The 54,353-nt window shown below is 70.4% G+C and carries 61 protein-coding genes, 1 tRNA gene and 1 pseudogene (2 of these 63 running past the window's edge); 18 read left to right on the top strand and 45 right to left on the bottom strand.

Annotated features, from left to right (window positions below; genetic code table 11):
- From DEJ46_RS23315 to DEJ46_RS23260, 12 genes are all read right to left on the bottom strand, one after another.
- On the bottom strand, positions 1–480 hold the beginning of the coding sequence (locus DEJ46_RS23315) for a PqqD family peptide modification chaperone (protein ID WP_150269309.1). Its footprint begins 573 nt before the window's first position; 480 of the gene's 1,053 nt are visible here — the first part of the coding sequence; its start codon is at positions 478–480; its stop codon lies off the left edge, out of view.
- 223 nt (positions 481–703) lie between these two features.
- Positions 704–883: a thiocillin family RiPP gene (locus DEJ46_RS23310; RefSeq protein WP_055642953.1), complete on the bottom strand. Its 180-nt coding sequence runs from the start codon at positions 881–883 to the stop codon at positions 704–706.
- A 72-nt stretch (positions 884–955) separates the two neighbouring features.
- On the bottom strand, positions 956–1,141 hold the full coding sequence (locus DEJ46_RS23305) for a thiocillin family RiPP (protein WP_150269307.1): 186 nt from the start codon (positions 1,139–1,141) through the stop codon (positions 956–958).
- A 53-nt stretch (positions 1,142–1,194) separates the two neighbouring features.
- Positions 1,195–1,362 carry a thiocillin family RiPP gene (locus DEJ46_RS23300; protein ID WP_141302866.1) on the bottom strand — a complete coding sequence of 56 codons (168 nt, stop codon included), beginning with the start codon at positions 1,360–1,362 and terminating at the stop codon, positions 1,195–1,197.
- Between the two features lie 67 nt (positions 1,363–1,429).
- Positions 1,430–1,594: a thiocillin family RiPP gene (locus DEJ46_RS23295; protein ID WP_107105427.1), complete on the bottom strand. Its 165-nt coding sequence runs from the start codon at positions 1,592–1,594 to the stop codon at positions 1,430–1,432.
- A gap of 66 nt (positions 1,595–1,660) precedes the next feature.
- Positions 1,661–2,368: a hypothetical protein gene (locus DEJ46_RS23290; protein ID WP_150269305.1), complete on the bottom strand. Its 708-nt coding sequence runs from the start codon at positions 2,366–2,368 to the stop codon at positions 1,661–1,663.
- Positions 2,365–3,996, bottom strand: coding sequence for a nitroreductase family protein (locus DEJ46_RS23285; protein WP_150269303.1), 1,632 nt, complete (start codon positions 3,994–3,996; stop codon positions 2,365–2,367). Before DEJ46_RS23285 ends, DEJ46_RS23290 begins: the two co-directional genes overlap by 4 nt.
- 58 nt (positions 3,997–4,054) lie before the next feature.
- On the bottom strand, positions 4,055–4,714 hold the full coding sequence (locus DEJ46_RS23280) for a TOMM precursor leader peptide-binding protein (protein WP_150269301.1): 660 nt from the start codon (positions 4,712–4,714) through the stop codon (positions 4,055–4,057).
- A gap of 29 nt (positions 4,715–4,743) precedes the next feature.
- Positions 4,744–6,153 carry a YcaO-like family protein gene (locus DEJ46_RS23275; protein ID WP_150269300.1) on the bottom strand — a complete coding sequence of 470 codons (1,410 nt, stop codon included), beginning with the start codon at positions 6,151–6,153 and terminating at the stop codon, positions 4,744–4,746.
- Positions 6,150–7,205: an ABC transporter permease gene (locus DEJ46_RS23270; protein ID WP_150269298.1), complete on the bottom strand. Its 1,056-nt coding sequence runs from the start codon at positions 7,203–7,205 to the stop codon at positions 6,150–6,152. The genes DEJ46_RS23275 and DEJ46_RS23270 overlap by 4 nt, the downstream gene beginning before the upstream one ends.
- On the bottom strand, positions 7,202–8,101 hold the full coding sequence (locus DEJ46_RS23265; protein WP_190622843.1) for an ABC transporter ATP-binding protein: 900 nt from the start codon (positions 8,099–8,101) through the stop codon (positions 7,202–7,204). Before DEJ46_RS23265 ends, DEJ46_RS23270 begins: the two co-directional genes overlap by 4 nt.
- Before the next feature lie 151 nt (positions 8,102–8,252).
- The gene (locus DEJ46_RS23260) at positions 8,253–8,516 is read right to left on the bottom strand and encodes a hypothetical protein (RefSeq protein WP_190622841.1); all 264 of its coding nucleotides are present in this window, start codon (positions 8,514–8,516) and stop codon (positions 8,253–8,255) included.
- Positions 8,517–8,817: 301 nt separating this feature from the next.
- Between DEJ46_RS23260 and DEJ46_RS23255 the strand changes: the two genes are divergently transcribed.
- Positions 8,818–8,893, top strand: a tRNA-Arg gene (locus tag DEJ46_RS23255).
- A gap of 77 nt (positions 8,894–8,970) precedes the next feature.
- On the opposite strand, the gene DEJ46_RS23250 is transcribed toward DEJ46_RS23255, so the two are convergent.
- The 10 genes from DEJ46_RS23250 to DEJ46_RS23205 form a co-directional block, all read right to left on the bottom strand.
- On the bottom strand, positions 8,971–10,122 hold the full coding sequence (locus DEJ46_RS23250; RefSeq protein WP_150269292.1) for a tyrosine-type recombinase/integrase: 1,152 nt from the start codon (positions 10,120–10,122) through the stop codon (positions 8,971–8,973).
- Complete coding sequence (locus DEJ46_RS23245; protein ID WP_150269290.1) at positions 10,122–10,316, bottom strand: helix-turn-helix domain-containing protein; 195 nt, start codon at positions 10,314–10,316, stop codon at positions 10,122–10,124. The genes DEJ46_RS23250 and DEJ46_RS23245 overlap by 1 nt, the downstream gene beginning before the upstream one ends.
- Positions 10,313–11,704 carry a replication initiator protein RepSA gene (gene repSA, locus DEJ46_RS23240; RefSeq protein ID WP_150269288.1) on the bottom strand — a complete coding sequence of 464 codons (1,392 nt, stop codon included), beginning with the start codon at positions 11,702–11,704 and terminating at the stop codon, positions 10,313–10,315. The genes DEJ46_RS23245 and repSA overlap by 4 nt, the downstream gene beginning before the upstream one ends.
- Before the next feature lie 90 nt (positions 11,705–11,794).
- Complete coding sequence (locus DEJ46_RS23235) at positions 11,795–12,109, bottom strand: SpdD-like protein (RefSeq protein WP_150269286.1); 315 nt, start codon at positions 12,107–12,109, stop codon at positions 11,795–11,797.
- A 26-nt stretch (positions 12,110–12,135) separates the two neighbouring features.
- Entirely contained in the window at positions 12,136–12,294 is a 159-nt protein-coding gene (locus tag DEJ46_RS23230) for a hypothetical protein (protein ID WP_150269284.1), read from the bottom strand.
- Between the two features lie 13 nt (positions 12,295–12,307).
- Positions 12,308–12,502 (bottom strand): mobile element transfer protein, encoded by a 195-nt coding sequence (locus DEJ46_RS23225; RefSeq protein ID WP_150269283.1) that lies wholly within the window; start codon positions 12,500–12,502, stop codon positions 12,308–12,310.
- Between the two features lie 17 nt (positions 12,503–12,519).
- The gene (locus tag DEJ46_RS23220; protein ID WP_150269281.1) at positions 12,520–13,170 is read right to left on the bottom strand and encodes a DUF2637 domain-containing protein; all 651 of its coding nucleotides are present in this window, start codon (positions 13,168–13,170) and stop codon (positions 12,520–12,522) included.
- 90 nt (positions 13,171–13,260) lie between these two features.
- Complete coding sequence (locus tag DEJ46_RS23215) at positions 13,261–14,625, bottom strand: FtsK/SpoIIIE domain-containing protein (RefSeq protein ID WP_150269280.1); 1,365 nt, start codon at positions 14,623–14,625, stop codon at positions 13,261–13,263.
- A 2-nt stretch (positions 14,626–14,627) separates the two neighbouring features.
- Positions 14,628–14,984 (bottom strand): hypothetical protein, encoded by a 357-nt coding sequence (locus DEJ46_RS23210; RefSeq protein WP_150269278.1) that lies wholly within the window; start codon positions 14,982–14,984, stop codon positions 14,628–14,630.
- Positions 14,985–15,122: 138 nt separating this feature from the next.
- Positions 15,123–15,902: a GntR family transcriptional regulator gene (locus DEJ46_RS23205; RefSeq protein ID WP_150274695.1), complete on the bottom strand. Its 780-nt coding sequence runs from the start codon at positions 15,900–15,902 to the stop codon at positions 15,123–15,125.
- An 18-nt stretch (positions 15,903–15,920) separates the two neighbouring features.
- On the opposite strand from DEJ46_RS23205, the gene DEJ46_RS23200 reads away from it, so the two are divergent.
- The 3 genes from DEJ46_RS23200 (at position 15,921) to DEJ46_RS23190 (ending at position 17,626) form a co-directional block, all read left to right on the top strand.
- On the top strand, positions 15,921–16,388 hold the full coding sequence (locus DEJ46_RS23200) for an NUDIX hydrolase (RefSeq protein ID WP_150269276.1): 468 nt from the start codon (positions 15,921–15,923) through the stop codon (positions 16,386–16,388).
- A 20-nt stretch (positions 16,389–16,408) separates the two neighbouring features.
- Positions 16,409–16,615, top strand: coding sequence for an e9imm peptide (locus DEJ46_RS23195; protein WP_150269274.1), 207 nt, complete (start codon positions 16,409–16,411; stop codon positions 16,613–16,615).
- Between the two features lie 837 nt (positions 16,616–17,452).
- Positions 17,453–17,626, top strand: coding sequence for a hypothetical protein (locus DEJ46_RS23190; RefSeq protein ID WP_190622839.1), 174 nt, complete (start codon positions 17,453–17,455; stop codon positions 17,624–17,626).
- A 370-nt stretch (positions 17,627–17,996) separates the two neighbouring features.
- Here the strand turns inward: DEJ46_RS23190 and DEJ46_RS23185 are convergent, their stop codons facing one another.
- On the bottom strand, positions 17,997–19,712 hold the full coding sequence (locus tag DEJ46_RS23185; protein ID WP_150269272.1) for an AIPR family protein: 1,716 nt from the start codon (positions 19,710–19,712) through the stop codon (positions 17,997–17,999).
- Positions 19,713–20,060: 348 nt separating this feature from the next.
- Here DEJ46_RS23185 and DEJ46_RS23180 point away from each other — a divergent pair, with 348 nt between their 5' ends.
- Entirely contained in the window at positions 20,061–20,348 is a 288-nt protein-coding gene (locus DEJ46_RS23180) for a hypothetical protein (protein WP_190622837.1), read from the top strand.
- An 82-nt stretch (positions 20,349–20,430) separates the two neighbouring features.
- Complete coding sequence (locus DEJ46_RS23175; protein WP_150269270.1) at positions 20,431–20,679, top strand: hypothetical protein; 249 nt, start codon at positions 20,431–20,433, stop codon at positions 20,677–20,679.
- A gap of 87 nt (positions 20,680–20,766) precedes the next feature.
- Here the strand turns inward: DEJ46_RS23175 and DEJ46_RS23170 are convergent, their stop codons facing one another.
- The 5 genes from DEJ46_RS23170 to DEJ46_RS40050 all read right to left on the bottom strand — a co-directional run bounded on the left by DEJ46_RS23170 (position 20,767) and on the right by DEJ46_RS40050 (position 22,778).
- A complete protein-coding gene (locus DEJ46_RS23170) occupies positions 20,767–21,114 on the bottom strand; it encodes a hypothetical protein (protein WP_150269268.1) in 348 nt (115 codons plus the stop codon).
- Positions 21,111–21,782, bottom strand: a complete 672-nt coding sequence (locus DEJ46_RS23165) for a GntR family transcriptional regulator (RefSeq protein ID WP_150269266.1) — start codon at positions 21,780–21,782, stop codon at positions 21,111–21,113. The genes DEJ46_RS23170 and DEJ46_RS23165 overlap by 4 nt, the downstream gene beginning before the upstream one ends.
- An 8-nt stretch (positions 21,783–21,790) precedes the next feature.
- Entirely contained in the window at positions 21,791–22,015 is a 225-nt protein-coding gene (locus DEJ46_RS23160) for a hypothetical protein (protein ID WP_150269264.1), read from the bottom strand.
- Positions 22,016–22,187: 172 nt separating this feature from the next.
- The gene (locus DEJ46_RS39245; RefSeq protein WP_190622835.1) at positions 22,188–22,355 is read right to left on the bottom strand and encodes a hypothetical protein; all 168 of its coding nucleotides are present in this window, start codon (positions 22,353–22,355) and stop codon (positions 22,188–22,190) included.
- Between the two features lie 144 nt (positions 22,356–22,499).
- Complete coding sequence (locus DEJ46_RS40050; RefSeq protein ID WP_150269261.1) at positions 22,500–22,778, bottom strand: hypothetical protein; 279 nt, start codon at positions 22,776–22,778, stop codon at positions 22,500–22,502.
- Positions 22,779–22,856: 78 nt separating this feature from the next.
- Here DEJ46_RS40050 and DEJ46_RS23145 point away from each other — a divergent pair, with 78 nt between their 5' ends.
- The 3 genes from DEJ46_RS23145 (at position 22,857) to DEJ46_RS23135 (ending at position 24,760) form a co-directional block, all read left to right on the top strand.
- Positions 22,857–23,621 (top strand): GntR family transcriptional regulator, encoded by a 765-nt coding sequence (locus DEJ46_RS23145; RefSeq protein WP_150269260.1) that lies wholly within the window; start codon positions 22,857–22,859, stop codon positions 23,619–23,621.
- Positions 23,622–23,801: 180 nt separating this feature from the next.
- Positions 23,802–24,038: a hypothetical protein gene (locus DEJ46_RS23140; protein WP_150269258.1), complete on the top strand. Its 237-nt coding sequence runs from the start codon at positions 23,802–23,804 to the stop codon at positions 24,036–24,038.
- A gap of 281 nt (positions 24,039–24,319) precedes the next feature.
- Positions 24,320–24,760, top strand: coding sequence for a hypothetical protein (locus DEJ46_RS23135; protein WP_150269256.1), 441 nt, complete (start codon positions 24,320–24,322; stop codon positions 24,758–24,760).
- 3 nt (positions 24,761–24,763) lie between these two features.
- Here DEJ46_RS23135 and DEJ46_RS23130 read toward each other — a convergent pair whose 3' ends face one another.
- Positions 24,764–26,683 (bottom strand): MFS transporter, encoded by a 1,920-nt coding sequence (locus DEJ46_RS23130; protein WP_411757776.1) that lies wholly within the window; start codon positions 26,681–26,683, stop codon positions 24,764–24,766.
- Positions 26,684–26,790: 107 nt separating this feature from the next.
- Entirely contained in the window at positions 26,791–29,130 is a 2,340-nt protein-coding gene (locus DEJ46_RS23125) for a D-alanyl-D-alanine carboxypeptidase family protein (RefSeq protein ID WP_411757775.1), read from the bottom strand.
- 162 nt (positions 29,131–29,292) lie between these two features.
- On the opposite strand from DEJ46_RS23125, the gene DEJ46_RS23120 reads away from it, so the two are divergent.
- The 3 genes from DEJ46_RS23120 to DEJ46_RS23110 all read left to right on the top strand — a co-directional run bounded on the left by DEJ46_RS23120 (position 29,293) and on the right by DEJ46_RS23110 (position 31,408).
- On the top strand, positions 29,293–29,994 hold the full coding sequence (locus tag DEJ46_RS23120) for a GOLPH3/VPS74 family protein (protein ID WP_150269251.1): 702 nt from the start codon (positions 29,293–29,295) through the stop codon (positions 29,992–29,994).
- A gap of 171 nt (positions 29,995–30,165) precedes the next feature.
- Complete coding sequence (locus DEJ46_RS23115; RefSeq protein WP_150269250.1) at positions 30,166–31,026, top strand: helix-turn-helix domain-containing protein; 861 nt, start codon at positions 30,166–30,168, stop codon at positions 31,024–31,026.
- A gap of 181 nt (positions 31,027–31,207) precedes the next feature.
- Positions 31,208–31,408, top strand: a complete 201-nt coding sequence (locus DEJ46_RS23110; protein ID WP_150269248.1) for a DUF397 domain-containing protein — start codon at positions 31,208–31,210, stop codon at positions 31,406–31,408.
- 86 nt (positions 31,409–31,494) lie between these two features.
- Here DEJ46_RS23110 and DEJ46_RS23105 read toward each other — a convergent pair whose 3' ends face one another.
- The gene (locus DEJ46_RS23105; RefSeq protein WP_150269246.1) at positions 31,495–32,328 is read right to left on the bottom strand and encodes a hypothetical protein; all 834 of its coding nucleotides are present in this window, start codon (positions 32,326–32,328) and stop codon (positions 31,495–31,497) included.
- Positions 32,329–32,410: 82 nt separating this feature from the next.
- Here DEJ46_RS23105 and DEJ46_RS23100 point away from each other — a divergent pair, with 82 nt between their 5' ends.
- Together DEJ46_RS23100 and DEJ46_RS23095 are read left to right on the top strand one after the other, a co-directional pair.
- Positions 32,411–33,193, top strand: a complete 783-nt coding sequence (locus DEJ46_RS23100) for an SDR family oxidoreductase (protein WP_150269244.1) — start codon at positions 32,411–32,413, stop codon at positions 33,191–33,193.
- A gap of 163 nt (positions 33,194–33,356) precedes the next feature.
- Positions 33,357–34,907 (top strand): sodium:solute symporter family protein, encoded by a 1,551-nt coding sequence (locus DEJ46_RS23095; RefSeq protein ID WP_150269243.1) that lies wholly within the window; start codon positions 33,357–33,359, stop codon positions 34,905–34,907.
- Here the strand turns inward: DEJ46_RS23095 and DEJ46_RS23090 are convergent.
- The 6 genes from DEJ46_RS23090 to DEJ46_RS23060 all read right to left on the bottom strand — a co-directional run bounded on the left by DEJ46_RS23090 (position 34,892) and on the right by DEJ46_RS23060 (position 42,737).
- A complete protein-coding gene (locus tag DEJ46_RS23090) occupies positions 34,892–36,010 on the bottom strand; it encodes an ADP-ribosylglycohydrolase family protein (RefSeq protein ID WP_150269241.1) in 1,119 nt (372 codons plus the stop codon). The two genes, DEJ46_RS23095 and DEJ46_RS23090, sit on opposite strands and share 16 nt — an antisense overlap.
- Positions 36,011–36,259: 249 nt before the next feature.
- Positions 36,260–37,630, bottom strand: coding sequence for a TerD family protein (locus DEJ46_RS23085; protein WP_150269239.1), 1,371 nt, complete (start codon positions 37,628–37,630; stop codon positions 36,260–36,262).
- A 15-nt stretch (positions 37,631–37,645) separates the two neighbouring features.
- Entirely contained in the window at positions 37,646–40,228 is a 2,583-nt protein-coding gene (locus DEJ46_RS23080) for a bifunctional FO biosynthesis protein CofGH (RefSeq protein ID WP_150269237.1), read from the bottom strand.
- 408 nt (positions 40,229–40,636) lie between these two features.
- A complete protein-coding gene (locus DEJ46_RS23070; RefSeq protein ID WP_150269234.1) occupies positions 40,637–41,098 on the bottom strand; it encodes a prevent-host-death family protein in 462 nt (153 codons plus the stop codon).
- Positions 41,099–41,138: 40 nt separating this feature from the next.
- Positions 41,139–41,972: an LLM class F420-dependent oxidoreductase gene (locus DEJ46_RS23065; protein WP_150269233.1), complete on the bottom strand. Its 834-nt coding sequence runs from the start codon at positions 41,970–41,972 to the stop codon at positions 41,139–41,141.
- Positions 41,973–42,029: 57 nt separating this feature from the next.
- A complete protein-coding gene (locus DEJ46_RS23060) occupies positions 42,030–42,737 on the bottom strand; it encodes a hypothetical protein (protein ID WP_150269231.1) in 708 nt (235 codons plus the stop codon).
- Between the two features lie 115 nt (positions 42,738–42,852).
- Between DEJ46_RS23060 and DEJ46_RS23055 the strand changes: the two genes are divergently transcribed.
- Positions 42,853–43,593 carry a GNAT family N-acetyltransferase gene (locus DEJ46_RS23055; RefSeq protein ID WP_190622833.1) on the top strand — a complete coding sequence of 247 codons (741 nt, stop codon included), beginning with the start codon at positions 42,853–42,855 and terminating at the stop codon, positions 43,591–43,593.
- A gap of 163 nt (positions 43,594–43,756) precedes the next feature.
- A complete protein-coding gene (locus DEJ46_RS23050; protein WP_150269227.1) occupies positions 43,757–44,227 on the top strand; it encodes a carboxymuconolactone decarboxylase family protein in 471 nt (156 codons plus the stop codon).
- Here the strand turns inward: DEJ46_RS23050 and DEJ46_RS23045 are convergent.
- On the bottom strand, positions 44,193–44,696 hold the full coding sequence (locus DEJ46_RS23045; protein WP_150269226.1) for a GNAT family N-acetyltransferase: 504 nt from the start codon (positions 44,694–44,696) through the stop codon (positions 44,193–44,195). The two genes, DEJ46_RS23050 and DEJ46_RS23045, sit on opposite strands and share 35 nt — an antisense overlap.
- 78 nt (positions 44,697–44,774) lie before the next feature.
- Here DEJ46_RS23045 and DEJ46_RS23040 point away from each other — a divergent pair, with 78 nt between their 5' ends.
- A complete protein-coding gene (locus DEJ46_RS23040; protein WP_150269224.1) occupies positions 44,775–44,990 on the top strand; it encodes a hypothetical protein in 216 nt (71 codons plus the stop codon).
- A 92-nt stretch (positions 44,991–45,082) separates the two neighbouring features.
- On the opposite strand, the gene DEJ46_RS23035 is transcribed toward DEJ46_RS23040, so the two are convergent.
- The 6 genes from DEJ46_RS23035 to DEJ46_RS23010 form a co-directional block, all read right to left on the bottom strand.
- Positions 45,083–46,648 (bottom strand): APC family permease, encoded by a 1,566-nt coding sequence (locus DEJ46_RS23035; protein ID WP_150269223.1) that lies wholly within the window; start codon positions 46,646–46,648, stop codon positions 45,083–45,085.
- A gap of 274 nt (positions 46,649–46,922) precedes the next feature.
- Entirely contained in the window at positions 46,923–48,377 is a 1,455-nt protein-coding gene (locus DEJ46_RS23030) for an aldehyde dehydrogenase family protein (protein WP_150269221.1), read from the bottom strand.
- 11 nt (positions 48,378–48,388) lie between these two features.
- On the bottom strand, positions 48,389–50,128 hold the full coding sequence (locus tag DEJ46_RS23025) for an N-acyl-D-amino-acid deacylase family protein (protein WP_150269219.1): 1,740 nt from the start codon (positions 50,126–50,128) through the stop codon (positions 48,389–48,391).
- A 452-nt stretch (positions 50,129–50,580) separates the two neighbouring features.
- The gene (locus tag DEJ46_RS23020; protein ID WP_150269217.1) at positions 50,581–51,705 is read right to left on the bottom strand and encodes an LLM class flavin-dependent oxidoreductase; all 1,125 of its coding nucleotides are present in this window, start codon (positions 51,703–51,705) and stop codon (positions 50,581–50,583) included.
- A 99-nt stretch (positions 51,706–51,804) separates the two neighbouring features.
- Positions 51,805–52,566 (bottom strand): SDR family NAD(P)-dependent oxidoreductase, encoded by a 762-nt coding sequence (locus tag DEJ46_RS23015; RefSeq protein WP_150269215.1) that lies wholly within the window; start codon positions 52,564–52,566, stop codon positions 51,805–51,807.
- A gap of 11 nt (positions 52,567–52,577) precedes the next feature.
- Positions 52,578–53,498: an LLM class F420-dependent oxidoreductase gene (locus DEJ46_RS23010; RefSeq protein ID WP_150269213.1), complete on the bottom strand. Its 921-nt coding sequence runs from the start codon at positions 53,496–53,498 to the stop codon at positions 52,578–52,580.
- 140 nt (positions 53,499–53,638) lie between these two features.
- Here DEJ46_RS23010 and DEJ46_RS23005 point away from each other — a divergent pair.
- Positions 53,639–53,845: pseudogene (locus DEJ46_RS23005) on the top strand (DNA-binding protein); the annotation flags it as partial.
- A gap of 15 nt (positions 53,846–53,860) precedes the next feature.
- On the opposite strand, the gene DEJ46_RS23000 reads toward DEJ46_RS23005, so the two are convergent.
- On the bottom strand, positions 53,861–54,353 hold the 3' portion of the coding sequence (locus DEJ46_RS23000) for an amidohydrolase family protein (RefSeq protein WP_190622831.1). The gene runs 755 nt beyond the window's last position; only the last 493 of its 1,248 coding nucleotides appear in the window; its start codon lies beyond the right edge, outside the window; its stop codon occupies positions 53,861–53,863.

Genomic DNA, 54,353 nt, shown 5'->3' with positions numbered 1-54,353 from the left:
CGCGATGGCGACGAGGGTTCCCGTGCCCAGCATGTCCTTGGCCGGCGGGGCCGAGGTCAGGACCGCGTAGAGGCCGAGCAGGATGCCGAGGACGCCGCCGCCGGCGAAGACGCCGACCGACAGCCAGGCCGGGACCGGGCGTAGCAGCCGGGCCACCGGCTCCAGGACCTTCGGGAGCGAGCGGGTGACGACGAATCGGGGCATGAGCATGCTGGTGCCGAAGCGGCCGCCGGCGCGCTTCCTGGGCTCCCGCTCGGCTTCGGTTCCGACGAGGAGGCCGCTGCGGCTCAACTCGTCGACGAAGGCGGTGAGCTCTCCGCGTACGCCCTCGGCGGGGACGCCCCGGCGCTCGGCCATCAGGACCGAGAGCTCGTCCAGCGAGTGCGCTCCGTCGAACTGGCGGAGCAGCGCCGCCGCCGACTTGGTCAGCCGGTGGTAGGTCCCGCCCTTCGGATCGAACATCAGGGGGTGGTCGTCCATCCCCCGGATGATCTCGAGATCCTCCCGGAGCTTGGGTGCGGTGCACGTGTCCACGGCGCGGTTCCTCCCTCCGCAGCGGCGGCCGGTCCGCTACCGTGCCGGGCCGCCTGGCTCTAATCTGGTCTGGTCTGACGCAGTCCGGTCCGGGAAAAGCGGACCGGGCTGGGGCCCTGGGCCCCGGGGTACTAGGACCACCCCGGGAGCCCAGGATCCGTAGGGCTGATCAGCCGCCCTGGCTGGAGACGCTGCTCATCGAGCCGACACAGCCGACGGGGCAGCTGGCCGAGCCGGCGCAGGCACCGCAGAAGGCGGTGGTGAAGCCGGGGCTGACGGCGTCCTGGAGGACCTCCAGGTCGAGGGACTCCGACCACAGCTCGAGCTCGTTGTCGAGGTTCTCGTTCATGGCGTGCACTTCCTTTCAGTCGTGTCGCCTGCCGGTGCAGGCGGTTGGGGTACGGGTGGTGCTGCGGACGCTCTAGCCGAAGCTGGAGGCGCTCGCGGAGGAGGAGGCGGTGCTCGTCGGGCACGAGGCCGACGAGGCGGTGCCGGCGGTCGCCCAGGTGCCGAGGGCGACGCCCTCCTTCAGGGGCTCGAGGCCGAGCGCGTCCGAGGCCAGCTCGTCGGCGGACAGGTCCAGTTCGAGGTCGTCGAAGTTCTGCATTCGAGGAATCCTTTCTGCTCTGGTTGAGGGCTTGGTTGCTGCGGTGACCGGGGTCAGCCGATGGTTGACGCGGACGACGCGGTGGCCGCGGACGTACCGGGGCAGGACGCGGTCGAAGCGGATCCGGCGCAGAAGAAGCAGCCGAGGGCGTTGCCCTCCGGAAGCTCCTCGATGGCCAGCTCGTCACCGTCGATGACGTAGAGCTCGAGGTTGTTCTCCATGGTGTTCACCTCCCTTCGGTGTGCGGTGCGGTGGGGACGGCCGGGCGGGCCGGCCGGGGGCTTCGGATCACCCGTAGGTGGACGCGCTGCTGACGGACGACGCGGACGTCGCCGGGCAGGACGCGGTCGAAGCGGAACCGGCGGACGCCCAGCTCGCGAGGGCGTTGCCCTCGGGCAGCTCCTCGATCGCCAGTTCCTCGGCGTCGACGGCGTACAGCTCGATGTCCTCCATGCGAGGCACCTCCTCAGGTGTCGTGCGGTGGGTGACGGATCCCGCACCCGGTCGGGGCGGGAAGTCTCAGGGGGCCGGCGGCAGGCCCAGGGCCAGCGCGAAGATCTGCTGGCGGCTCGTTCCGTCGCTGAGCAGCGGGCCTCGGACGGCCGCCGGGATGAAGCCGGCGAAGACGCTGCCGACCAGTCCGTGGGCGACGCCGTCCAGCCACATCGCGTACGCGGCGGAGCCGGCGCGGGTGAGCAGCAGCCGGTAGCCGTGCCCGCCGTGACGGTGGACCGCGGCGTCCAGCGGTACGCCGATCGAGACGATCGCGGCGGCATCGGAGAACTCCGGCTGCAGCGTCAGTCCGTAGCGGGCCGCTCCGGTGGGCAGTTCCATCACCGGGGTGAAGGAGGACGCCGCGGCGTCGAAGCGGTGGACGGCGGGGGTGACTCCGGTCAACCGGTGTGCGACGACGGTGAGTTCGAGCGGGCAGTCCGCGTCGCCCGCGTCCCTCTCGTCGAGGTCCAGGGCCCGGGCCATGATGCCGGCCAGCAGTCCGGCGGGCAGCGGCTCCTGGGAGAAGCCGCGCAGGGAGCGCCGGTTCTCCAGGGTGGTCAGGAGGTCGTGGGGCACGGTCCGGTGGGTGTACGGATCGACCGTGACGGCCGGTCCGATCGCCACCGGGGACGGTACGCGGCGTTCGGCGAGTGCCGTGGCCGAGGCGGCGGCGCCGCCCTGCTCACGGAAGGACGCCAGCATGTCCATGGCCAGTTCGTGCGGGGCGCTCACGGGGCTCCTCCCAGGTCGACGAGGGTGGTGACCGGTTCCAGGTCGGGGTCGATCCCCAGGGCCGCGGCGACCGCGAGGTCGTCCCAGCGGGTGCGGATCGCGAACGGCAGGTCCAGGGCGGCCGCCGCGGTGCGGAGCGTGGCGGTGGCGCAGCCGGCGTCGAGCAGGACGATCCGCAGGGCGAACGCCGCGTACTTCTTGGCGACCTTGGTGAAGTCGCCGGTGAGGACGACCGTCAGAGGTGCCTCGCCGGGGACGGCACCGGGGTCGGCGGCGAGCCTGGCCAGCCGGTGCTCGGAGGCCACGTAGCCGTAGACGCCGGGCTCCAGGCCGGGCACGTCGCGGACCACGAGGTGGGCGACGACGGAGCCGATGTTTCCGCCGCTCGCCGTCCACCGCTGCACGCGGCCGGGCAGCAGGGCCCTGCGGCCCGCGGTGACGGCGAGGAGCAGTGCGGCGGTCCGGTCGTCGAGGAGGGCCGGCGACGGCGAGCGCAGCGAGGCGAGCGGGGGTTCAGGGAGGGGCACGGCCGCCGCGACGGGCCAGGTCTTCTCGTCGTTCTGCAGCGCGATGTTCGAGGGCTTGTAGTGGGCCTGATGGGCCTTGCCGTCGGCGTACTCCCGGGGCGGGAAGGCGATCGCCGCCTCGTAGCGCGCGGCGAGCGGCGGGTCGGCCGGGTCGCCCGGGGCCGCCGAGCAGTGGGGGCAGCCGGGCCGGGTGGCGGCCGAGCGGCGCTGCTGGGAGAGGTCCGCCAGATCGACGGTCCGCCACTGGGAGGGCAGTGGGCTGGGTGTGCTCCGCGAGAGCAGCGCGAACAGGTCCCGGGCGAAGAGCGCGGCGGCCAGTTCGGCGTCGCCGGGCAGCGGGGGCCGGTCGTCCGCCGGGTCCTCCGCGGTGCGGCAGGCCAGGCAGGGCGTGAAGGCGAGGTCGACGTACGGCCCCAGGTGGGCGGTGCGTCCGGTGAGCGCGAGCCGGATCAGCGGCACGCTGGCCCGGGCGCAGGCGGCGGCGAGCTCCGCGGAGTCGGCCGGGTCGAGTCCGGCGGCGACGGCGAGGGTACTGCCGGGTGCCGGTACGAGCGCGGTGCCCGTACCCGTATCCGTACCGGTGTCCACGAGGGAGCCGGCGAGGTGGCGGCGGGCGGCGTCGGCCAGGGGGCCGCTGCCGAAGACCTCGACCCGGGCCCGGGCCAGCCGGTCCAGGGCCTCCTCCCAGGCGTGGTTGGCCCCGGTGGAGTCGCCGATCCGGGAGAGGAAGTCGGCGAGAGCGTCGGGTACTTCCGCCGCCCGGGAGGCGGACGCCGGGGAGGCGGCCTCCTCGATCAGACCGCAGGTCCACAGCAGGGAGAGGGCCTTGAAGACGGTGCCGGCCGGGATTCCCAGGGCCTCGGCCACGTCCTCGTGGCCACGGCTGCCGTCGAGCAGGGGAAGCATCCGGGGCAGCAGTTCCCGGGCGGCGGCGCCGCGCAGCAGCTGCTTCTTGGGGGTCCCCTCGACGACGAGGGCCTCGGGCGTGTGGTGCAGGGAGAGCCCGCGCCGGAGCCTGGGCCGTGCCGGGACGTGGAACTGCGGGTCGTTCAGGGCGGCCGAGGCCATGGCTTCGGCGGTGATCACAGAGTGGTCCGGCATCGAGGCCTCCTTTCCGGTTCGTACGGGGTGCGGTGCGGGTTCGTGCGCGGGTCCGGGGTCACCGGCCGGCGGGCGCCGGGAGGGCCGCGAGCTCCGTCGCGATCGCCTCGAACCGCTGAAGGCGGCTCTCGGGCGTTCGGGCCGGCCGGCAGCGGGCGCACCGGTCGACGGCGACGACCGCCGAGCTGGAGGTGGCGCCCTCCACGACCCCGAAGATCCGCACGGTGCCGCCGATGCCCTCCGCCGCGCCCGGCTCACCGGGTCCGGCCAGGGCCTCGCGCACCGCCTGGTCCGCGAGACCCACGGCGATGGCGACGTGGTGCGGGGCGTGCCCGGAGACCGGGGGCGCGGTGGTCGCGTCGCCCCGGGTCCCGTCCGCCGTCGGGGCGGTGTGCTGTGCGCGGCGGCGGGTGTAGCAGCGGTGGCATGCGGTGCGGCCGGGAACGACCACCGGTCCGCACCGCAGGTCGAGGGGGCCGGCCTGGACGGGGAACCACGGCCGCTTCCAGGCGTGGGCGCTGGCGTCCACCATGTCGGCCAGCACCTCCCGGTCCTGTCCGGTGGCCAGCACGATCAGATCGCTGTCGGGCCACAGGCTGGGGTGCGTGCCCTGGTTCACGTCGAGCACGGTCGACCCGGCGTGGCGTGCGGCCAGCCCTTCGGCGACGGCCGCGCCGAACGCTCCCGCGGCGAGGATCAGCAGGCGCGGATCGGTCATCTTGGGACTCCTCGTCGGACGTTCGGGGATCAGGCGAAAGGCTGCGGGTGCGGGTTGATGTCGTCCTCGCCCCGTACCGGGTGGCCCATGGCGGCGGGTGCCGCGTAGAGCCGGGGGTGCGCCAGGTAGCGGGCCCTGTGCACGAAGGACAGCGGCATGAGCTGAGGCACGAGCATCCGTACGACGGTGGCTCCGACCTGCTCGGCCTCGTCGGTGGTGAGGTCGACGGCGACGACCTCGCAGCCGGCGCCGTGCAGGCGTTCCAGCAGCCAGGCCAGGGCCGGCAGCGGCTCCTCGGACGGGGCCCGGGGAAGGTCGCGCAGCCCGTGCACCGGGCGTTCGCCCTCCAGCAGGAAGTCGAAGCGGTGGCGCTGGGACAGCGGGCCGGACAGCAGGGCGCCGTCGACGACGCTGACGATGTCCTCCTCGGCCGCGGGGGTCGCGGAGTCCTTCTCGGCGGCCCGCGCCATGTGGCGGAGCGCGATCCGGAGGGAGGACGCCTCCCGGTAGAGCTTGGCGATCCCCTTGCCGGGGTCGAGCTCCGCCGTCGCCGCGACGAGCTGGGCGATGACCTTGTCGTCGTCGGCGAGCTGCACCCCGTAGATCACCGGGATGCCGAGGTCGGTGGTGGCGTCGTAGAGCTGGGTACGCAGTCGTTCGCTGCTGCCCCGCTCCACGAACGCCCGGAACTCCGGGGCCAGTTCGGCCGGGTCGAACTCCAGCCGGGGAAGCCGCAGCCGCTGGAGCCAGGTCAGCGCGATGGCGTCGCGCTCGACGATCTCCAGGATGCCGTTGACGACGGCGGCGGCCGGATCGGAGTGCGCGGCGCAGCCGGTCGAGACCGGATGGACGTAGCGCTCCGCGACAGACTCCACGGGGTTCTTCAGCCAGACCTGCATGGCCGGCACGTACACCGGGCGGTTGCGGGTGAAGGACCAGCCGCGTACCCAGCGCATGGGCCCGTCGGGGTCGGTGGGGACGAGACCGCTGCGGGGGTCGGCCAGTTCGGCCGGCGAGCAGCGGGGCCAGCGGTCGCTGGGGATGGCGTCCTCGCCGAGTTCGGCGGCGGTCGCCCAGACGATCTGCTCGGGGTCCCGGGCGCAGGAGGAGTAGCGTTCCAGCGATTCGGCGACGGCGAGGTGCGCGGCGCGCTCCGGGTCGAGGTCACCGCCGGCTCCGTCGAAGTTCCCGGAGCTGGGGTTGTGCTCCCAGCCGGACTGCTCGCTGAGCACTTCGCCGGGGTTGCCGAGCGAGGCGGTGAAGATCGGGAAGTCGGGTTCGCCCTCGGCGACGGGGAGCCGGGTCACACGGTTCACCAGGCCGTAGGAGGAGGCCAGTTGACCGATGCGGAGGAGCGATTCGGGTATGGCGGGGTGTTCGGCCCCGGCGGCCTCGGCGGCCCCGGCGGGGCTCTGGCCCATCGTACGAACGGTCATCATGCACGCTCCGTGTCCCAGCGGAACGTCCGTGCCGCGAGGGCCGTGAGCCCCGCGGCCGTCGCCGCCATCACTGTCCAGTCGAGCCACAGGGGGTGGCGGGTGATCCCGCCGACCACGTCGTGGCGCAGGGCGTCTCCGAACATCGCCAGCGGGGTCCAGGAGAGCGGACCCGCCACCGAGTCGGGGAGAAGTTCGAGGGGGAAAAGCAGTCCCGTGCTCATCAGCAGGACCGGGGTGAGCAGCCCGGAGATCGCGTTGGTCACCTCGGGCGAGGAGAGCAGTCCGCCTAGCAGGTAGCCCAGGGCGAGCAGCATCACGAGCCCGATGGCCGTGGTCAGCAGCAGCCGCAGCATCGAGGCCGGTTCGAGGAGTCCGCCGGCGACGGCGCCCGTTCCCATCAGGGTCAGTACGGCCAGCGCGAGCAGACCTCGGCCCGGGAGGAGCGAGAGCAGGACGGCGGACCGCCGGGCCGGTGTCGTCGACAGCAGCCGGAGGGTGCCGCTGGCCCGCATCGCCACGAGGGCGGACGCCGTACCGGTCAGGGCGAGCGAGAGCAGCGCGAAGGCGAGCACGCCGGGGATCACGAAGGCCATGGGGTCGAAGAGCGCGGACCCGTCGCTGCCGACAGCCACCACTTCCCACCCCTGCCAGCCGGTGTCGTCCAGGGCGGCACGTACCGCGGCCACCACCGACGGCTGTTCCGGATCGACGGCCATCCGCAGGGTGCGGGAGGCCTCGTCGGGGACGATCACCGCCGCCTTGCCCGGCTGCGGGCCGGCCTCGGCGACGGCGACGGCGGTGCTGCCGCCGCCGAGCGCCTCCTGGAGGGTGGTCGCCTGGGTGCCGGGCCCGACGACGGCGAGGTCGAAGGGGCCCCGAACCCAGGTGAGTTGCATGAGGACGACGAAGAACACCGCCATCAGCAAGGGGAAGACCACGGTGAAGAAGAGCGCCGCGGGGTCGCGCAGGAGCTGTCGGGTCATGGCCCGGGAGAGCGCCTTCCACTGGCGCGAGGTGGACACGGGTGGTGCACCCAGCCTGACGCGGTTCATCGCTCACCCTCCTGTTCCGATGCCTTGTCCGATGTGGGTTCGAGTGACGTTCCGGTGAGGCGGAGGAACACGTCCTCCAAGGTCGCGGGGCGCGGCCGGACGTCGGCCGCGGGGTCGAGCCCGGTGATCCACGCGGCGGTGGCGTGCGGGTCGTCCGCCGTCACCTCGAACCGTGTCCGCCCCGAGCGCCCGGCCGACTCGACGGCCGTCACGGCGTCGCCGTGACGTGCGCGCACCCGGTCGACGAGCTCGCTGCTCCCGGTCCGTACGGAGACGACGCCGCCGGATGCGTACCGGGCGATCAGCTCCGCCGGGGAGCCGGCCGCCACCATCCGTCCTTCGTGCATGACGGCGAGCCGGTCGCACATCTCCTCGGCCTCGGCCATGGCGTGGGTCGTGAGCAGGAAGGTGGTGCCGCCGGCCTGGGCCCTGCGGATCAGATCCCAGACGGCGTGCCGGGCGTGCGGGTCGAGTCCGGTGGTGGGTTCGTCGAGGACGACCACGGGGGTGTCGCCGACCAGTGCCGTGGCGAGCAGCAGCCGCTGCTGCTGACCGCCGGAGAGCCGGGCGGAGCGCGCCCCGGCCTTCTCGGCCAGGCCGATCTCGTCGAGCAGGGCGTCCACGTCCCGGGGCGCCGGGTACAGCGCGGCCCAGGTCTCCAGGGTCTCCCGCACCTTCAGCCGCGGGAAGAGGCTGGCCTGCTGGGGCTGGAGGGCGAGGGAGGCGCGAAGGAGGTCGGTCCGCGCGAGCGCGTCCTCACCGAGGATGCGGACCTGTCCCGCATCGGGCCTGCGCAGCCCCGCGATGGCCGAGATGGTGCTGGTCTTGCCGGCTCCGTTACGGCCGAGGAGACCGAAGATCTCGCCGGGAACGACGGAGAAGGAAATCCCCGCCACCGCTTCGATGTCGGCGTATCTGACCCGTAGGTCGACGACTTCGAGAACGTTTTCCGAACTACCCGGGAATTCCGTGACACTCGGGAGCTGACTTGTCATGACCATCTCTGCTCTCGCCCTCTGGATCAGCAGTCGTGGAAAGGGGCGGGAACTACTGCCAGCCGTTGACCGGCTTGCAGGGCGGGATCGGCACCAGGTGCGGCATGTGCGGCAGGTTCGCCCGGATCTCGCAGATCAGCTCACCGACCTCCGGCGGCACCGGCACCGGCCACTGCGCCTCACCGTGCAGCCCGGCACTCGGACCGGCGCTCTGCCCCGCACCCTGCTCGACGGCAGCGGCGCTGCCCGCCGCCACAGTGAGACCGGCGACCGTCAGAGCCAGACAAGCAACTGCCGAAGTGATTCGAATCCGCACTGTTTCCCCCTGGGTTCCGCTTCTGTGTTCCCTCTGCGTTTCCGCTGAGAAAGACAATGCCAGCGGGGCAGGGGCCACTCCACGGCATCGGGTGTCAGCTTGCTGCAGACCCCCGTGCAACAAGCTGACGCCGAGGAGAACGCCCCACGGAACCCGGCCGAAAGCCGACCGGAAGCAGCCGAGGACCAGCCGACAAGCCGACCGCCCGCCACCCTGCCCGCAGCCCACGGCCCGCCCCCGCCCCGGGGCGACATCTCCCCGGACGTCGGGCACACCACCCGCTACACTGGCGTCGCGCACTGCCTTCGTAGCTCAGGGGATAGAGCACCGCTCTCCTAAAGCGGGTGTCGCAGGTTCGAATCCTGCCGGGGGCACCAGTTCAGAAGGGGCCCACCTCCGGATTTTCCGGAGGTGGGCCCCTTCTGACATCCACGTCTGACATCAACGGCGGCGGTCAGTTACGACCGGGTCGCCTCTTGAGCAGCCGGTCCATGTGGCTGATCGCCTCACGCTGCGTGTCCTGGACGACGTGCGTGTACACGTCCATCGTGATGCTGATCTGGCTGTGCCCGAGGATCTCCATCACGACACGGGGAGGCACCCCGGCCGCCGTGAGGATGGTCGCGCAGCCGTGCCGGGCGTCGTGGAGCCGGATGACGCGGAGCCCGGCGGAGGCGGCGACGCGGGTGAAGGAGCGGTACACATTGCGCGGCTCGACCGGGCTGCCCGTACGCGTAGTGAAGACGTAGTCACTCCCCTTCCACTCCTCCCCCGCCTTGACCCGCTGATCGTTCTGCCGCATCCGGTGCCAGCGGAGAGGCGCGATGCACATGGCGGGCAGCGGTACGGCACGCCGGCGGCGCCCCTTGGGGTCGTCGTCGTACAGGACACCCCGACGCCGCTGGGTCTGCTGGCGGACGTAGAGGACGCGGTGATCGAGATCCACGTCTGCCCAACGGAGTCCGACGAGCTCGCCCCGGCGGAGGCCCATGGTGATGGCGAGGACGAAGGCTGCGTACAGCGGGTCCCGGCGCGCGGCTGCGAGGAAGTCGAGCGTCTCGTCCAGGGACCAGGGACTCAGCTCTCGCGCCTTGGCTCGGGGCGGCTCCACGAGGGTGGCCACGTTGCGCGTGATCAGCTCCTCGCGGCAGGCGGCGGTGAGCGCCGTGCGCAGGACTCGGTGCGACTCCCTGGCCGTGGCGGTGGTGTTCTTCTTCTCCAGCTGGACGAGGAAACGCCGGACGTCGGCGACGCCGAGGGATTCCAGACGCTTGGAGCCGACCATCGGGATGAGGTAGAGGCGAACGTGTGCCTCGTACTTGTCATAGGTACTGAGCTTGAGTCGCGGCTGAACGACGTTGTCCAGCCAGTACGGGAGCCACTCGGAGAGCTTCGCCGAGCGGGTCGGAACAGGGATGCCGTTGCTGGCCTTGTCGAGAAGCGCGCGGCGTTTGGCGTCGCACTCCTCCCATGTCTTGCCGTAGGCGAACTTGCGGGCGCGGGTGCCGTCGGGCTGGAGGACGTACACGGCAGCCTGATAGCGGCCGTCTTTCCGCTTGGTGATGGTGCCGGCGCCGTTGGGGTTGCGCTTGCGCTGTCCGGCCATCAGGCGGCCTCGCCGATCTCGTACGAGATGAAGTCCCGAACGGCGCCGACCGGGATGCGACGGGCGCGGCCGACAGTGATCGAGGTGAGACGGCGCGAGCGGATGAGGTCGTAGACCGTGGAACGTCCGAGCTTGAGGCGGGCCATAACCTGGGGCACGGTCAGCAGCTCGTCGGTGGTGATGGCGGTGGTCATGCTGCGGCTCCTTCCGGGGCGTCCAGGACGAGCTGGTCGCGCAGCGCTTCGCGGGCCGTCTGGCGGTTGAGCTGGATCCCGCGCGAGATGGTCGCGGCGAGGGCGGCCTCGCCGGGGGTGTGGCCGTGGCCGGCGTACTGCCAGGAGGCGAGGACGAGCACGGTGTCCGGGTCGGCGTCCACGTGCTCCTGGGCGGCGCGATAGTCGGCGCGGATCCGACGGAGAGCCCCGAGGGTGGTCGAGTACCGGCGGGACTTGGTGGAGAAGTGGCCGCGGAAGCCGAGCATGTGAGCCCAGGCCGCGAGCTTGCGGTCCGGGTAAAGCGGGGCGAGGTCGAGGCAGGCCTCGATCAGCCGGCGGGGGTGGTCGGCCACGTCCAGGAGGTCGAGCACCTCCCGGTTGCCGACCCGCCGGTCGAGGCTGCCGGTGGTCTCGGCGGCCTTGGTGGCGTACTTGGCGACGTACGAAGCCACGGCCTGCTCGGTGATGTCGGAGCCGTCGCCGAATGCCTTGACCGGCCGGATGTCGAGCTGGCGGCCCCACTGGAACCGCCGCAGCGGCTGGTCCCCGGCGGCCGGAACGGTGATGGTCGTGTACGCGTGGACGGCGGCGGCGCGGATCGCGTCGTCGAGGAGCCGCACAGTGGCCCACGAGGGTGGGGTGGTGCCGGGGCCGTCAGGTCCGTCGAGCCGGACCACGGCGTGGAAGTGGATTGCGCCGCGCTTCTGGAACTCCGCGACCTTCCCGTACGAGACCCGTAACGCGTCCTTCAGCTCGCGCTGCGTGAGCCCGGCGCGGGCGGCGAGCTCACGGCGCAGACGGTTGGTGAAGCGCTGCCAGAGCTGACCGGCGTGATTGTTGAAGAGCACGGCTCCGGCGTAGTCGTACGACTCGGGGTCGAGCGCTGTGCCCAGGGCGGGGTCGTTCTCCGGGTGGCGGGTACCGCAGCGGCAGGAGCCGCGGTCGGGCCGGTTGTGCACGGGGCCGAAGGACGGGGCGGTGAGGGTGGCGAAGACCCGGGGGTGGTCGCGGACGGTCGCGGGGATGGCTTTGGAATCGTCGCCGGCCAGGCCCGCGCGGATCAGGTGGTAGGTGTCCCCCGCGTACGTGTGGGCGCAGGAGGGGCAGCGGGAGGCGCGGCGGTTGCCGCAGGCGACGCGGAGACGACCGCCGGGCTCGGTCTCGGTGGAGTACCGGCGCACAGCCTCTCCGGACGCGCGGTCCTTGGCGAGGGACCAGCCGGTCAGGTGGATGGGATCGGAGCAGCCGCCGGTGCGGTGCACCTGGTCTCGCCAGCGGTCGAAGTCGGGGGCGGCGGCGACTCGGAGAACGTCGTGGAGGGTGGCCGGGTCCAGGCCCGCCGCGGTGGCGACGGTGCGCTGATCCATGATGGGTGTTCCTTCCGGTTGAGAGATCGGCGAGGGGTACGGCTCCCGGGCGGCGGATGCTTGGCGGTATCGAGGCCGCCCGGGGGCCGATCAGCGGCGGTGGCGGTGGCGCTTGGCCGGGGACACGAGCAGCGAGCGGACGACGAGGGCGCAGACGGCGACCGAGGCGGCTGTGACGGCGGTCGCGAGGAGCATCGAGACCAGGACCGTGCCGACGACCAGGACGACGGCGGTGCCGGCGCCGATGACGGCGAGCGCGGTCCCGGGGGTGATCTGGACGGTGGGCCGCTGGGCAACCGGAGCCGGGGACGACTGCATGGGCTCAACGGCGGTCGGCTGGACGACGACGGGCGGCGTGACGAGGCCGGTCGGCGTCGGCATGGTCGGGATCTTGGGTCGGAGCATGGGGTGGTTCTCCCTTCCGGGTCAGGTCACTTGGAGATCGCGGTGTCGATGACGGGGGCCAGCAGGCTGTCGGCGAGGAGGAAGCCGCCGAGGAGGAGTACGGCGACGAGCCACCAGGGCGGGCGGATCAGTTTGAAGCCGAGGACGCCGACGACGAGCAGGACGAACCAGAGCGGGACATCCACGGGCGGTATCCGTTCAGTCGGAGATGCGGCAGCGGTGGGTGCGGGCGGCGAGCTGGGCGGCGGAGGAGCTGGAGTAGTCGGAGGACCAGCCGCAGCGGTCGGCGGTGCAGACGGCGGCGTACTTGGTGCGGCCATTGCGGTCGCGGTGGGTGCCGATCTGCACGGGGCCGATGCGCATCACGGAGTGGAAGTGGTCGCGAGGGGACATGACGATCTCCGTTCTGATCAGGCGAGTTGGGCGGCGATGGCGTCCGCCATGGGCGCGGGGACACCGAGGCGGGCGCGCAGGGTGTCGGTGTCGATGTGCTGGCCGGTACGGGTGCGGTGATCGGCGGCGAGCTTGCGGGCGTGCTCGACCAGGGCGGCCGGGACAGGCACGGCGGGCACGGCTGCCGGCGCGGGCAGAGTCGGCTCCAGCTCGGCGACGGCATCGGACTCGGGGACGCGCTCCGGATCGGCCGGCGTCTCTCCGATCGGCTCCGGATCGACCACGGGGCGGGCCTCCGAGACCGTCGGCGCAGGTGAGTGCGCGAGGAGCGTGCCACCAAGGAAGGCGACCGCGGGCCACCCGGCGATGCCGAAGCGCAGCCAGCCGGGCGGATGGGCGAGGTCGAGGAACCCGGCGGTGGCGACGTTCGCGCCGAGCGAGGCGAACAGGGAGACCAGGAACCAGCACCAGGCGAGCCGGGACGAGCCGTCCGAGCGGAGCCGGCGCCAGGCGGCGACCAAGAGCAGGTCGACGGAGACGGGGTAGGCCCACGCCTTCCATCCGGTCTGACCGGCAGCGGCGGCGAGGTCGTGCAGGTGGGCGAAGGACAGCGCACCGGCGATCAGGGCTTGGACCAGCACGGCGTCGACGCGAAGCTTGCTGGTCATGTCGGCACCTCCTTTGTGGGCGTTCTGGTCATGGCGGGGTAGGGACGTGGCGCGCGATGCGGTCGCGCCGACCGGGTGGGGCGGGGAGTGTCAGGCAGTAGCCGGGGACTCGGCGGAAGCCGGGGCCGGAACCTTGACCGGGTACACGGGCGGCTCGACGGCGGGCCGGAAGGCGGCGAGGCCGGGCAGGTCCGGGACGAGGTACGCGTACTTGTTGCAGGCGTTGACGGCCGCACGGAGCGAGGTATGCGGCGTACGGATGCGAGCCCAGCCGCCGGAGGCGTCGCCGGTGATCGCGAGGCCGGGTGAGTCGACGGGGATCTGGACGGTGGCGAGGACGGCGTCCGGCGCGATGTCACCGAAGGCCATATTGGCGCTGGTCTCGTCGTTGACGCGGTGGGCGGTACGGACGCTGAGCTGAGCGCGAAGCATGGTGACGCCCTTGCCGAGTTCGGAGCCGAAGCGCTGCCCGCAGATCTCCAGGTAGATGCCGGCGGCGCGACCGAGCTGCGCGAGTCGAGCAAGTGCGGTGATGATCCGATCCCGCCGCTTCTCCTCCTCCTTCGTGGCGAAGAGGGCGAGTTCGGCGACCTCGTCGACGAGGACGACGACGGGAACGGGGCGGAGGTGGTCGGGCAGGTCCCAGATGTCGGCGGCGATGTCGGCGTCCGGGGTGTCGGCGGTGATGCGCTGTTCGGCGCGGATGAGTTGGTAGACGCCTTCCATGTGCGCAATCAGCGCGTCGAGCAGATCGGCGGCGGTGTCGGGGTTGTCAGCTAGAGCGGAGAAGCGACGAGCAAGCGGGAACAACTCCACCCCTTGCTTGCAGTCGATGCCCACCAAGGCCACCTCCTGGGCAGCGAGTTCGGCGACCAGGTTCCGCTGATAGACGGACTTACCGGACTTGGTGGCTCCGATCGTGAGGGCATGCGGGGTGGTGCGGTAGTCGCGGTAATGAACGGCACCGTCCTCGCGCAGAGCGACCGGCAAGCGCATGGTCGAGCGCTCGACGCCGGCGGGCATCTGTACCCGCTTGAGTACGTCGTAACCGGTCATCCGCAGTTCGACGACGCCGGAGCGAATCTCCCGCGAGGCCACACCGTGCATGCCGAACGAGTGCCGCAGCCGGTCGCACGAGGCAGCCACGTCGAAGGCGTCTTGTCCGGGCCGGAGCCCCAGCCGTAAGACGAGGCCGGTCCGGGTAGGCCGAAGCCGCAGGATGCGCGGCGCCCGGGGCTCCGGCACGGGCCGGTTGGCCATCCGGGCGATCGCGAGACGCCACCGGGGCGGAGGAACGGTCAGCCCGCAGGCGTCCATGACCGAGGAGTATCGACCCAGGACCCGAAGGGTGGCGAGTACGACCCCGAAGCTCAGCCAGTACCAGGCGGGCCGCCGCCACCGCAGAAGACCGGCGAAGGCGACGACTGCCACGGCGGAGACGATCAACCACTCCATGATCAGGCAGCCTTCGAGGTCGCCGCGCTGCCGACGAGCGAGGTGACCGCGACGGCGCGAAAGGCGATGCCGTGCCGACGCTGGCCGTTGAACTCGTTCTCCCAGGGCCGGGCGATCAGGCCGGTGACCGCGACCGGGGTGCCCATGACGAGGTCGGCGGAGACCCCGGTCTCCGGAACGGTCACGGTCAGGATCTCGACCTCGCCGTTCGCGGCGAACATGACGTCCACGGTCGACAGCGCGGCGCCGGTCTCGGCGTCCATGGCGCGCTCGCCGGTACGACGGTCCTTCACCTTGGGCTGCGGGGACTGGGCGACCATCACGGAGGCCGCGGAGGTGTCGACGGGGATCTGACGCACAGAGATCACTCCTCTAGAAGTGCTGGACTCCGTCACTCATGTACATGAGTGACATGAAGAAGAGTGCCTGACTCCTATACATGAGTCAACCCGCCCGGACGAAGAAGTCCGAGCGGGCTGCGGAGAGTTGACCGTGCGTCAGTCGGCGGCAGGGATCCGATACTCGAAGACGAACTGGTCAGCGGCCATGAGGGTGTCGCAGACCTCGACGACGCGACCGGTCTTGGTGACGGCGTTCCGCAGCAGGTGAACGACGGGAGCCCCGGGGCTCAGGGCGAGTTCGGAGGCTTCAGCCTTGGCGGCCGGCCGCGCCTGCAACGTCTCGACGAACTCGGTGAAGACGTGCCCGTCGTCCTCCAGCCGGGCGTAGATCCCACCAGGCCCGGGGTTCTCGGAAAAGAGCTGAGGGATGTCCTTAACGACGTCCCACGGGAGGTAAGAGGAGGCGGTCTCGACGGGAACGCCGTTACGGAAGTACAGACGCCGCCGCGCGAGCACCTGCGTACCGGTGTCGACGCCCAGCCGCTCGGCAATGTCCTCCGGCGCTTCCATCGGCCCGATGTAGAGGACGCTCACCTTGGCGGTAGCGCCGGACTGAGCGGACTCCGCAAGGTAGGCAGCCTTCCCACCCCGCCGATGGGAGGCCCGGAACCGATCCGAGGAACGCAGCCGCACGGGCGGCCGGTCCTTCACGATCGACCCTTTACCGTGCCGCGTCTCCACGAGCCCGCTGGCACGAACCTCGACCATCGCCTTACGGATGGTCCCGCCGGCGACGCCGTACCGCTCGACGAGCTCGGACTCACTCGGCACCAGGTCGCCAGGCTTGAGAACCCCAGCCTGGATTTGCTGAACAATCTCCTCGGCGATCTGGACGTACCGAGGTACGGACCGACCACCTCCTACTGGAGTTCCCACAGTCTTTCCCACTCTCCTATGCTCCTGTACATGAGTAACAGCGCCCGAGAGACGACGTCAACGCCACTGCACTCCGTGTCCGTCGCGGGCGCGGTCGTACGCGAAGACGGCCGACTCCTGGCGATCCGCCGCGCGGACAACGGCACGTGGGAACTCCCGGGCGGCGTCCTCGAACTTACGGAGGCCCCCGAAGAGGGCGTGGCCCGCGAGGTCTGGGAAGAGACAGGCATCCGAGTAGAGGTCGAGGAACTGACCGGCGTCTACAAGAACACGACCCGCGGCATCGTGGCCTTGGTCTTCCGCTGCAAGCCGTCCGGCGGCGAGGAGCGAACCTCCACGGAGTCGACCGCAGTCGAGTGGCTCACCCCGGAAGAGATCACCGCCCGAATGACCGAGGTCTACGCGATCCGCCTCTTGGACGCCCTGGACGAAGCAGGCCCCCACGTCCGAAGCCACGACGGCCGTCGGCTCGCCGCACAGCAGTAAGCGTGGAACCGGTGCGAACGATGAGCCGCGAGGAAGCCATCTCCCTGGTTCAGCGCCTCATGGCCGCCGAGGAGACCAGCGAGGCAGAGCAGGACCAGATGCTGGAGACCCTCGAACGCGGCCTGGTCTGCCCTCACATCAGCGACTACATCTTCTGGGGCCCCGCCGAGTTGACCGCCGAGCAAGTCGTAGACAAGGCCATGGCCTACCACTCGATCGCCCTGTGACCGCAGGACTGATGCGGTAAGAGTTTCCCTACTTCATCAAGGCACCCGCCGCGCACGGCGCGGCGCGCGCGGCCCGTCGCCCGGGCCTGCGCTCCTGTCTCCGCCCCGCTCCAGCCCGGCCGCCGTCCGCACGCCTGACGGCTCGGGTTGATGAGCGAGGGGACCGCGTGGAGGGCTGGAACGACTGCTCACGGCGCGAGTCAGAGAGATGCCTCCGGCGGAGGCGCTCAGGCTCCGGGATGGACGGGGCGCCGCGTGCGTCTGCCGGTTCCGTCGTGGTGAGCGTGGGAGGCTCCCATCCCGCCTGCCATCGACCCAGGCAGAGCCGAGCAGACACGGGTCCTGGCGTCCAGGTCGTTCGTACAGCGGCGCGCTCCACCTGGACGCCAGGACCCGTGTCTGCTCCACGGTGTGTGGGTCGACGGCAGACGGGATGGGAGCCAGGGCGAGTGGTGGGCGGAGGACGCGAGGGAGGCGCACGCCGTCGTCGGCAAGTGGTCTCAGCTGCTCGCCAGGTGCTATTCACGGCATCGTGGGACGATTGGCCCGAGAGGTGATTTGCTATGGCGTCCTACGAAGTCACGCTACCGGCTCGGGTCCCGCCAGGTCAGGACGTGGAGAAAGTGGAGGCCGCCGACTACAAAGTCGAGGACGGCTTCGTTCACTTCACAGATCAAGCTGGTTCGAAGGTGGCTTCCTTCCAGGCCGAGAAAGTTCGGATGATCAGGAAGAGTTCTGCCAGCTCCTAGCACGGGAAGTTTCGGCTTCTGCCTCATTCACCGGTTGTGGTACAGCAGTCCGACGCGCCGGCACCGCGTGGCCCCGCGTTCTGGTCGCGTGGACGAGGAATCGGTGTTCATCAAGCTGACGCACGACCAAGCATTCGTGCTCTCGGACTGGCTCTATGAAGTGATGGTGGAGTCCAACAAGCTCGACGTGATCGTCCCGGACCGTGGCGTTTGGTCAGGTACGTACGCGATCTCCGGCACCCTGGAGAAAAGCGCGCGTTGAGATATTCATGCCTGACTACGCCGGCCCTCTGGGGCAGGCGCAGCAACGTTTGCTCGACGGCATGGGTGGCGACGAGGAGCCAAGAGCGAGCGAGGCCGTGTCAAGAGTCCCGGCGATGACATCAGCTGCTGACACCAACGAGCGCGAATCTCGCCGATCGACGCCGAACGTCAGCGGGAGGCCAGCAGGGACCCGGAGCCCGTTGTGCGAGGTCCCACAGCCCCCGTGATCGACCTGCTGAGGATTAGGCAGACCTCAAAGTTCGTATCAAGCATGGCACGCCGTCCCACTGATGGACGACGCACCGTCGGCTTGGCTGAGTCATTGAGACTCAGCCCGCCTCAGGAGCGCAATATGGGTCCAGTCGAACTCAATTTTTCATAAGTTCAGTGATCAAATCTTGCGTGAATTGCTGCCGCTTAAGCCGGTCTCTTGACGGCATCTGCCCTCCGCCAGCAGCAATGACAGACTGAGCCAGTTCCCGGAATGTCGCGATCAGGTCATGCTGCTTCAATGCGACAATGATTTGCTCACTCTGCTCCTCCGCCTTTCCCTTCTCAAGGGAAGTCGACTTCCCGCCCAGCACGTGATACTTCAGGGCCATGAGAATGTGATACCTGGTCGGCTTGTAGGCAGACTCCAGCGCTCCAGACCTGAATGCATTTTCAAGACGGTACGCGGCGAAGGCGCTGACCATATAGGGCAGCAGCTTGTGATCCTCTCGGAAGATAGCTGCGCCAATGTCATCGTATAGCCTGCTGGCGTACCGGGCAGCAACATGGGGGGCGTCCAGGAACATAGCTGAGACAGCACGCATTTGGTCGCTGATGGTGACGATACGATTCTTGGTCACTTCTTTGTTGTAGAACTGACCGGATCGACGTTCATAAGTCAGCTTGAAATCTGGCGAATCAAGCTTATAGAAGTCTTCCAGCCTCTTCTGGAATTTACTGAGCGCCACCAAGTCGTTCTCTTGGACAGCAGTCTGAGAATTGGTTGCCCGGATGATTTGGGTGGCAACCTCCTCATCCCCGGTCACCACCAGTCGAATGGGTACGTAGACCTCAGACACGGCATCACCGAGCGACTGCTTGGATAGGTAGAGGCAGTGGCTGGTTTGACAGCCGTTCACGATCTGGTAGCCGGAAACCGCCACTGCATCTCCCGGCTTAGGGGCATAGGAAGCAGCAACGACGGTCACGCCATTATTCAGAACGGGGAGGAGGCTTCTCTCTGTAGAGTTCAGGGTGTCCATGATCTGCATGTTGACCGAGTTATCTTCTCCCTTGAATCCTCGCACGTTGTCATAGAATACGCGCTCATCAAGGTTCTTTTCATCGCCGGTTTCGATCAACTTAAGCAGCTCGGCTACCGACACGACACCCAGAATCGCCTGATCGACGCCGGGCATCTTTGGGAGATTAACTTGTTTCTCGAATTGAATTTCCACCTCGTTTGCGTGGTTCTTCCTGACCCATGCATCGTGGATGTCGTCGGCACCTAGAACGGTGACAGCGACTCGACCGAGGAAGCCAAGGCCTTCGATCTGTTCCGTAACGGTAGCGACTCTCTCCTTTACGGGGTCGGAGGAGATCGAATTTTTTGGCGCGGTTGTCGTGAAATACAAGTAGACCGAAGGTGAACCCTTGAGTCGGCCCGCATAGTTTTCGAATACTGCTCCGAGCGCCTGCGCTAGCGCCTCCATGCGAGGATACGACGGGAAGCCATCATTCTCTAGGAATTTCCGAACAGTGTCACCGAAGCTCAGAACCTCGGCACTCGATACAGAAGCGGACTGCTTCGCCTGAATGAAATGCAAGCCTACTTCAACCTTGGCGGCATTCTCGCAAATTTCTCTTACGTCATCCGCATCCCAAGCCAGCTGTCCATTCACGTCCAGCGCGATGACGTCGATACCAATGGCTCCCTGGTCGAGGAGCAGGTCCGACTTTTGGACTTGAGCTATGAGATCTTCGGGAAGAATGAGGCTGGCGGCGAACAGCTCGAAAGCATCAGCGTTGCTGATTTCGAGGAGTTCTTCTTCCTCGCGAAACTTCTTAAACAGTCCCTGGATGAGGGGATTCATCCAAACTCCCAGGTGTTAGGCGACAGCGTCCCGAGTGGATGCACCTCTTTAGGGAGATTCAACGCACTTCGGCCCAGGTCATGTTACGGCCAGTACTTCCAACTTGGGTAGGGATCCCGCACTTTGAGCCCGGTAGCGGCAAGCATGAGCGGCTTCGGCCGCTCGGCACTCGATCGAGGTTGTCTCAGATGGAGTCGACACTCGACTGGAGTAGCCACCTGTGCGGCGCGAGGTCTATTCGTGGACGGAAGAGGCATGCCGATACGCTCGTGCCCCTCTGAGCAGCGGTAATGCGCAGGACGCACAGGGCCTCCGGAGCCATGTGTCGTGGGCGGCATCATGGTCTCCATGACTTCCAGACCCGTCCATGGCCCAATCGAGAGCACCCACGTCACGGTGACGGATGGTGCCGCGCTCGTTTTCACGTGGGACTCGGACTCACGTATCGAGGTGCGGAACCTTGGGGGTGAGGTTGTCATCGAGGCGAATGCCGCGGGCCTCAGGACGCTGGCTGGACACCTGCTCGTACTGGCCGGCGAAGGCGTCTCCGACGGAGCGCATCTGCACCTCGAAGACAGCAACGGGCTAGAGGACGGGTCCGTCGGCTTGGTGCTGGAGCGGAGCGACCAGGAGTAGCACCTTCAGCGCGTAGGTCTCTCGGCCTGGTGGAGGCGGTCGCCCCACTGCGGGATGTGGCATGCCAAGTAGGGTGCCGCGCATGACCACTTCTCCGGATCACGTCGTCAGCAGAGAGGATCTGGCGTCCTTCGTCCTCTCTCTGCACCGCAGCTGTGACGACGGCGGTGAGTCGTGGGACAACGCAGACCTTGCTGGGTTCCTGGAAGCATTGGCCGCATGGATTGACGACTCGGACGGTTGGTACCGCAACACCAGCCGCGAGCTGCCGGCCGAAGGTGGCTGGCGCTTCTTCGCCCACGCGCTCCAAGCGGCAACGATGTACGAGTAGCCAAGGTTCTTGCCGTGTCAGAGCACTAATCAAGCAGAGCAGCCTCGGACGTGATCCGGGGCTGCTCTGTCGTTGGATGTGCTGTTGCTAGCCGAAGGCCGGAGCCTGCAGTTGAGGGCCCTCGTTACCTTCCTCGCGGGTGGTGAGGTTCGCTGCCGGCAGGCGGTGGCCGCGGCTTGTTGCTACGCGGAGTGCATCCTGGAGGGCTTCCGTCAGGGCTGTTGACAGGCGTCGGAGGTCCTCCGGGACGGTCACCTCGGCTCGGAGGACCTCCGTTGCGTGTGCCACGAGATCGGCTGCCAGGTCGAGTTGGATTGCCTCGGTGGTGTCAGCGAGGCGGGACAGGCGGCTGCCTTCGTCGTTGGTGCTCAGGTAGCAGGGCTTGCCGTCGGGGCCCGACCAGGGCAGGAGGCGGAGTTCGTTGTGGGGCGTCATCCTTCCTGTCCCTTCTCCTCGGCTGGGTTGCGGGTGATGAAGAGTGCGTCGGCGCGGTCGCTGGGGAGGACCAGGAGCGCCGCTTCCATCACTCGGCCGGTGGTGTCGGTCGACACGCGGGTGATGGAGAGGACGGCCAGGGTTGCGCTGATGCGGAGCATCGAGGCTTCCTCGGGGGTTGGGAGGCGGGCACTGATCTGGTCTTGGCTCTGCTCCGCAGCGGATCGGTGCCAAGAGGGCTTGGCCGGCGCCGAGTCACGTGGGACGTAGATGCGGGTCAAGCTGTGCGGGGACTCTCCCTGGTGGGTGAGGTAGAGGAACTCCGTCAGCGGCGTGCGCGCCGGGACCTTGAGTAGGGGGATCAGGTCTCCGTGCGCTCGGATGTTGGTGGTGCGGACTGTGATGTGGAGGTCCGTGTCCGGGATGAGGCGGCCTCCTGTGTACGTGAGTCTGCGGAGCGGGCCGCGGACGTAGTTGCCCTTGCCGTGGATCTTCTCGATCAGGCCCTCGGACTGGAGGAGTGCAAGGGCGTTGCGCAGGGTTGGGGTGCTGACCTTGTAATCCGCAGCGAGTCGGGGCTCCGAGGGGAGGCGTTCGCCGGCCTTGAGGTGGCCAGTGGTGATCTGGGTCCTGAGGTCGGCGGCGATGGTGTGGCGGAGGGACGGCATGGGGACGGTCACCACCTTCTGAGCACTCGTACGGCGATCAGGCGCGTACGGGTGTGCATCGTTAGGAGTTCGCCCGATTCGAAGAGCAGGCGCTTGGCTCCGCCGGGCAGTTGGCGGAGGTCAGCTACTCGGCACGGTTGGCCGCCGATCTGGATGACGTCTCCGCGCTGCACGGTGGTCGTGGTGATCTCGACCGGGGAGGCGAGTGCGCCGCCCGAAGGGAAGGCGTTCACGAGGCCGCCTCAGGTGACGTGGCTGTGGAGTGGCAGGGGCAGGCGCACGCCTCGTAGACGACCGGGATGTCGATTGGAGATGCCGTCGGGGAGGAGTACGCGCACTCGTGATGGGTGCCGATATGGCAGGCGCTGGACCGGTAGGGCGTGGTCGCCGTTGACGGGACGCGGGTCATCCGTGGGCCTCCGCCGGCGCGAAGCAGGTGTGGGCGAGGAGGTGGTGCGGGACCGGCACCGAGCTCTGCCGTGTGCGCTGCTCGCCGGCCAGGACGTACGGGCGGACGAGAGCCGTCTCCTCGCCCGGGACGAAGTCCGTGCGGTTTCGGAACTGTCGGAGCAACAGCGTCAGTTCGTCGGACGGTTTGGGGAGAACGAGCGTCAGGCGGGTCGGCGTTAAGACCTCGCGGTGTCGGGTCGTTTGGGCGTACCGCTCTCTGGTGCGCCTGATGGCGCGGCGGATACGGTTGAACACGCTGATCAGCTCCTATCGCTGATGGCCAGGTCCCCGGACATCGCCCGTCGCGGGGACCGCTTTGTTCACGGCGGCCCATAGGGTGCGACCGCCCAGGCTGGTGGCCAGGAGACCGAATCGGTCCGCCGTAGCCACGACCTCCAGGACCTCCCGCCATGTCTCGGCAGGGAGGGTTTCCGGTACCTCCGCTTCGATCGACGTGTGTCTGGTGTGTTCCAGCACGCGTGTGGTCAGTCCGATGGCGGACAACCGGGCGGCGAGGGCCTCCGCGCTTACTTCTGGAGCAGGCACAGGGAAGCCTCCGTCACCGCTAGTCACTTTCAGTGAAGCTAGTTAACTAGATTAGAGCTAGTGGACTAGATTTTCCATATGCCTGAGCAGCCGCCTTACCTCCGCATCGCCGACGAACTGCGGCGGCGGATCGCGGAGCACGAATGGACCCCTGGAGACCGGCTGCCCTCTCGGGCCCAGATCGGCCAGGAGTGCGGGGTGGGCGAGAACGTCGTTCGCCGGGCCCAGGAGTTGTTGATCTCCCAGGGTGTGCTGGAGGGGCGGGCCGGGTCCGGGACCTACGTGGCCGAGCCCCGGGCGCGGGTGCGGATGGTTCGGTCCGCGGCTCGCGAGCAGCCTGACGGGTCGCCGTTCCGGGCGGACATGAAGGCCGTGGGACGGAATGGCGGCTGGGAGAGTCGGACCGATGCCAAGGTGCCCGCGCCGGCCGAGATCGCTGCGCGGCTCGGGATCGGTGAGGGCGAGCTGTGCGTCCGGACCGTGTACGAGTTCCTCGCCGACGGGAGGCCTGTGCAGTTGTCGACGAGCTGGGAGCCGTACGACCTCACCGGCGGGACCCTCGTCGTCCTTCCCGAAGGCGGGCCACACGCCGGGGTTGGCGTCGTGAACCGGATGGCCGAGATCGGCGTTACGGTCAGCCACGCCGTCGAGCAGCCCGAGCCGCGGCAAGCCACCGCCGAGGAAGCCTCGCTCCTCGGGATTCAGAAGGCCGCACTCGTCACGCACATCCGGCGGACGTACTACAGCGACCAGGGCCGGCCAGTAGAGACGGCTGACATCGTCGTACCCGCTGCGCTCTGCGAGATCGTCTACGAGATCCCCATTAACCGGCAGCAGGCGTAGGGAAGCCCGGAGTATCGTCGGCACCGGCTGCAATCCCGGTGCTGCAAAGACGGGCGATCGAGTGACGGACGACCGGGAGTTCCCGTTGCTTGCGCCCGTACCAACCGAAGGCCCAGGCATGCCTGATGGACGTTGCGAGGCACCGTCGTGGACGCAGATCGAAGGACCCGGATAACCGGCATGGCCGAGGCAGCTCGGCCCGTCTGGTCCGAGAGCCGCGACGGTACGGCCTTGCAAGAGCTCTTGAAACAGCGCGGCTGCGACGGGGTGGACGCCGTCATGGTCACCATGCAGGTCGTCGGTTGTGGGCTCGCCGAGGCGCAGGAGATGTTCTTTGCCGCGCCGTGCCGCACGGCCGAGCTCAGCTTCCATAACGCCGTAATGGACGGCTTGGAGCGATTCCAGGACGACGCCTGAAGTGCAACGTGCCTCGGACCCCTGACATCCACAGCTGACATCAACGGCGATGGATGGCGACAGTCATCCCCGGCTGTCCGCAGCAGTCGCCAGCAGGAGCCCGCCCACGGCCAGGACCCCGCAACCGAACTCCTAAAGCGGGTGTCGCAGGTTCGAATCCTGCCGGGGGCACAGTGGAGTAGCAGGGCAGAGGCCCCGTCGTCCTTGTGGACGCCGGGGCCTCTTCGCATCCGGAGCGCGGATCGGGGATCGGGGATCGGGGATCGGGGAGACTACGCCTCATGGGGACACTGCCGTACGTCGACGAGCATGCCGTCATCGTCGAGCTCGGGGCCGACGAGGCGTGGGTGAGGGTGCGGGGCGGGGTGGAGCGGGCGTTGGCGCGGCCGTGGCTCGCGGCCTATGCGCGGGTCGTCGGGGCCGAGCCCCGGGAGGGCGGTGGGCCCCGGCCGTTGGCCGAGGGGGCCCTCTTTCCCGGGTTCCGGGTCGTTCGGGCCGTGCCGGGGCGGGAGCTCGCCCTTGAGGGGCGGCACCGGTACTCCTCGTACTCCCTGGTCTTTCGGATCGAGGAGCTCGCCGACGGGCGGTCGCGGCTGCGGGCCGTGAGCCGGGCCGCGTTTCCCGGAGTGGCCGGGTGGGTCTACCGGGTGCTCGTCATCAGGAGCGGCGGGCACGCCGCGGGGATGCGGCGGATGCTCGCCTCGATCAGTGGCGGGAGTTGAGGATCAGCGGAGCTCCTCCGGGCACGGCGTGCCCCGGGAGAGTTTGTACGGGGCCGCCAGGCGGTAGACGCCCGCCTTCGGGGCCAGCAGTTCCGTCCACTCGTCGCCCTCCGCGTCCGCCTCCGCCTTGAAGAGGCAGCCCTCCTCGTTGGCGAAGACCTTCACGAGCTCCGTCTCCGACTCCTCGCGGGCCAGCTTCGAGGCCTCGGTCTCCTGCGGGGCCTCGATCTTGCCGCCGTTCTCGTCCATGAGCGCGAGCCACGGCGAGTACGGGACGCGGATCTGGACCCGGCCGGGGCTGCCCACGCGGATCACGACCTCGTTCTCCTCCGCGCTCAGCACCTCCGCGGGTGCGTCCGCGAGCGGGGTCGGGTTCTCGACCGCGTACAGCCGCCAGTTCTCGTCCGACCAGACCTGTTCCAGGTACGGCAGGCCGTCCTCGATCAGTTCCGCCTCCTGCTCGGCGCCCGAGTCGGGGGCGCCGGTGGGCAGGACCACGTAGTGGACGGCCCAGCGGTGGAGCCAGTCCTCGTAGTTCACGGCGTTCAGGGTGTCGTCGTAGAAGAGCGGGTTGCGCTCCATGTCCGCCTGGCGGTTCCAGCCCCTCGCCAGGTTGATGTACGGGCTGAGCGCGGACGACTCGCGATGGCTGGAGGCCGGCACGACCTCGACCCGCGCCTTGCCCGCGTCCCGCACCTGGAGCTGGTTGACCAGCGGCGCGAGCTCGCGTGCCCAGGAGGCGTCCGGGGCGGTGCGGATGACGTCGTCGACGCCCTTGAAGCCGATCCAGAAGTTCAGCCCGGCGAAGGCCAGCACCAGCGCGTACCAGCGGCGCGAGCGCGGCGCCGTGTACGGCAGGGCCGCGAGCAGCACGACGCCCGCGAAGAGCATCGGCAGCCGCGAGATGTTCGAGCCGATCTGCGAGTCGATCAGCCAGGTGAGGAGCGTGCCGATCGTGTAGACCGCCGCGGCCGTGCGGACCGTGCGCCAGTCCTTCGGTACGAGGACGAAGGTCAGCACCCCGAAGAGCAGGGGCAGCGCCGTCGAGCCGAAGGCCATCGGCTGCGTACCGGAGAAGGGGAAGAGCCAGGACGAGAGGGCGACGACCGCCACCGGGGCCAGGCCGAGGGCGTACGCGCCGGGGCGTCGTTTGTTCAGGAAGAGCGCCGCCGCCGCCACCCCGAGGAACAGCCCGGCCACCGGGCTGCACGCGGTCGCGAGGCCGGCGAGCGGGGCCGCCACCGCCGCCTTGGCCCAGCGCTTGCGGCGCCAGCGGTGCGGCCAGCAGAAGACGGCCGCGACCGCGCCCAGCGCGAACATCATGCCGAGGCCGAAGGTCACCCGGCCCGAGAGCGCGTTGCAGAGGAACGCGAAGACGGCCGCGAGCGAGCAGGCCATCGGATTGCGCACCGCGGGCACGCGCACCAGGATCAGCGCGGTCAGCGCGGCCGACAGCGTCCCGGCGACCATCATCGTGCTGCGCACGCCGAGCAGCGACATCAGGTACGGCGAGACGACGCTGTACGAGACCGGGTGCATCCCGCCGTACCAGGCGAGGTTGTACGCGGAGTCCGGGTGCCGTCCGACGAACTCGGCCCACGCGTCCTGCGCTGCCAGGTCCCCGCCGCTGTTCGCGAAGTAGAAGAACCAGAGGATGTGGGTGACGGCCGCGACCCCCGTGGCCGCCATGACCGTGTAGCGGCGCTTGCGGCGCGGGGCCACGGACGACGGTGGGGCTTCCCTGTCGGGCTCCGGGGCCGGGCGCTGGGACGGGAGCACTATTCGCGAGAGGGAAGGAGCGGACGAGGGGGACGATTCACGGGGGGAATCGGTGCGGTCTGCTCTGTCGGCTTCATCGGTGTGATCCTCGCCGTCGGTGTGGTCGTCGGCGCGGTCCGCGCGCGTCGGCTCAGCGGTGGTCACTGCTGCCCTTTCCCCTGCTGCCCGTCTCGCTTCTCGTCCCCCGGAAACGCTAACAGCCGGACGCCCCGGAGGTCCGGGGCGTCCGGCCGAGCGGATGACTGCCCGGCTCAGCCGAGGCGGGTCAGCTTCCTGTCGAAGCCCGGCTCCACCAGGTCCTTCTCCAGGGCGACCGGTGCGCTGACCTTGCCCACGCCCGTACCGATGGACACCTGGCCGATCACGTCGCCCGCCTTGCCCGCGTGCGGCACGGCCTTGCCGCCGTCCGTGAGCTCCAGCTTCACCTTGAGGCCCGGCCAGCCGATGGCCTTGAGCTCCTTGGTCGCCACGACCGGGGTCAGGCCGCCGAGGCCGTCGTCGATGTGACCGAGGACCTGGCCCTTGCGGACCACGACGGCCGAGGTGACGTCCTTCTGCGCCTGCTGGATCAGCTTGTAGCTGTTGTCGATGGCGAGCTGCAGCTTCTTGCCGAGCTGGTCCGCGTCCTTCGCGCCCATCACGATGCCCAGGATGCGGCGGGTCTCACCGTCCACGACGGTGTTCGCCGACCAGAGCAGGTTGCCGCCCGCCGGGGTGGAGGAGCCGGTCTTGATGCCGCTCACACCCGGCTTGAGCAGGATGCTGCTGTTGTTGTTCTCGATCCGGCCGGGGATGCCGTCGACCGTCACGTTCGGCGTGTTCACGATCTCGCGGAACACGTCGTACTGCATGACCGCCTTCGCCAGCTTCAGCTGGTCCTGCGGGGTCGAGACGGTGCTGTCGAGCAGACCGGACGGGTCGGTGTACGTGGACTGGGTCATGCCCAGGTCCTTCGCGGCGGCGTTCATCTTCGCGACGAACGCGGCCTCCGAACCGGCGTCCCAGCGGGCGAGCAGCCGGGCCACGTTGTTCGCGGACGGGATCATGAGGAGCTGCAGGAGCTCCTTCTCCGTGTACGTCTGGCCCGTCTGGACCGGCGCCGTCGACTCGTGCTCGGCCTTGCCCTGGTCGGCGGCCTTCTGGTCGATCTCGATCTCGGGGCCCTGCTGGCTCCCCTTGAGCGGGTGGTCGCGGAGGATCACGTACGCGGTCATCGTCTTCGTGACGCTCGCGATCGGGGCCGGCTTCTGCGGGCCGTACTGCCCCATGGAACCGACGCCCTCGACCTCGACGGCGCCCTGGCCCTCGCTGGGCCACGGCATCTGCAGTTCGCCGCCCTCGAAGGTGAAGGTCGGCGACGCGGAGAGGGTCAGGGTGGGCGCCGGCAGCGGCCGGACCATCTGCACGATCGCAAAGACGATCAGCAGGAGCACGACCAGCGGCGTCCAGATCCGCACTCGGCGCGCGGTCGTCCGCAGGGCGGTCGGCTTGGGCGGCGGGGTGTTCGTCAGCTCCGCGAGCAGGTCCAGCGGGGGCAGCGGCGGCAGCGGCTGCTGGCGGGTGCGCTCGGCCTCGACGAGGGACGCCGGCGGTACGGGGGCGGCCTCCGCGGCCGCACCGGAGGCCTTGGGGGCCGTGGGGGCGGCGGGTGCCTTGGAGGCCTCAGCGGCCCCGGTGGCGGGCTTGGGGGCGGGCGCGGGCGCCTTGGGGGACGCCTGGGCCTGCCGGGCCTGCTCGGCCTTCCGCTCGGCGGGGATGTCCGCGCGCAGCGGTACGAAGGTGCTCGTGCGCTCGCTGTCGTAGTCCTCGCGCAGGGACTGCGGGAGCTTCAGCGCGGTCGTCGGCTGGTCCACGGCGGGCGCCACGGGCGGGCGGACGATCTTGAACATGGCGGTCGGCTGATCGACCGGCTCGTCGGTGGTCGGCTCGTCAGCCGCCGGGCCGTCCGTCGCGGGCTCGTCATCGCCGTCGGACGCGGCGGCGGGCTCGGCGGCGGCCTTCTCGGCCTCCGCGGCCTTCTCCGCCTTCTCGGTCTCGCTCGGCTTCCGCGCCGCGAACCAGGACTCGGCCGACGCCTTGTCCTCGACGGGCTCGTCGGCCGGCTCGGCGACCGCCTCCGCGACCGGTTCCGCGTCGGCGGGCTCCGCGTCGGCGGGCTCCGCGTCGACCGTCTCGTCCGTGAGGTCCTCGTCGGCGTCCTCGGCGGCGCCGTCGGCTGCCGGCGCGACCGACGACTCGGCCGCCGGCTCGGACTCCTCGTCGTCCGCCGAAGCCACCCACGCCGCCACAGCAGCCTTCAGCCGATCGCCCTCAGGCTTCTCCGCGGACGCGGCAGGCTTTGGTGCGTCGTCCTCCGACGTCCGGGGAGCCAGAGTCCTGAACACGGCCGTCGCCTGATCCACCTGAACCGACGACCCCGACGGATTCGACGAATCCGACGAAGACTCCGACGGCGCGGAATCTGCCTCACGGAGCGCGGCGAGCCGAGGATCCCGGCCGCCGCCGCCCGAGGCCGCCGTCTCCTCCGACGACCCCTGCTGCTCCGCCTTGTCGGGGGACTCGCCCGCCACCGTGCCTCCTCCATGCGTCATGCGTACGTCCGAACCGTGTACCAGTGTCCTGTGTGAACCCCTTGGCCCCCGTGCTAGACGAGAACGACATACCTACTGGTTCCCGGATGAACCACCCAGGCACTCTCGACAGATGAATGTGAGAGGGGTCACCCTGTCATTCATCCACGCGGGGAGGCATGGATGGGCAGGAGCCGCAGAACTATTCCGGAGGAGCTTCTGCTGCTCGCTCTGGACCCGACCACGGGTACCACAGCGCAGCCGCAGTCGCTCGACCTCGGCCTGGCCGGAGCACAGCTAGTGGAGCTGGCTCTGGCAGGACGGATAGCCCCAGACGGGGATCGTATCGCCGTGGTGATGCCACGGCCGACCGGAGATCCGACCTTGGACTCCGCACTGGAGCTGCTGCGCAGGCGTGGCAGCCCGGTTCGGGCCGTCCACTGGATCGGCGGACCCCGACTGGGGCTCCGTCAGACGTATCTCTCGCATCTGGAGCGATGCGGCATGGTGCATGCCGTGGAGGGCCAGATGTGCGGGGTGTTGCCGACGACTCGCTACCAGGCGACGGACACGGCGATCAGCAGGGAGATCCGCTCCCGGCTGGACAATGCGATCCGCACCGGCGTACCGCCGGACCCGCGGACCGCGGCGCTTGCCGCGCTGGCCCACGCGGTCGGTCTCGGGAAGCACCTGTACCCCGGCAACGAAGGACGGTCGTCGCGGTCCCGACTGCGCGACCTGATCCGGCACGACCCGATGGGCGGCCTCGTGGCACACGCCGTGATGGACGTCCAGAACGGTGCGGCGGCACAGCCGCGCCGTGCGCCCGCCGCGGGCGTACCGGCGCAGCCACGCGGCAGCATGGCCCGCGCGGCGGTTCATTGATCCAAGAGAGCCAACCGGGAGCCGCACAGGTGTGCGGGGCGGTCGTCACGACCGCCCCGCACACGTACGTTGTGCCGGTTTCCCAGCGCACACCCGGCCTTTGGTGGCAGTCTGCCAAGCGGTAGATACTCACAGCTACGCAGGCAGACAGCAGCCGGAGGTGCAGTTTCCGTGGCGTCCAACGTCAACCCCACCGTCAGGCGACGCCGATTGGGCCAGGAGCTGCGCAAGCTCCGAGAAGCGAAGAACATGACGGCCGAGCAGGTCGCCGAGCGCCTTCTCGTCTCCCAGTCCAAGATCAGCCGCCTCGAGAACGGCCGCCGTTCCATCAGCCAGCGCGATGTGCGCGACCTCTGCGGGGTGTACGAGGTCGAGGACGAGCGCATGGTCGACTCGCTCATGCAGATGGCGAAGGACTCGCGCCAGCAGGGCTGGTGGCACGCCTTCGGCGACATCCCGTACAGCGTCTACATCGGCCTGGAGACGGACGCCGAGAGTCTGCGTATGTACGAGTCACAGATCATCCCCGGGCTGCTCCAGACCCCCGCGTACGCGGAGGCCGTGATCTCCGGCGCGATGCCCGAGTCGACACCGGCGGACATCGACAAGCGCGTCACGGTCCGCACCCGCCGCCAGGAGCGCATCCGGGACGAGGAGCGTCCGCTGCGCCTGTGGGCGGTCATCGACGAGGGCGCCCTGCACCGGATCGTCGGCAGCAGACAGCTGATGGTGCAGCAGCTGGAGCACCTCATCGAGCAGTCGCACCTGCCGCACGTCACCGTGCAGGTGATCCCCTTCGAGATGGGTGCGCATCCCGGGATCAGTGGCCAGTACTCGATCCTGGAGTTCCCGGACACGTCCGACTCCAGCGTCGTCTACATCGAGGGCGTGACGAGCGACCTGTATCTGGAGAAGGCCCAGGACGTCGGCAAGTACAGCGTCATGTACGAGCACCTCAGGGCGCAGGCGCTGAACGTCGAGCAGACCCGTGAGTTCATCGCGAAGATGGCCAAGAAGCACGCTCAGGGCTGATCGCGAGCGGGTGGGCCAGGCACCGTACACCGCGTGATCGCTCCCACGGAAGCGCAGTTGGAATATGCCACCCGGTCGGGTGAACGCCGGTCCCGCAGGGCGGGGCCGGCGAGTAGCGTCGATCACGCCGGCAAGAACGTCGGCAGGACACCCCCACTGGGCAGAACCGGAGTTGAGCATAATGGCGATTTTTCAGGGTGCTACGGACACGTGGACGAAGTCTTCCTACTCCGGTGGGAACGGCGCCTGCGTCGAAGTGAAGTCCCCCGTCGTGGCGTCCATCGCGGTGCGTGACTCCAAGGCTCCCGAAGGCCCGTCCCTCTCTTTCGGACCGGGCTCGTGGAACGCGTTCGTCGGCGAGGTGAGCAACGGGGCCCTCTGAGCTCCGATGCTCCCGCCTTCGCTGCGGTACCCGAAGAGCCCTCTCGTCTAGTCCGCCGTCCTGGCCGAGGGGGCTCGGCTATTTCCTCAGCGCAGTTCGTCCACGTACCGGTCCGTGCCCGGCACCGTCGGAACGAACGGCGCCACCAGCTCCACCCGGCCCTCGGTGCCCCCGAGGGTCTCCAGATCCGCGAAGTGCTCCACCCAGCAGTCGCGCGGGTCCCGCTCCAGGAACCAGAGCAGGGTCAGCCGGGTGTCGACGCCCTCCACCTGCTTCACGTACGTCATGCGGTCGCCGGGCAGCGGGGTCGGACGGAAGACCGTCACCATCGCCGCCGGTGAGCCGGCCAGCCGCGCGGGCAGCTCCCGCGAGCGCAGCCGTTCGAGCAGCTCCGCCCGCGCCCCGGGCCCCTCGGCGTCGACGACCTGGAGGATCAGCCCGGCGTAGGGGTGGTCGAGGGCGTGGAAGTCGCGCGGACCGCCCGCCCCGTCGCGGTACACGGTCGCCTCGTGGTCCTGGAAGGCCGTGAAGACGTGGGTGCGGTCCTGGTGGACGCGGGCGTCGCGGTTGAGCCGCTTGTTGATGGCGACGGTCCACTTCATGTGCTCGTCGTAGCGGCCGTCGGTGATCCAGTACGTGGAGAGGTAGCAGCCCGCGGTGACGGGCTGGGCGACGGCGGACTTCTCCGGGCGGCGCAGCTCCTGGAGCTCCCGGGTGGCGACCCAGCGGCGGCCCGCGTACATCCAGGGCATGGCCATGGCGCCGGCGTAGTAGTGGTCGTCCTCGTACCAGCGGTTGTACGCGTACTCATGGCCCGGGTGCGGTTCGACCATGGTGATCAGGGCGTGGCCGGGGCGCACGCCGTACGGGCCGACGGAGGCCAGTTCCGCGTACGTCTCGCTGCGGGTCTCCTCGCTCACTTTCGTACCCCTTCCCAACTCGGTGACGGAGACCTACTCTGACGGACCGTCAGATGCTTGGCCAGGGTCGAGGAGGGTCCGGATGCTGCTCCAGGGGAAGACGGTCGTCGTGTCGGGTGTCGGGGCCGGACTCGGTCATCGGATCGCCGGGACGGTGGTGCGGGACGGCGGCAACGCCGTCCTCGGCGCCCGCACCGAGGCGAACCTCGCCAAGTCCGCCGCCGAGATCGACCCGGAGGGGCGCCGTACCGCCTACCGGGCCACGGACATCACCGACGAGGAGCAGTGCGCGGCCCTCGCCGGGCTCGCCGTCGAGCGCTTCGGCGGGGTCGACGCGGTCGTCCATGTCGCCGCCTGGGACTCCTACTTCGGGGGCCTGGAGGATGCCGACTTCGCGACCTGGCAGTCCGTCCTCGACGTCAATCTCCTCGGTACGCTGCGGATGACCCGCGCCTGCCTGCCGGCGCTCAAGGAACGCGGCGGCTCGGTGGTCCTCATCGGTACGCAGTCGGCGATCGCCGCGCCCACGCAGGTGCGGCAGGCGGCGTACGCGGCCTCGAAGGGGGCGCTGACCTCGGCGATGTACTCACTGGCGCACGAGCTCGGGCCGCACCGGATCCGGGTCAACACCGTGCTCCCCGGCTGGATGTGGGGGCCGCCGGTGCAGGCGTACGTACGGTTCGCCGCGGACTCCGAGGGGGTGCCGGAGGCGGAGGTCCTGGCCCGGCTGACCGAGCGGATGGCACTGCCGGAGCTGGCGACCGACGGGGACGTGGCGGAGGCGGCGGCCTTCCTCGCCTCGGACCGCGCGCGGGCCATCACGGGTCAGTCCCTGCTGGTCAACGCCGGGGAGCTGATGCGCTGACGCCCGGCCGAGCCCCCTCCACAAGTTCATGGACGTGAACAAGGGTCAGTAAACAGAACGATTTTACTGTCCCTTGACCCTCCATTGCATTGTCCCAGCCTTGTCGCGCGCCACACGATGAACGGCGTTCACAAGGCGGACCGGACCCCTTGGAGGGGGCTCAATGAACAGTCTCGACTGGGCCGTGCTCATCGGCTACTTCGGCGTGATGGTCGCGATCGGCGTCTGGTCCCACAAGCGCGTGGACAACGTCTCCGACTTCTTCACCGCCGGCGGCAGGATGCCCTGGTGGCTCTCCGGCATCTCGCACCACATGTCCGGCTACAGCGCCGTGATGTTCACCGGCTACGCCGGCATCGCGTACACCTACGGCGTCACCTCGTACGTCACCTGGTCCTTCCCCATCGCGATCGGCATCGCGATCGGCGCCCACCTCTTCGCCCCCCGCCTCAACCGGCTGCGCTCCCGGCTCCACGTGGCCTCCCCGCTGGAGTACCTGAAGAACCGGTACAACCTCCCCACCCAGCAGGCGCTCGCCTGGTCCGGCGTCCTGCTGAAGATCGTCGACGTCGGCGCCAAGTGGGCCGCCATCGCCACCCTGCTCTCCGTCTTCACCGGGATCTCCCTCAACGAGGGCATCCTCATCACCGGTGTGATCACCGGCATCTACTGCACGGTCGGCGGCCTGTGGGCCGACGCGCTCACCGAACTCGGCCAGTTCATCATCCAGTTCTTCGCCGGCATCGCCATGCTCGTCGCCGTCCTCGCCGAGCTCGGCGGGGTCAGCGCGCTCTGGGACGTCTGGGACCGGCCCGAGCTCCAGGGGCACACGGCGCCCACCGCCGGCCCGTACACGCTGACCTTCCTCCTCGCCTACCTCTTCATCAAGACCTTCGAGTACAGCGGCGGCATGTGGAACCAGGCCCAGCGCTACATGGCCACGCCCAGCGCCCGCGAGGCCACCCGCTCCGGCCGGCTCTCCGCCGTCCTGTGGTTCGTCTGGCCGCTCGTCCTCTTCTTCCCCATGTGGGTCGCGCCGCTGCTCGTCGACCCGAAGAAGCCCGACGCCTCCGACAGCTACGCCCTGATGACCGAGCAGCTGCTCCCGCACGGACTGCTCGGCCTGGTCATCGTCGGCTTCTTCTCCCACACGATGGCCATGTGCTCCTCCGACGCCAACGCCATCGCGGCCGTCTTCACCCGGGACATCGCCCCCGTCCTCAGCAAGGCGGCACGGAGCTGGACGCAGCGGGCCGGGCTGCTCGCCGCGCGCTGGTCGACGATCGCCTTCCTCGCACTGTCGATGGCGGTCGCCACCCAGGTCAACTCCCCCACCTTCAAGGACATCATCACCGTCGTCATCAAGTGGGTGGCCGGCCTGATGGGGCCGATCGCGATCCCGTTCATGCTGGGCCTGCTGAAGACCTTCCGGAAGTCGGGACCGACGGCGGCGCTCGTCTCCTGGGCGGCCGGGCTCTTCGTCTTCTGGCTGACCAACTACGGCCTCGACGGCGTCGAGCTCCAGATCCAGATCGTCTCGCCGCTCGCCACCTCCCTCGTCCTGTACGTCCTCATCGGCTTCGTCCGGCCGGAGGACACCCCGGAGCGGGACGCGCTCCTGGACCGGATCGGCACGGACCCGGACGAGGACGGGGCCGGGGCCGCCGGGATTCCCTCCCAGGGCGGCGCCCGGACCGATCAGCCCCTCGGGTAGCGCGCCAGCCAGCCCGGCGAGGCCTCGGTGGCGGAGTGCAGGGCGGCGCCCTGGGTCATCTCCATCGAGAAGTCGTCCGCCAGCTCAAGGACGGTCGCACGGCCCTCCAGTTCGGCCAGCCAGGCCGGCGGGAGGGCCGTCTCGCCGTGCAGGGCGCCGAGCAGCGCGCCGGTGAGCGCGCCCGTGACCGACGAGGGCCCGTCGTGGTTCACGGCCAGCCGCAGCCCGTGCCGGACGTCCTCGCCGACCAGGGCGCAGTAGACCGCCGCCGCCAGCTGCCCCTCGGCCCGGTCCTCGTCCGCCCCGAGAGCCGCCACCCGCTCCGCGTCCGGCGCCCCTTCCCGTACGGCTCCGAGGGCCGTGGCGAGAGCCTCGGAGACCGGCTCGTGGCCGGGGCGCTCCGCGAGCAGCTCCACGGCCCGGGTCACCGCCGCCTCGACGGAGCCGCCGCGGGCGAGTCCGTGCACCGTGACGGCGAGGGCGCCCGCCGCGAGGGTGGCCGCCGGGGCGCCGTGCGTCTGCGCGGCGCACTCCACCGCGAGCTGGCAGACGAGCTGCGGCTCCCAGCCGACGAGCAGCCCGAAGGGCGCCGAGCGGACGAGTGCGCCGGAGTCGGCGGCCTCGGGGTTCTTGGGTTTGTCGAGGGTGCCGAGGAGCTCGTCGCCGAGGCCGGTGAGGCAGGCGCGGGAGGGGTTGCGGCGGGCGTAGAGCCACTCCTCGCGGGCGAGCCAGCCGTTGTCCTTGCGGCGCTCGTCGGGGCCCCAGTCGCGCTGGGTGGCGGCCCAGCGGAGGTGCGCCCGGTGGACGTCGGTCGGCGGGTGCCAGGCGCCGGTGTCGCGGCGGACGTGCGAGCGGATGAGTCCGTCGACGGTGAAGAGGCTCATCTGGGTGGCGGCGGTGACGGCACCGCGCCGGCCGTGGGCGGGCACGGGCTCGGTCAGTCCGTCAGGTCCGTGGGCCTCCCGCGTCTCCGCGAGGGTGAGGCCGTCGGCCCCCGCCCCGAGCGCGTCGCCGACGGCTCCGCCGAGAAGGCAGCCCCGCACCCGGGCCCGGAAGTCCTGCTGCTCGGCGCGGCCCCACACGGCTGCGGCTGTCGTGGCCACGACGTGCCCTCCCCCGGTCGGCGGTTCGCTGACGGTTCCTCGCCGCACTGTAATCGACCGGGTAAGTCCGTTCGGGGCGCGGAACGTTATGTGATCGGACGTCCGTCAGTCCGCTTTTGACCGCAGTTCACCCGAGGTCTGGTCGTTCCTCGAACGATCCACGGCATGAACCCCGTGACACGAGTCAAGACCCTCTCGACCGCGGCGCTCGCCGCCGCACTGCTGGTCGGGTAACACCCGGGACGGGCCTCAGCGGCGGGTCCAGAAGCCCGCGAACCTCGGCTCCCGGGCCTCCATCGACCAGCCGCCGGTGGCCTCGACCACCAGCAGTCGAGGGCCCCGGGGAACCGCACCGCTGCCGCGCCCCCGGTGCCGCCTGCCGAACGCGTACTCCCAGTGCCCGCCGCGCCGGTGGGCCTCCACGCTGAAGTACCCCTCCTTGTCCTTGTCGCCCTGGAACCGGTACGCGACGTCGGTCTCGTCACCGGTGTGGGCCAGGACCTCCGGCCCGTACCCCTCCACAGGGCCGGCGCCCTCGAAGGAACGCAGCGTCGACACCGGCCGGAGCCTGATCGTCCACGCGGCCTGTCTCTCCGCGTCGACCCTCAGCCGCAGCGGTGACTGGCCGTCGTGCGCGAAGACGCCCACCCCGTGCAGATCCGGAAGTCTGCTGCTCATGACCTGCCGCCATCGGCGCCCGCGGATGGTGAGCGTGACGACCTCGATGTACCCGGCGCCCTCCTTCAGCACGTCGACGGCCACGAAGCCCTTGGGGAGGACGAAGTCGGGCTCGACGTCCTCCTTTCCGCGGCCCGAGAACTCGACGGGCGCGAACTCGGGGCCCATCTGCGCGGGAAGGTCGTTGCACCGTGCCAACGGCACGCCCAGGGGCGGCAGGAAATGCGACGGTACGGAGAGCCATGGGTTCCCGTGCGCCGGGCGGACGCCCCCGGTGGCGAGGGGCGCGGGAGCCGGCACCGCACTCTCCTCCGGGGCTTCCGGCACCTCCGGGGCTTGCGGCACCTCCGGAATGTCCAGCGCTTCCGGAGCTTCCGGAGCTCCCGGCGTCTCCGGCACCTCCGGCACCTCTGGCACCAGGAACCCGAAGTCCTTGGCCAGCCCCGGCAGTCCGGAGTCGTACCCCTGCCCCACCGCACGGAACTTCCACCCGCCGCCCCGGCGGTAGAACTCGGCCAGCAGGATCGCCGTCTCCGTCGTCGCGTCCTCGACCGCGTACAGGGCCAGCTGCTCCCCGGTCGTCGCGCTCACCGCCCGCAGGTACAGGCCGGTGACCTCCCCGAAGGTGGCGTCGTCGCAGGAGGCCGCGACCACGATCCTGTCCACGGACGGCTCCACGCGCCCGGGGTCGATCTCCAGCCAGTCCGCGAGGACCCCGCCCTCGCGGTGGGCGGAGCCCGAAAGACGGACCCCGCTCCCCGCGTGTTCCGGCTGGTTGTAGAAGACCAGGTCCTCCGTGCCCCGCACCGTGCCGTCGGCGGCGACGAGCAGCGCCGCCGCGTCGACCTGCGGCTCTCCCGGCCCGCCGGCCCGGCGGACGACGGCGACGCGCATGGGCTCGCCGCTGAGCGGGAGGTTTCCCCCCTTGATGATCTGCGTCATGGACGCATCATCCCCTCACTCCTGGACGAGCGGGAGGAGTTCCGGGAGGTGGCCGTCGGAGGCGGTCGCCGTGCGCTGCCGCTCCTCCGGAACCTCCCCGTAGAGGGTCGTGCGGGGCTTCGCGGGGCGGCCCGCCGCGTCCGCGATGGCGACCAGGTCGCGGATGGAGCGGTACGAGCCGTAGCTCGACCCGGCCATCCGGGAGATGGTCTCCTCCATCAGCGTGCCGCCCAGGTCGTTGGCGCCCGAGCGGAGCATCTCGGCGGCGCCCTCGGTGCCCAGCTTCACCCAGCTGGTCTGGATGTTGGGGATGTGCGGGTGGAGGAGGAGCCGGGCCATGGCGATGACCGCGCGGTTGTCGCGGGCGGTCGGGCCGGGGCGGGCGATGCCCGCGAGGTAGACGGGCGCGTTGGTGTGGATGAAGGGGAGCGTCACGAACTCGGTGAAACCACCCGTCTCCTGCTGGATGCGGGAGAGGGTGCGGAAGTGGCCGAGCCAGTGGCGGGGCTGGTCGACGTGCCCGTACATCATCGTGGAGGAGGACCGGATGCCCAGTTCGTGGGCGGTCGTGATGACCTCGATCCAGGTGGCGGTGGGCAGCTTGCCCTTGGTGAGGACCCAGCGGACCTCGTCGTCGAGGATCTCGGCGGCGGTGCCGGGGATGGAGTCCAGCCCGGCCTCCTTGGCGGCCGTCAGCCACTCGCGGATGGAGAGGCCGGTGCGGGTGGCACCGTTGACGACCTCCATCGGGGAGAAGGCGTGCACGTGCATGCCGGGGACGCGTTCCTTCACCGCGCGCGCGATGTCGAAGTAGGCGGTGCCGGGCAGGTCGGGGTGGATGCCGCCCTGCATGCAGACCTCGACGGCGCCGACGTCCCAGGCCTGCTGGGCGCGGTCCGCGACCTGGTCGAGGGAGAGGGTGTACGCGTCGGCGTCGGTGCGGCGCTGGGCGAAGGCGCAGAAGCGGCAGCCGGTGTAGCAGACGTTGGTGAAGTTGATGTTGCGGGTGACGATGTACGTCACGTCGTCGCCGACCGCCGCCCTGCGGACGTCGTCCGCGATCCGGGTCAGCGCGTCGAGCGCGGGGCCGTCGGCGTGGAGCAGGGCGAGCGCCTGGGCGTCGCTGAGCTTCGTCGGGTCGTCGGCGGCGACGGCGAGGGCCTCGCGGACGTCGGTGTCGATGCGCTCGGGGACCATCCCGGGGGCGGCGGCCTCGCGGAGCGCCTCCCAGTCCCCGTACACCTCGTCGAAGTCGTCGCGCCGGTCGTGGGTTCGGCCCGTGGTGTCGATGGTGCGGTGCAGGTCGGTGCGGCCGGCGGCCGTGAAGGCCTCGTCGGGCTCCTGCCAGGGCAGGCCGCGCACGGGCGCGTCGGGGTTGGCGAGCCCCGTCTCGGGGTCGGCGAGGGCGCGGACGTGCGGGAGGAGGCGGGGGTCGAGCCAGGGCTCGCCGCGCTGGACGAACTCGGGGTAGACGCAGAGCCGTTCGCGCAGCTCGAAGCCGGCGGCGGCGGACCGCTCGGCCAGCTCCTCGATCCTCGGCCAGGGGCGCTCGGGGTTGACGTGGTCGATGGTGATCGGGGAGACGCCGCCCCAGTCGTCGATGCCGGCGGCGATGAGCCGCTCGTACTCGGAGTCGACCAGGTTGGGAGGGGCCTGGAGGCAGGCGGAGGGGCCCATGATGAGCCGCGCGACGGCGACGGTGGCGACCAGGTCGTCCAGCTCGGCGTCGGGCATGCCGCGCATGGCCGTGTCCGGCTTGGCGCGGAAGTTCTGGATGATCAGTTCCTGGATCGAGTGGTACGCGCGCGCCACGCGCCGCAGCGCGAACAGGGACTCGGCGCGCTCCTCGACGGTCTCGCCGATGCCGAGCAGCAGTCCGCTCGTGAACGGCACGGAGGAACGGCCCGCGTCCTCCAGGACCCGCAGGCGGACGGCGGGCTCCTTGTCGGGAGAGCCGTAGTGGGGACCGCCCGGCTCGGACCACAGCCGGGTCGCGGTGGTCTCCAGCATCATGCCCATGGACGGCGCGACCGGCTTGAGGCGCTGGAAGTCGGTCCAGGACATCACGCCGGGGTTGAGGTGCGGGAGGAGCCCGGTCTCCTCCAGGATGCGGATCGCCATGGCCCGGACGTACGCGAGGGTGTCGTCGTAGCCGTGCGCGTCGAGCCACTCGCGCGCCTCGGGCCACCGGTCCTCGGGCTTGTCGCCGAGGGTGATCAGGGCCTCCTTGCAGCCCATCCCGGCCCCGCGCCGGGCGATGTCCAGGACCTCGTCCGGCGACATGAACATCCCGTGCCCGTCGCGGCGGAGCTTGCCGGGCACGGTGACGAAGGTGCAGTAGTGGCACTTGTCCCGGCAGAGCCGGGTGAGGGGTATGAAGACGCTCTTCGAGTACGTGATGACCCCGGGCCGCCCCGCGGCTTCGAGACCCGCGTCCCGCACCCGCCCGGCGGACGCGACGAGGTCCGCCAGGTCCTCCCCGCGCGCCCGCAACAGCACGGCGGCCTCGGTGACATCGAGCGCGACCCCGTCCCTGGCCCGCTTGAGCGCGCGACGCATGGCGTTCCCGGTGGGACGTGCTGCCTGGTGATCCGTCATGAACCGAGCATACGAGCGGGCGGAGCGGAGCGGGTTCGGGTCCCCGTAGGAAGGCGGTCAGTCGGTGTCCTTGGGGTGCCGGGGCGCTGCGTACACCGAATGCACCGTCCTGCGCGGCTCGTCCACGAGGTACCGGACGCGTCCTCCCGCCGTCACTTCGAACTCCCACCGCGGGTAGGCCCGCCCGCCGAGCACCGCGGTGGCGAGGCGCCCACGCAGCCTGTGCTGCCGGTCGGGGTCATCCTGCCGGAGCGGGTCGCCTCGCAGCGCTCCGAAGCATCGCCGGGTGTTGCCGGGGGCTTCGGCCGCGAGCTCGCCCCATCCCTTGGCGGCCTCGTTCGTCGCGAAGCGCAGGCGCCATTCCTGCCCCGACCGGCGGCGGGGCGACGTCGTCGCCGCGCTTCGGCGTCACGGAGCCGTCACCTCGCCGTGGTCCTCGTCGGGGAGGGCCCGCGTGAGCTGGGCCGTGAGACCCGGGTCGGCGAGGACGCGCGCCGTCGCCCGCCACTCCACGGTCGTACGGTGGAGGGTGGCGTGGACGTCCAGCTGCGCCGCGTCGTGCGTCGCGTCCACCAGGTCCCCGACGAACTCCCGCAGCTCCTCGGCGGACAGGTGTCGCACCCAGGGGAAGACCGCGGGCAGGGCACGCCCTGTGACGCGCGCGCCGTCGTCGGCGACGAGGAGCGCGGCGAGGAGACGGGCCGCGACGTCGGCCGTCTCCTCCCGGTCCTGGTCGTAGCCGGCGGCGGTGAGGTACAGGTCCTGGCCGTCGCGGCGGGTGACGAGCAGGCGGTGCTCGCTGTCGAGCCTCTCGGCGACCCGCTTCGAGTTCTTCGAGAGCTCGGAGAAGGAGACAGTCGGGGTCAGCATGAACCGACGGCACTTCGGAACGTATTCCGAAGTCAATCGTTCAGAGGTACCGGGCGAACTCGTCCAGGACCCCCAGGACCTCCCTCTCGTCGCCCGGCGGGAGCTGGAGCACGACCTCCTCGCAGCCCAGCTCCGCGTAGTGCGCGAGCTTGCCGGGGCTCGGGAGGACCGCGTACGGGACGAGCCGGAGGGTCTTCGGGTCGCGGCCGGCGCCCTCCCAGGCCTCGCGCAGGACCGGGAGCGACGCCGTCAGGCCCCGGCCGCCGATCGGCATCCAGCCGTCCGCCTCCGCGGCGATCCGCGCGAAGAGCTTCGGGCCCGCCGCACCGCCCAGCAGAATGCGCGGCGCGCCGCCGCGGGCCGGCTTGGGCCAGGCCTGCGAGGCACGGACGGAGCGGCCGAACTCCCCTTCGTACGCCGTGGGTTCCGGCGCCCACAGCGCCCGCATCAGGGCCAGCCGGTCGTGGGTGAGCGCCCGGCGGGTGGACCAGTCGACGCCGTGGTCGGCGGCCTCCTCGCGGTTCCAGCCATAGCCGACACCGAGGGTGAAGCGGCCCCCGGAGAGGTGGTCGAGGGTCGCGATCTGCTTGGCGAGGGCGATCGCGTCGTGCTCGGCGATCAGCGTGACTCCGGTGCCGAGCCCGAGCCGCTCGGTGACGGCGGCGGCCTGCCCGAGCGCCACGAAGGGATCCAGTATGCGGCTGTACTCGCGGGGCAGTTCGCCGCCCGCCGGGTAGGGCGTGGTCCGCTCGACGGGGATGTGGGTGTGCTCGGGGAGGTAGAGCCCGCCGAAGCCCCGCTCCTCCAGCTCGCGCGCGAGCCGCACGGGGGTGATGGTCTCGTCGGTCAGGAAGATCGTGGTCGAGATCCGCATAGCGGCACCGTAGGGGGTGCGGCGTGGATTTCCGAGAGGTGCGACACGAGCGGGCCGTCAGGAGCGGGCCGCGTCCACCGCCCGCTGCTCCGCCGCCAGGTCGCCGTAGCCGCCGTGCTCCCAGACCTTCTCGCGGAAGCGCTGGAGCGTGAGCGGGGTGCGGTCCTCGCCGGGGACGTCCTCGAAGTGGACCGTGCCGCAGCGGTGGCAGTACCAGCCGTGCGACCAGAGTTCCTCGGCGCGGTGGCGGCGGCGCGTGATCCGGGCGAAGGCCGTCCGGCGCCGCAGCAACACGGCGAACACGAGGACGGCGGCGAGCAGTGCGAGCGCGGAGATCCAGCCGAGGAACGCGAAGTCGGGCGGGGGCGCGGACCCGGCCGTTCCCAGCGGCTGCGAGTAGTCCGGCGTGGTCGAGCCCTCCGGGACGAGGTAGACACCGCCCACGCGCGGTACCCCGTCGCCGCCCGCCTCCGCGGGCTGGTCCTCGAACCAGTGCCCGGCCTGGACGCCTCCGATGAAGGTGCCGATCGAGACGAGGACCGCGAGGACGCCGAGGCAGCCGATCGCGTACGACGGCGGCCGCGGCACCGGCGCGAGCGCGTCGGAGAGTCCGGTGGTGACCGTCCGCGTCACGGTCCGCATGTCGCCGTCCCGGTCCCGCTCGCGGCTCGTCACCGCGTCCCGGCCCGCGAGGTACACGGCGGGCACCGCCTGCACCCGGTCCTCACGGTCACAGCCCGGACATGTGTGCGTCGTACGGCTCATGGCTCCCCCTCGTCCACGCCTGTGCACTGAGTGACGGGATCATGCCATCCCTGGTTCCGTTCGCTCCGCCCGAAAAGCACCTGCGCTCCCCCGCACCGCCCTCTACCGTGGCCCGGTGCTGCAGCGAATCGAGACGTTCTACGACGCCGTCCCCCGTTCCTCCGCCCGCGCCGAGGCGCACGGGCCCCTGACCCTGTTCGTGCAGGAAGGAAAGGGCTGGCCGTACTACGCCCGCCCCACGCTCGGGCACACCGGCGACGTGCCGGTCGCCGCCGTGGAGGCCGTTCGGGCCCGGCAGCGGGAGCTGGGCGTCCCCGAGGCGTTCGAGTGGGTCGCGGAGACGACGCCGGGCCTGCGGGCGGCCGTGGAGGCGAGCGGACTCACCGTCCACGAGCACCCGCTGATGGTCCTGGAGGGCGACGGGATCGCCGTACCGGCCCCCGAGGGGGTCACCGTACGGATGGTCGACGCCGGCGACGCCGCCCTGGAGACCGCCGTCGCCGCCCCGTACGCGGCTTTCGGCATGGCGCCGGAGCCCGGCACCGCCGAGCGGGTCGGCGAGCGGATCACCGCCGGGCGGACCCGGCTCGCGGCGGCCCTCGACAGCGCCGGCGACGCCCTCGCCGCCGGGCAGCACCAGCCCGTCGGGCCCGTCACCGAGGTCGTCGGCGTCGGCACCGTGCCGGCGGCGCGCCGCCGCGGCCTGGGGCTCGCGGTGACGGCCGCGCTCGTCGCGGACGCCCGTGCCCGGGGCGCGGAGGTGGTGTTCCTGTCGGCGTCGGACGAGGACGTGGCCCGGCTCTACGGCCGGCTCGGCTTCCGCACGGTCGCGACCGCCCTCATCGCGGAGGCCTAGAGCAGAGGCCTGGAGCGGAGGCCTGGAGCGGAGGCCTGAAAAGTTTCTCGGGAAAAGTTCTCCCGTCGTGTCACATCCTCGGCGCGCGTTCCGTCAATGCACTGAAAGCGACGAACGAACGCCCGAACGAACGACCGACGAGAGACGCCGAGGAGCGATCACCATGGCGACGCACCAGCCCAAGGCCCGCATGACCAACCCCGCCTACGTCCTGCCCGACGCCGGCCCGGCGATCATGAACCTGGTGAAGGCCGCCCGGCAGGGCGGGGTACCGGAGTCGACCCTGGAGCTCGTGCACCTGCGGGCCAGCCAGATCAACAGCTGCGGCTTCTGCGTCGACATCGGCGCGAAGAACGCCAGGAAGGCCGGGGTGAGCGACGAGAAGCTGTTCGCCGTCGCCGCCTGGCGCGAGGCGCCGTACTTCACCGACGAGGAGCGCGCGGCCCTCGCACTCGCCGAGGCCGCGACCCGGCTGGCGGACGTCTCGGACGCCGTGCCGGACGCGGTCTGGGACGCCGCCGCCGATCACTTCGACGAGAAGCAGCTCGCCTCGATCGTCCTGATGGTCGCGATCACCAACCTCTTCAACCGGCTCAACGTCACCGTCCGGCAGCCGGCCGGCGTGGGCTTCTGACGGTACGGGCGGCCTCCCGCACCATCCATACGTCCACCGGGTCCTCGGCCTCGACCGCGAAACCCGCCCTCTCGTAGAGACCGCGGGCCGCGCTCCCCTGGAGGACCTGGAGGCGTACGGGTGCCCCCGCCTCGTCCGCCCGGTCGAGCAGCTCGCGCAGGACCGTGGTCCCGAGGCCCCGCCCCTGCACCGCGGGGTCCAGGTAGAAGTGCTCCAGGTAGAGCCCTTCGCCGTCCCCCGAGGGGCGCATCGTGACGCAGCCCGCGAGGGCGCCGTCCAGCTCGATGACCGAGGTGTGCGCGGGCGAGAAGCCGTCCCGCAGCCGCTGCCGCACCCGGTGCTCGTCGTAGCGGCCGAGCCGCACCAGGTCCTCGCGCATGACCTCGGCCCGCAGGTCGGCTATCGCCTCGACGTCCTCCGCCCTGCCCGGGCGCAGCGACCAGTCGGTTTCCCCGTACACGAATTCCATGCCCGCATCCTAGGGAGCCCGCCGGGGCCGGCCGGGGCCGGTCGTAACCGGATCCGACCCGTCCGCGTTGGAGCGGGCATGAAGAGGATCCTCACCGCAGCCGCCCTGACCGCCTTCGCCGCCGCGGGTGTCGCGGGCGCCACCGCCGGGACCGCCACCGCCGACACCGGCGGCATGAACCTGCCCTCGGTCGTCCCGCTCAGCGGCGTCCTGGCCCCCAAGGCGAAGCCGGCCGGCACGCCCGACCTGCCGCCGGCCAACGCGGCGGTGGAGCGCCTGCTCCCCGGGCGGTGACCCTGCCCCGTACGGCGGAATGACGAAGGTGGCGGACCCCCCACGGGCCGCCACCTTCGCGTTTCGGATGACTCAGGAACGTACGGCTCCCGTCAGTCGGCGACCACCAGCGAGGGGGTCTCCTTCGTCAGGATCTCGCCGCGGAAGAACGCCGGGCTCTTCCGCTGCATGACCAGCATGATCACCACGCCGAGGAGCAGCAGCCCCACGCCGATCACGAAGACGGAGCCGACGCCGAGGACCGCGGAGCCGGAGCCGTAGGCCGGGTCCCACATGTCGTACAGGGTCTTGCCGAAGACCGCCGTCAGCATCAGTCCGCCGAGCAGCGGCATCAGGCCCTTGTAGGCGAGGTCCCGGCCCGAGCGGAAGAGCTCGCCGCGGAAGTACCAGACGCAGGCGAAGGCCGTCAGGGCGTAGTAGAAGCAGATCATCAGGCCGAGCGCGTAGATCGTGTCGACCAGGACGTTCTCGCTGACGAGGGTCATCACGGTGTAGAAGACGCCGGTGGCGACGCCGGCCACGATCGTGGCCTTGCCGGGGGTCTTGAACACCGGGTGGACCTTGGTGAAGGACTTCGGCAGCGCCTCGTACGTGGACATGGCGAGCACCGTGCGGGCGACCGGGATGAAGGTCGTCTGGAGGCTCGCGGCGGCCGAGGCGAGGACGGCGACGAAGAGCAGGATGCCGAGCGTCGGGCCCATGACCGGGCCGGCGAGGGCGGCGAAGACGTTGTCCGAGGTCTCGGGGTTCGCGAGGCCGAGGCCCTCCTCGCCGGAGCCGACGGCCATCTGGGCGGCGATGCCGGTGGCGAGGTACGAGCCGACGAGCACGACCATCGCGATGAGCGCGGCGCGGCCGGGGGTCTTCGCGCTGCCTGTGGTCTCCTCGTTGGTCGCCATGCAGGCGTCCCAGCCCCAGTACATGAAGATCGAGAGCGAGAGGCCGGCGGTGAAGGCCGCGAAGGACTGGACCGCGAAGGGGTTCATCCAGGACCAGGAGAAGGAGACCGAGGTCTCGAAGTCGCCGGCCTTCGACAGTGCCATCGCCACGAAGACGACGAGGACGACGAGCTGGAGGCCGACGAGGGCGTACTGGATGCCCTTGGTGGCGGTCATGCCGCGGTAGCTGATCGCGGTGGCGACGGCGATGAGCGTGAGACAGGTGATGATGTGGACGGCCTTGTTGTCGTCCAGGGCGGCGATGGAGTCGCTGCCGGTGAGCTCACCCGCGAGGAGCCAGAAGTACGAGGTCGCGACGCCGGCGAGGTTGGAGAGCACGATGATCGTCGCGATGACGAGGCCCCAGCCGCACATCCAGCCGATCCTGGGGCCGAAGGCCTTCACGGTCCAGGTGAAGGAGGTGCCGCAGTCGGGCATGACCCTGTTGAGCTCCCGGTACGCGAAGGCGACGAGGAGCATCGGGAGGAAGCCTGCGAGGAAGATCGCGGGCATCTGCAGACCGACCTCGCCGGCCGTGGAGCCGAGGGTCGAGGTCAGGCAGTAGACGGGGGCGACGGTCGAGATGCCGATGACGGCACTGCCGAGCAGGCCGACGGAGTTGCCTCCGAGGCCCTTGGTGCGTACGGCCTGAGTGCCGCCCGGGGCGTCGACGCCCCTTACCGTGTCTCCGGCCTGGGGCCGTGCATCCACCTGAGTCATGAACAGGACGTTAAATGCTGCGGTTTCCACATCCGGAAGATTGAACTCCGCTCACCTGATCGATCTTCGCCTTACATTAGCGGGGTCAGGGCGGGCGTACGCCAATGATTGAAAGATCGACCACCGACACGGACCGACCAACTGGTAGGTCGGTCGATCCATGTCCGATATGCGGGAACCGCAGCAGTACCCCAAATGTCCGTTTCCAAAATTTCCCGAGGAAATTTGCAACAGACTGTTCGACGGCCTGCCCGGAGGCGGCGCAGGCCTTGTCTCAGCCCGGCCAGACGACCGCCTGCAGCTCGCTGTACGCATGCAGCGCGTACGAGCCGACGTCCCGTCCGACCCCGCTCCTCTTGAATCCGCCGAACGGCGCCTCCATGTTCCGTCCGATCGTGTTCACGCCCACCCCGCCGGCCCGCAGCCGGGCCGCGACCCGGAAGGCACGGGCCACATCGCCCGACCACACGTAGTCGATCAGCCCGTAGTCGCTGTCGTTGGCGAGGGCGATCCCCTCCTCCTCGTCGTCGAAGGGGACGACCACGACGACCGGACCGAAGATCTCCTCCCGGACCACCCGCATCTCGTTGGTGCAGTCGGCGAGCAGGGTCGGGGCCACGTAGAAGCCCTTCGCGAGGTCCGGGCGCTCGCCGCCCGCGACGACCCGCGCCCCTTCCTTCCTCCCCAGCTCGACGTACGACTCCACCCGGTCGCGGTGGGCCGCCGAGATCACCGGGCCGACCACCGTGCCCGGCGCCGCCGGGTCCCCCACCTTCATGAAGGCCAGGAAGCCGGTCAGCTTCTCGATCAGCTGCTCGTAGACCCCGCGCTGCGCGAGCACCCGGGTGGGCGCCGTGCAGATCTGCCCGCTGTAGAAGGCGAAGGTCGTACCGATCCCCATGACCGCGGAGTCCAGGTCCGCGTCGTCGAAGACGAGCGCGGCCCCCTTCCCGCCCAGCTCCATCAGCTGCCGCTTGAGCGCACGCCCGCAGACCTCGCCGATCGCCTGCCCGACGGCCGTGGAACCGGTGAAGGAGACCATGTCGACCTCCGGGGAGTCGACGGCCGCCTCGCCGACCGCCTGCGCGGAGCCGGTGACGACGTTCACGACCCCCGCCGGGACCCCGGCCTCCGCCAGGGCCCGGGTCATCGCGTACACCGAGAGCGGGTCCTGCGGGGCGGGCTTCACGAGGACCGTGTTGCCCATCGCGAGCGCCGGCGCGATCTTCCCCGCCGGGTTGGCCCAGGGGTTGTTGTACGAGGTGATGCAGGTGACCACGCCGACCGGGCGCCGCACCGCGACCGCCCCGAACACCCCGGCCTTCCCCATCGGCCCGGCCTCGTTGATCTGCGGCGGCAGCGCCTGCTCGACCGGCTCCATGGCGCCACGGGCGTACCGCCGGAAGCGGGAGGAGCCGACCGCGACCTGCATGCCTCGGGCGGTGCCGGTGGTGGCGCCGGTCTCGGCCCGCGCGAGCAGGACGTTCTCCTCGGCGTCGCGGGCCATGAGGTCCGCCGCCCGGTCGAGGATCGCCGCCCGCTCCTCCGGCTTCGTCCGCGACCAGGAGTCGAAGGCCTCGCGGGCCGCGGCGGCGGCCTCGTACACCTGGGCGCGGGACGCCTCCGGCGCGAGGCCGACGACCTCCTCGGTGGCCGGGTCGATCACCTCGTAGTGACCGCCGTCGGGCTCGACCCACTCCCCGCCGATGAAGAGCTTCTCGGTCCTCACGCTCTCGGTCCTCACCTGGTGCTCACCGTCCTCGTGTCACGGCCGGAGCGCAGCACCCTGCCGGGGATCGCGCCGGTCACCTCGTCGTCCCGTACGGTCTCCACGCCGTTGACCCGGACCGAGACGATCCCGATCGCGCGCGAGTCGAGCCGCGGGCTGTCCCCCGGCAGGTCGTGCACGAGGGTCGCCGGGCCCGCCTCGATCCGCTCCGGGTCGAAGAGGACCAGGTCGGCGTGGAAGCCCTCCTCGATCCGGCCGCGCTCGCGCAGCCCGAAGAGCCGGGCCGGGTCGTCGGTCAGCATCTTCACCGCCCGCTCCAGCGGCACCAGCTTCCGGCCGCGCAGGCAGTCGCCGAGGAAGCGGGTCGTGTACGGCGCCCCGCACATCCGGTCCAGGTGCGCGCCGGCGTCCGAGCCGCCGAGCATCACGTCCTCGTGGTCCCAGGTGTCGCGGCGCAGCGCCCACGAGGCCGGGTCGTTGTCGCTGGGCATCGGCCACAGCACGGTCCGCAGGTCGTCGTTGGCGCAGATCTCGACGAGGCACTGGAAGGGGTCCTGGCCGCGCTCGGCGGCGATGTCCTTCACGACCCGGCCGGTCAGGCCCTCGTTCTCGGCGCTGTACGTGTCCCCGATGACGTACCGGCCGAAGTGCGCGAGCCGCCGGAAGACCCCGGCCTCCTTGGAGTCGGCGCGCCGCAGCATCTCCGCCCGCACGTCGGGGTCGCGGAGCTTCGCGATCCGCTCGCGGAGGGGAAGCCCGAGGATCTCGCCCCATCCCGGGATGAGGTTGAGGGCGCAGAAGGTCCCGAGCGACATGTTCATGGGGGTGAGGATCGGCATGGTGAGGGCGACGATCCGGCCGCCGGACTTGCGGGCCCGCTCGGAGGCGGTGAGCTGGCGCGGGACGCGTTCGGGGACGGCGGCGTCGATGGTGAGGACGTTCCAGTTGAGCGGCCGGCCCGCGGCGGCCGTCATCTCGACGAAGAGATCGATCTCGGCGTCGGAGAACTGGTCGAGGCAGCCCGCGAGGATCGCCTCCAGCTGGGTGCCCTCGTGCTCGCCGACGGCCCGGGAGAGGGCGATCAGTTCGGCGGGGGTGGCGTGCCGGGAGGCGACGGGGGCGCCGTCGCCGTCGGAGTGGGTGGCGGACTGGGTGGTGGACAGGCCCCAGGCCCCGGCCTCCATGGCCTCCTTGAGGAGGCCGACCATCTGCGCGAGCTGCTCGTCCGTGGGCTGTCCGCCGACGGCGTCGGTGCCCATCACGTACCGGCGCAGGGCGCAGTGGCCGACCATGAAGCCGGCGTTGACGGCGATCCGTCCTTCGAGGGCGTCGAGGTACTCGGCGAAGGAGGACCAGCTCCATTCGACGCCCTCTTCGAGTGCGGCGAGGGCCATGCCCTCGACCTTGGACATCATGCGGCGCGTGTAGTCGGCGTCCTCGGGCCGGTCCGGGTGGAGCGGGGCGAGGGTGAAGCCGCAGTTGCCGCCGGCGACGGTGGTGACGCCGTGGTTCATGGAGGGGGTGGCGTACGGGTCCCAGAAGAGCTGGGCGTCGTAGTGGGTGTGGGGGTCGACGAAGCCGGGGGTGAGGACGAGACCGGTGGCGTCCTCGGTGGTCCTGGCCTCCTCGCGGACGGTTCCGGGTTCGGCGACGACGGCGACGCGGCCGTCGCGTATCCCGACGTCGGCGGTGAAGGCGGGGGCGCCGGTGCCGTCCACGACGGTGGCGCCGGTGATCAGGTGGTCGAGCATGACGGTCCCTCTCTGCGCGTGGACGCGGGTGTGCCCCGGACCGGGGGCCGCCGCGGGAGGCCTCCGGCCGGGGCCGGTACGGGACGACGGTCCGGGAAGACACCGTCCCGCGCTTCTGTGCCCGGACCTCCGCCCGCCGGGGCGGTGCCCCACCCCCGTTGTGGGCAGTCGTTCCGCTGGGGCTGGGGCTCCCTCTGGGGGAGGTGGGCACACGGGACGGCGCCCGTGCCCGCGCCAGAGGCTTCCGCGCCTGGACCCGCACCCGGTGCGGGTCGGTGCAGGGGGCGGAGGCGCCCGCTGGGGCGCCGTCCCGTGTGCCCACCCGTCCCGCCCAGCGGGACGATTGCCCACACGGGGGTGGGTACGGCCCGGCAGGGGCGCGGTCGGCACGGGGTGGGCACCCCGGGCCAGTAGGCGAGGCGTGGCCCCACACGGGGGTGGGCGTCGGTCCGCTACTGGCCCGCGGCCTGGCGGAAGCGGGTCGTGCGGTGGATCGGGTCCGTGTCGATCTTGGGGATCACGTGCTCGCCGATCAGCTTGATCGAGTTCATCGTGTCCTCGTACGAGATCCCGATCGGGATGCCGAAGGAGAGCTGGTCCGCTCCCGACTGCTCCCAGCGCTTGCACTGGGCGAGGACCTCCGAGGGGTCTCCGCAGATCATCAGCTCCTCCTGGATGAGGAGTTCGATGATCTCGGCCGAGTACTCGGGGAGCAGCTCGGGCCACTCGGGGATGCCCTCGGGCCGGGGGAAGGTGTCGTGGTAGCGGAAGAGCAGCGACTGGAGGTAGTTGAGGCCGCCGGAGACGGCGATCTCGACGGCCTTGTCGTGGGTCTCCGCGCAGATCGCCGTCGACGTCACCATGACGTTGTCGTTGACGAAGTCGCCGACCGCCTTGGCCTCCTTGATCGCGGTCTTGTAGGACTCGACGACCCACTCCATGTCGGAGACCTTCTGCACGCTGAAGCCGAGGACGCCGAGGCCCTTCCTGGCGGCCATCGCGTACGAGGAGGGGGATCCGGCCGCGTACCACATGGCGGGGTGGGAGGCCCCGTACGGCTTGGGGAGCACCTTGCGGGGCGGCAGCGACCAGTGCTTGCCCTGGAAGCCGACGTACTCGTCCTGGAGCCACATCTTGGGGAACTCGGCGATCGTCTCCTCCCAGATCTCCTTCGTGTGGTTCATGTCGGTGATGCCCGGCATGAATCCGAGGATCTCGTGGGAGCCCGCGCCGCGTCCGGAGCCGAACTCGAAGCGGCCGCCGGAGAGGTGGTCGAGCATGGCGACCTTCTCGGCCACCTTCACCGGGTGGTTGACGGGGGCGAGGGGGTTGAAGATGCCGGAGCCGAGGTGGATGCGCTCGGTGGCGTGGGCGAGGTAGCCCAGGTAGACGTCGTTGGCGGAGATGTGCGAGTACTCGTCCAGGAAGTGGTGCTCGGAGGCCCAGGCGTACTTGAACCCGGACTTGTCCGCCTGGATGACGTACTCGGTCTCCTCCATGAGGGCCTTGTGCTCGGCTTCGGGATCGGTCTCGGCGCGCTTGCCGACGTATCCCTGTACGAAGATCCCGAATTCCAAGGGGGTTCACCGTCCTCGTGAGTTTCTGACGAGCCGTCAGATTCGTGATGTGCCCGACTTTCGCACCGAGCGGCAGGTGCGTCAATACCTGACGAGACGTCAGAAGAGGCTGACGCCCGCCAGCCAGCCGCCGTCGATCACGAACGGCTGGCCCGTGATGTACGCCGAGTCCTCCCCGGTCAGGAAGAGCGCGAGGGCCGCGACCTCGTCCGGCCGCCCGATCCGCCCGAGGGGGACGAGCTTGCGGTACAGCCCGGCAGTGGACGCCGGGTCGACGCCCTCCGGATTGCTCATCGGGGTGTCGATCGCCCCGGGGCAGACCGCGTTCACCCGGATGTTCCGCGCGGCCAGTTCGAGCGCCGCGACCTTGGTGAGGCCGAGGACGGCGTGCTTGCTCGCCGCGTAGGCACCGACGCCGGCCATGCCGGTGAGACCGGTGTACGAGGCGGTGTTGACGATCGTCCCGCCGCCGGCCGCCGCGATCTCGGGCGCGACCGTCCTGATGCCCAGGAAACAGCCGGTCTGGTTGACCGAGACGATCGCCTGGAACTCCTCCAGGGGCGTGGAGAGCAGCTCGTTGAAGCGGAGGATCCCGGCGTTGTTGACGAGCCCGTCGATCTTCCCGAAGCGCTCCTTGGCGAGGGCGACGGCGGCGGTCCAGTCCTGCTCCCGCGTCACGTCCAGGTGGACGTACACCGCCCGCTCCTCCCCCAGCTCCTTGGCCAGCGCCTCACCGGCGTCGTCGAGGACGTCCGCGAGGACGACCCGCGCTCCCTCGGCGGCGAAGAGCCGCGCCTCCTGCTCGCCCTGTCCGCGCGCCGCGCCGGTGACGAGGACGACCCGCCCGTCGAGCTTGCCCATGTCCGAACCCCTTAGAGGTGTGGTGCGACCTCCGTGCCGAAGGCCGTGATCTGGTCGGTGAGTTCGGTACGGCTCCGGGAGCGGAACCGGACCTGGATCTGGTGCACGCCCATGTCGCCGTACGCGCGCAGGGAGGCGGCGAGCGCCTCCGGGGAGCCGCTCAGGGTGCGGCGGCCGACCTCCCAGCCGGGGGTGCCCACGTACAGCGCCTCGGTGATGGCGCCGACCGTGATCGGCGCGGCGATCCCGGCCTCGGCGCGCAGTCGCAGGAGCCGCTGGATCTGGCCGGCGAGCTTCTCGCGCGGGTCGCCCTGCGGCAGCCAGCCGTCGCCCTTGAGCGCGGCCCGGCGCACGGCGGCCGGCGAGGAGCCGCCCACCCAGACGGGGACCCGCTCCTGGGCGGGCCGGGGCAGCTGCCCGAGGTCCTTGAAGGCGAAGCGCTCGCCCAGGTGCTCGGGGTACTCCTCGGGGCCGAGGGCCGCCCGCAGCGCGTCGACGGTCTCGTCGAGGACGGCGCCCCGGCGCGCGAAGTCCACGCCGAGCACCTCGAACTCCTCCTGGACGTGCCCGGCGCCGACCCCGAGGACCAGTCGGCCGCCGGAGAGGTGGTCGAGGGTCGCGTACGCCTTCGCGGTGACGAGCGGATGCCGCAGGCCGACGACGGCGACGTGCGAGAGGAGCCGGACGCGCTCGGTGGCGGCGGCGAGGAAGGAGAGCGTGGCGACCGGGTCGTACCAGACGGTGCTCATCGCCCCGGCGAGACGGCGCGGGATGGCGACGTGGTCGCAGCTCGCGAGGTAGTCGAAGCCGTGCTCCTCGGCGGCCCGGGCGACGGCGAGCAGATCCGCGGGTCCGGCGGCCGCCTCCCAGGGTTCGGCGTAGAGGGCGGACTGCGACTGGACGGGCAGCTGCATCCCGTAGTAGACGACCATGGGAACCCCTTAACTGACGCTCAGTCAGATTCTGAAGGGCCCATCGTCGCCGCCGGAGCGCCACCGGGCAAGGGTTACGACGGGAGGCGCCTCCCGCCGCCGGAGCCCCCGCACGCGGGAGCGGCTGCGTGAACTGATCGGTGAACGCGATCCCGCCGGGCGAAGCGATCGCACGCCACGCCGGCGCACTCCCGGCGAGCGCGGGACTGCCCGGCCACAAGTGCGCCCTTGACGCCCTCGTGGCCGCGACCGCGCCCTCCTTTCCGGCTCCCGTGACCGTCCTGACCTCGGACCCCGAGGACCTGTCCACTCTTTGCGGCCCCCGGGTCCGCGTGGTCGAGGCCTGAGCGGGCCACCACGCCCTACGGGCGCCAGAGCCCCTCCGGGCTCAGCCCGAGCAGGCCGATCGCGTTGCCCCGCACGATCCGCTCGACGACATCCGGCGCGAGGTGGCCCATCTGGGCCTCGCCGACCTCGCGGGACTTGGGCCAGGTGGAGTCCGAGTGCGGGTAGTCCGTCTCGTACAGGACGTTCCCGACACCTATCGCGTCGAGGTTCCGCAGCCCGAAGGCGTCGTCGAAGAAGCAGCCGAAGACATGGCCGGCGAACAGCTCCGACGGCGGGCGCAGCACCTTCTCGGCGACCCCGCCCCAGCCGCGGTTCTCCTCCCAGACGACGTCGGCGCGCTCCAGGATGTACGGGATCCAGCCGATCTGCCCCTCCGCGTACATGATCTTCAGGTTCGGGAAGCGCTCGAACTTGCCGCTCATCAGCCAGTCGACCATCGAGAAGCAGCAGTTCGCGAAGGTGATGGTGGAGCCGACCGCCGGCGGGGCGTCGGCGGAGGTGGACGGC

The organism is Streptomyces venezuelae, from assembly GCF_008642375.1.
In the GTDB taxonomy this organism is placed as follows: Bacteria; Actinomycetota; Actinomycetes; order Streptomycetales; family Streptomycetaceae; genus Streptomyces; species Streptomyces venezuelae_G.
The sequence above is the reverse complement of the archived record's forward strand: the minus strand, read 5'-3'. Positions and strand labels throughout refer to the sequence as shown.

Bases quoted from the DNA above. Each gene is read 5' to 3' on its own strand.
- DEJ46_RS23310 (WP_055642953.1), bottom strand. From the start codon at position 883: ATGAACGAGAACCTCGACAACGAGCTCGAGCTGTGGTCGGAGTCCCTC.
- DEJ46_RS23305 (WP_150269307.1), bottom strand. From the start codon at position 1,141: ATGCAGAACTTCGACGACCTCGAACTGGACCTGTCCGCCGACGAGCTG.
- DEJ46_RS23300 (WP_141302866.1), bottom strand. From the start codon at position 1,362: ATGGAGAACAACCTCGAGCTCTACGTCATCGACGGTGACGAGCTGGCC.
- DEJ46_RS23295 (WP_107105427.1), bottom strand. From the start codon at position 1,594: ATGGAGGACATCGAGCTGTACGCCGTCGACGCCGAGGAACTGGCGATC.
- DEJ46_RS23285 (WP_150269303.1), bottom strand. From the start codon at position 3,996: ATGCCGGACCACTCTGTGATCACCGCCGAAGCCATGGCCTCGGCCGCC.
- DEJ46_RS23280 (WP_150269301.1), bottom strand. From the start codon at position 4,714: ATGACCGATCCGCGCCTGCTGATCCTCGCCGCGGGAGCGTTCGGCGCG.
- DEJ46_RS23275 (WP_150269300.1), bottom strand. From the start codon at position 6,153: ATGATGACCGTTCGTACGATGGGCCAGAGCCCCGCCGGGGCCGCCGAG.
- DEJ46_RS23270 (WP_150269298.1), bottom strand. From the start codon at position 7,205: ATGAACCGCGTCAGGCTGGGTGCACCACCCGTGTCCACCTCGCGCCAG.
- DEJ46_RS23250 (WP_150269292.1), bottom strand. From the start codon at position 10,122: ATGGCCGGACAGCGCAAGCGCAACCCCAACGGCGCCGGCACCATCACC.
- DEJ46_RS23245 (WP_150269290.1), bottom strand. From the start codon at position 10,316: ATGACCACCGCCATCACCACCGACGAGCTGCTGACCGTGCCCCAGGTT.
- repSA (WP_150269288.1), bottom strand. From the start codon at position 11,704: ATGGATCAGCGCACCGTCGCCACCGCGGCGGGCCTGGACCCGGCCACC.
- DEJ46_RS23235 (WP_150269286.1), bottom strand. From the start codon at position 12,109: ATGCTCCGACCCAAGATCCCGACCATGCCGACGCCGACCGGCCTCGTC.
- DEJ46_RS23225 (WP_150269283.1), bottom strand. From the start codon at position 12,502: ATGTCCCCTCGCGACCACTTCCACTCCGTGATGCGCATCGGCCCCGTG.
- DEJ46_RS23220 (WP_150269281.1), bottom strand. From the start codon at position 13,170: ATGACCAGCAAGCTTCGCGTCGACGCCGTGCTGGTCCAAGCCCTGATC.
- DEJ46_RS23215 (WP_150269280.1), bottom strand. From the start codon at position 14,625: ATGGAGTGGTTGATCGTCTCCGCCGTGGCAGTCGTCGCCTTCGCCGGT.
- DEJ46_RS23200 (WP_150269276.1), top strand. From the start codon at position 15,921: ATGCTCCTGTACATGAGTAACAGCGCCCGAGAGACGACGTCAACGCCA.
- DEJ46_RS23195 (WP_150269274.1), top strand. From the start codon at position 16,409: ATGAGCCGCGAGGAAGCCATCTCCCTGGTTCAGCGCCTCATGGCCGCC.
- DEJ46_RS23185 (WP_150269272.1), bottom strand. From the start codon at position 19,712: ATGAATCCCCTCATCCAGGGACTGTTTAAGAAGTTTCGCGAGGAAGAA.
- DEJ46_RS23180 (WP_190622837.1), top strand. From the start codon at position 20,061: ATGACTTCCAGACCCGTCCATGGCCCAATCGAGAGCACCCACGTCACG.
- DEJ46_RS23175 (WP_150269270.1), top strand. From the start codon at position 20,431: ATGACCACTTCTCCGGATCACGTCGTCAGCAGAGAGGATCTGGCGTCC.
- DEJ46_RS23170 (WP_150269268.1), bottom strand. From the start codon at position 21,114: ATGACGCCCCACAACGAACTCCGCCTCCTGCCCTGGTCGGGCCCCGAC.
- DEJ46_RS23165 (WP_150269266.1), bottom strand. From the start codon at position 21,782: ATGCCGTCCCTCCGCCACACCATCGCCGCCGACCTCAGGACCCAGATC.
- DEJ46_RS23145 (WP_150269260.1), top strand. From the start codon at position 22,857: ATGCCTGAGCAGCCGCCTTACCTCCGCATCGCCGACGAACTGCGGCGG.
- DEJ46_RS23140 (WP_150269258.1), top strand. From the start codon at position 23,802: ATGGCCGAGGCAGCTCGGCCCGTCTGGTCCGAGAGCCGCGACGGTACG.
- DEJ46_RS23135 (WP_150269256.1), top strand. From the start codon at position 24,320: ATGGGGACACTGCCGTACGTCGACGAGCATGCCGTCATCGTCGAGCTC.
- DEJ46_RS23125 (WP_411757775.1), bottom strand. From the start codon at position 29,130: ATGACGCATGGAGGAGGCACGGTGGCGGGCGAGTCCCCCGACAAGGCG.
- DEJ46_RS23120 (WP_150269251.1), top strand. From the start codon at position 29,293: ATGGGCAGGAGCCGCAGAACTATTCCGGAGGAGCTTCTGCTGCTCGCT.
- DEJ46_RS23110 (WP_150269248.1), top strand. From the start codon at position 31,208: ATGGCGATTTTTCAGGGTGCTACGGACACGTGGACGAAGTCTTCCTAC.
- DEJ46_RS23100 (WP_150269244.1), top strand. From the start codon at position 32,411: ATGCTGCTCCAGGGGAAGACGGTCGTCGTGTCGGGTGTCGGGGCCGGA.
- DEJ46_RS23095 (WP_150269243.1), top strand. From the start codon at position 33,357: ATGAACAGTCTCGACTGGGCCGTGCTCATCGGCTACTTCGGCGTGATG.
- DEJ46_RS23085 (WP_150269239.1), bottom strand. From the start codon at position 37,630: ATGACGCAGATCATCAAGGGGGGAAACCTCCCGCTCAGCGGCGAGCCC.
- DEJ46_RS23080 (WP_150269237.1), bottom strand. From the start codon at position 40,228: ATGACGGATCACCAGGCAGCACGTCCCACCGGGAACGCCATGCGTCGC.
- DEJ46_RS23070 (WP_150269234.1), bottom strand. From the start codon at position 41,098: ATGCTGACCCCGACTGTCTCCTTCTCCGAGCTCTCGAAGAACTCGAAG.
- DEJ46_RS23065 (WP_150269233.1), bottom strand. From the start codon at position 41,972: ATGCGGATCTCGACCACGATCTTCCTGACCGACGAGACCATCACCCCC.
- DEJ46_RS23060 (WP_150269231.1), bottom strand. From the start codon at position 42,737: ATGAGCCGTACGACGCACACATGTCCGGGCTGTGACCGTGAGGACCGG.
- DEJ46_RS23050 (WP_150269227.1), top strand. From the start codon at position 43,757: ATGGCGACGCACCAGCCCAAGGCCCGCATGACCAACCCCGCCTACGTC.
- DEJ46_RS23045 (WP_150269226.1), bottom strand. From the start codon at position 44,696: ATGGAATTCGTGTACGGGGAAACCGACTGGTCGCTGCGCCCGGGCAGG.
- DEJ46_RS23040 (WP_150269224.1), top strand. From the start codon at position 44,775: ATGAAGAGGATCCTCACCGCAGCCGCCCTGACCGCCTTCGCCGCCGCG.
- DEJ46_RS23035 (WP_150269223.1), bottom strand. From the start codon at position 46,648: ATGACTCAGGTGGATGCACGGCCCCAGGCCGGAGACACGGTAAGGGGC.
- DEJ46_RS23025 (WP_150269219.1), bottom strand. From the start codon at position 50,128: ATGCTCGACCACCTGATCACCGGCGCCACCGTCGTGGACGGCACCGGC.
- DEJ46_RS23015 (WP_150269215.1), bottom strand. From the start codon at position 52,566: ATGGGCAAGCTCGACGGGCGGGTCGTCCTCGTCACCGGCGCGGCGCGC.
- DEJ46_RS23010 (WP_150269213.1), bottom strand. From the start codon at position 53,498: ATGGTCGTCTACTACGGGATGCAGCTGCCCGTCCAGTCGCAGTCCGCC.